The organism is Citrobacter sp. W9 (assembly GCF_026719375.1).
In the GTDB taxonomy this organism is placed as follows: Bacteria; Pseudomonadota; Gammaproteobacteria; order Enterobacterales; family Enterobacteriaceae; genus Citrobacter; species Citrobacter werkmanii.
On record NZ_JAPPTE010000004.1, the window covers coordinates 230,687 to 287,826 of the forward strand.

The 57,140-nt window shown below is 53.1% G+C and carries 57 protein-coding genes and 3 tRNA genes (2 of these 60 running past the window's edge); 28 read left to right on the forward strand and 32 right to left on the reverse strand.

Annotation, left to right across the window (positions count from 1 at the left end; all coding sequences use genetic code 11):
• Positions 1-141 carry the start of a tRNA/rRNA methyltransferase gene (locus OOJ59_RS09110; RefSeq protein WP_087857630.1) on the reverse strand. Its footprint begins 546 nt before the window's first position, so the window shows 141 of its 687 coding nt (coding positions 1-141); it begins with the start codon at positions 139-141; its stop codon lies beyond the left edge, outside the window.
• Between the two features lie 398 nt (positions 142-539).
• On the reverse strand, positions 540-680 hold the full coding sequence (yjjY, locus tag OOJ59_RS09115) for a protein YjjY (RefSeq protein ID WP_042998021.1): 141 nt from the start codon (positions 678-680) through the stop codon (positions 540-542).
• A gap of 95 nt (positions 681-775) precedes the next feature.
• On the opposite strand from yjjY, the gene arcA reads away from it, so the two are divergent.
• Positions 776-1,492 (forward strand): two-component system response regulator ArcA, encoded by a 717-nt coding sequence (gene arcA / locus OOJ59_RS09120; protein WP_001194359.1) that lies wholly within the window; start codon positions 776-778, stop codon positions 1,490-1,492.
• A gap of 60 nt (positions 1,493-1,552) precedes the next feature.
• Here arcA and creD read toward each other — a convergent pair whose 3' ends face one another.
• Genes creD through creA form a run of 4 tightly spaced genes read right to left on the reverse strand, consistent with a single transcriptional unit; the run spans position 1,553 to position 5,571 of the window.
• On the reverse strand, positions 1,553-2,914 hold the full coding sequence (gene creD / locus OOJ59_RS09125; RefSeq protein WP_160955421.1) for a cell envelope integrity protein CreD: 1,362 nt from the start codon (positions 2,912-2,914) through the stop codon (positions 1,553-1,555).
• Positions 2,915-2,971: 57 nt separating this feature from the next.
• Complete coding sequence (gene creC / locus OOJ59_RS09130) at positions 2,972-4,396, reverse strand: two-component system sensor histidine kinase CreC (RefSeq protein WP_160955420.1); 1,425 nt, start codon at positions 4,394-4,396, stop codon at positions 2,972-2,974.
• On the reverse strand, positions 4,396-5,085 hold the full coding sequence (gene creB / locus OOJ59_RS09135) for a two-component system response regulator CreB (RefSeq protein WP_159121719.1): 690 nt from the start codon (positions 5,083-5,085) through the stop codon (positions 4,396-4,398). Before creB ends, creC begins: the two co-directional genes overlap by 1 nt.
• 12 nt (positions 5,086-5,097) lie before the next feature.
• A complete protein-coding gene (gene creA / locus OOJ59_RS09140) occupies positions 5,098-5,571 on the reverse strand; it encodes a protein CreA (protein ID WP_038637033.1) in 474 nt (157 codons plus the stop codon).
• Positions 5,572-5,782: 211 nt separating this feature from the next.
• Here creA and robA point away from each other — a divergent pair, with 211 nt between their 5' ends.
• Positions 5,783-6,652 (forward strand): MDR efflux pump AcrAB transcriptional activator RobA, encoded by an 870-nt coding sequence (robA, locus tag OOJ59_RS09145; protein ID WP_061382877.1) that lies wholly within the window; start codon positions 5,783-5,785, stop codon positions 6,650-6,652.
• On the opposite strand, the gene gpmB is transcribed toward robA, so the two are convergent.
• On the reverse strand, positions 6,649-7,296 hold the full coding sequence (gene gpmB, locus OOJ59_RS09150; protein WP_069324097.1) for a 2,3-diphosphoglycerate-dependent phosphoglycerate mutase GpmB: 648 nt from the start codon (positions 7,294-7,296) through the stop codon (positions 6,649-6,651). The two genes, robA and gpmB, sit on opposite strands and share 4 nt — an antisense overlap.
• Before the next feature lie 52 nt (positions 7,297-7,348).
• On the opposite strand from gpmB, the gene yjjX reads away from it, so the two are divergent.
• Entirely contained in the window at positions 7,349-7,864 is a 516-nt protein-coding gene (yjjX, locus tag OOJ59_RS09155) for an inosine/xanthosine triphosphatase (protein WP_038637026.1), read from the forward strand.
• 55 nt (positions 7,865-7,919) lie between these two features.
• Here yjjX and trpR read toward each other — a convergent pair whose 3' ends face one another.
• Both trpR and sltY read right to left on the reverse strand, forming a co-directional pair.
• Positions 7,920-8,246: a trp operon repressor gene (gene trpR, locus OOJ59_RS09160; protein ID WP_003837292.1), complete on the reverse strand. Its 327-nt coding sequence runs from the start codon at positions 8,244-8,246 to the stop codon at positions 7,920-7,922.
• 89 nt (positions 8,247-8,335) lie between these two features.
• Entirely contained in the window at positions 8,336-10,273 is a 1,938-nt protein-coding gene (gene sltY / locus OOJ59_RS09165) for a murein transglycosylase (RefSeq protein ID WP_160955419.1), read from the reverse strand.
• Positions 10,274-10,480: 207 nt separating this feature from the next.
• Here sltY and ettA point away from each other — a divergent pair, with 207 nt between their 5' ends.
• Positions 10,481-12,148, forward strand: coding sequence for an energy-dependent translational throttle protein EttA (ettA, locus tag OOJ59_RS09170; protein WP_160955418.1), 1,668 nt, complete (start codon positions 10,481-10,483; stop codon positions 12,146-12,148).
• An 81-nt stretch (positions 12,149-12,229) separates the two neighbouring features.
• Here the strand turns inward: ettA and nadR are convergent, their stop codons facing one another.
• The 3 genes from nadR to serB form a co-directional block, all read right to left on the reverse strand.
• Complete coding sequence (gene nadR / locus OOJ59_RS09175; RefSeq protein WP_160955417.1) at positions 12,230-13,462, reverse strand: multifunctional transcriptional regulator/nicotinamide-nucleotide adenylyltransferase/ribosylnicotinamide kinase NadR; 1,233 nt, start codon at positions 13,460-13,462, stop codon at positions 12,230-12,232.
• Between the two features lie 140 nt (positions 13,463-13,602).
• Positions 13,603-14,985, reverse strand: coding sequence for a DNA repair protein RadA (gene radA / locus OOJ59_RS09180; protein ID WP_003829944.1), 1,383 nt, complete (start codon positions 14,983-14,985; stop codon positions 13,603-13,605).
• Positions 14,986-15,045: 60 nt separating this feature from the next.
• A complete protein-coding gene (serB, locus tag OOJ59_RS09185) occupies positions 15,046-16,014 on the reverse strand; it encodes a phosphoserine phosphatase (protein WP_121529979.1) in 969 nt (322 codons plus the stop codon).
• 116 nt (positions 16,015-16,130) lie between these two features.
• On the opposite strand from serB, the gene OOJ59_RS09190 reads away from it, so the two are divergent.
• The gene (locus OOJ59_RS09190; RefSeq protein ID WP_038637011.1) at positions 16,131-16,766 is read left to right on the forward strand and encodes a YtjB family periplasmic protein; all 636 of its coding nucleotides are present in this window, start codon (positions 16,131-16,133) and stop codon (positions 16,764-16,766) included.
• Between the two features lie 15 nt (positions 16,767-16,781).
• On the forward strand, positions 16,782-17,798 hold the full coding sequence (lplA, locus tag OOJ59_RS09195) for a lipoate--protein ligase LplA (protein WP_160955416.1): 1,017 nt from the start codon (positions 16,782-16,784) through the stop codon (positions 17,796-17,798).
• A gap of 87 nt (positions 17,799-17,885) precedes the next feature.
• On the opposite strand, the gene deoD is transcribed toward lplA, so the two are convergent.
• The 4 genes from deoD to deoC all read right to left on the reverse strand — a co-directional run bounded on the left by deoD (position 17,886) and on the right by deoC (position 22,202).
• Entirely contained in the window at positions 17,886-18,605 is a 720-nt protein-coding gene (gene deoD, locus OOJ59_RS09200; RefSeq protein WP_000224864.1) for a purine-nucleoside phosphorylase, read from the reverse strand.
• 112 nt (positions 18,606-18,717) lie between these two features.
• Positions 18,718-19,941 (reverse strand): phosphopentomutase, encoded by a 1,224-nt coding sequence (gene deoB, locus OOJ59_RS09205; RefSeq protein ID WP_160955829.1) that lies wholly within the window; start codon positions 19,939-19,941, stop codon positions 18,718-18,720.
• 51 nt (positions 19,942-19,992) lie between these two features.
• Positions 19,993-21,315 (reverse strand): thymidine phosphorylase, encoded by a 1,323-nt coding sequence (deoA, locus tag OOJ59_RS09210; protein ID WP_069324099.1) that lies wholly within the window; start codon positions 21,313-21,315, stop codon positions 19,993-19,995.
• Positions 21,316-21,422: 107 nt separating this feature from the next.
• A complete protein-coding gene (deoC, locus tag OOJ59_RS09215; protein WP_003019042.1) occupies positions 21,423-22,202 on the reverse strand; it encodes a deoxyribose-phosphate aldolase in 780 nt (259 codons plus the stop codon).
• A gap of 261 nt (positions 22,203-22,463) precedes the next feature.
• On the opposite strand from deoC, the gene OOJ59_RS09220 reads away from it, so the two are divergent.
• Complete coding sequence (locus OOJ59_RS09220; protein ID WP_160955830.1) at positions 22,464-24,014, forward strand: YjjI family glycine radical enzyme; 1,551 nt, start codon at positions 22,464-22,466, stop codon at positions 24,012-24,014.
• Positions 23,986-24,849 (forward strand): YjjW family glycine radical enzyme activase, encoded by an 864-nt coding sequence (locus tag OOJ59_RS09225; protein ID WP_085048355.1) that lies wholly within the window; start codon positions 23,986-23,988, stop codon positions 24,847-24,849. The genes OOJ59_RS09220 and OOJ59_RS09225 overlap by 29 nt, the downstream gene beginning before the upstream one ends.
• Before the next feature lie 64 nt (positions 24,850-24,913).
• Here OOJ59_RS09225 and OOJ59_RS09230 read toward each other — a convergent pair whose 3' ends face one another.
• From OOJ59_RS09230 to holD, 8 genes are all read right to left on the reverse strand, one after another.
• The gene (locus OOJ59_RS09230; protein ID WP_137351356.1) at positions 24,914-25,690 is read right to left on the reverse strand and encodes a metal-dependent hydrolase; all 777 of its coding nucleotides are present in this window, start codon (positions 25,688-25,690) and stop codon (positions 24,914-24,916) included.
• The gene (locus OOJ59_RS09235) at positions 25,687-26,760 is read right to left on the reverse strand and encodes a patatin-like phospholipase family protein (protein ID WP_038636998.1); all 1,074 of its coding nucleotides are present in this window, start codon (positions 26,758-26,760) and stop codon (positions 25,687-25,689) included. The genes OOJ59_RS09230 and OOJ59_RS09235 overlap by 4 nt, the downstream gene beginning before the upstream one ends.
• A 121-nt stretch (positions 26,761-26,881) precedes the next feature.
• Positions 26,882-27,043 (reverse strand): DUF1328 domain-containing protein, encoded by a 162-nt coding sequence (locus tag OOJ59_RS09240; RefSeq protein WP_003019081.1) that lies wholly within the window; start codon positions 27,041-27,043, stop codon positions 26,882-26,884.
• A gap of 127 nt (positions 27,044-27,170) precedes the next feature.
• Positions 27,171-27,788, reverse strand: coding sequence for a molecular chaperone OsmY (osmY, locus tag OOJ59_RS09245; protein WP_038636996.1), 618 nt, complete (start codon positions 27,786-27,788; stop codon positions 27,171-27,173).
• 306 nt (positions 27,789-28,094) lie between these two features.
• Positions 28,095-29,684, reverse strand: a complete 1,590-nt coding sequence (prfC, locus tag OOJ59_RS09250; RefSeq protein WP_006686587.1) for a peptide chain release factor 3 — start codon at positions 29,682-29,684, stop codon at positions 28,095-28,097.
• A gap of 92 nt (positions 29,685-29,776) precedes the next feature.
• Positions 29,777-30,457 carry a pyrimidine 5'-nucleotidase gene (gene yjjG, locus OOJ59_RS09255; protein WP_008786125.1) on the reverse strand — a complete coding sequence of 227 codons (681 nt, stop codon included), beginning with the start codon at positions 30,455-30,457 and terminating at the stop codon, positions 29,777-29,779.
• A 14-nt stretch (positions 30,458-30,471) separates the two neighbouring features.
• Entirely contained in the window at positions 30,472-30,918 is a 447-nt protein-coding gene (gene rimI / locus OOJ59_RS09260) for a ribosomal protein S18-alanine N-acetyltransferase (RefSeq protein WP_038636994.1), read from the reverse strand.
• A complete protein-coding gene (gene holD, locus OOJ59_RS09265; protein ID WP_038636992.1) occupies positions 30,887-31,300 on the reverse strand; it encodes a DNA polymerase III subunit psi in 414 nt (137 codons plus the stop codon). Before holD ends, rimI begins: the two co-directional genes overlap by 32 nt.
• A gap of 103 nt (positions 31,301-31,403) precedes the next feature.
• On the opposite strand from holD, the gene rsmC reads away from it, so the two are divergent.
• The 4 genes from rsmC (at position 31,404) to OOJ59_RS09285 (ending at position 32,977) form a co-directional block, all read left to right on the forward strand.
• Positions 31,404-32,435 (forward strand): 16S rRNA (guanine(1207)-N(2))-methyltransferase RsmC, encoded by a 1,032-nt coding sequence (gene rsmC, locus OOJ59_RS09270; protein ID WP_160955831.1) that lies wholly within the window; start codon positions 31,404-31,406, stop codon positions 32,433-32,435.
• Positions 32,436-32,657: 222 nt separating this feature from the next.
• A tRNA-Leu gene (locus tag OOJ59_RS09275) sits at positions 32,658-32,744 on the forward strand.
• 28 nt (positions 32,745-32,772) lie between these two features.
• Positions 32,773-32,859: transfer RNA gene (locus OOJ59_RS09280), tRNA-Leu, on the forward strand.
• Between the two features lie 32 nt (positions 32,860-32,891).
• Positions 32,892-32,977: transfer RNA gene (locus OOJ59_RS09285), tRNA-Leu, on the forward strand.
• A gap of 36 nt (positions 32,978-33,013) precedes the next feature.
• Here the strand turns inward: OOJ59_RS09285 and OOJ59_RS09290 are convergent.
• Positions 33,014-33,250, reverse strand: a complete 237-nt coding sequence (locus OOJ59_RS09290) for a DUF1435 domain-containing protein (protein WP_074458506.1) — start codon at positions 33,248-33,250, stop codon at positions 33,014-33,016.
• A gap of 251 nt (positions 33,251-33,501) precedes the next feature.
• Here OOJ59_RS09290 and OOJ59_RS09295 point away from each other — a divergent pair, with 251 nt between their 5' ends.
• On the forward strand, positions 33,502-34,578 hold the full coding sequence (locus OOJ59_RS09295) for a GGDEF domain-containing protein (RefSeq protein WP_038636989.1): 1,077 nt from the start codon (positions 33,502-33,504) through the stop codon (positions 34,576-34,578).
• A gap of 108 nt (positions 34,579-34,686) precedes the next feature.
• Positions 34,687-35,475 carry a siderophore-iron reductase FhuF gene (fhuF, locus tag OOJ59_RS09300; protein WP_038636988.1) on the forward strand — a complete coding sequence of 263 codons (789 nt, stop codon included), beginning with the start codon at positions 34,687-34,689 and terminating at the stop codon, positions 35,473-35,475.
• A 29-nt stretch (positions 35,476-35,504) separates the two neighbouring features.
• Here the strand turns inward: fhuF and OOJ59_RS09305 are convergent, their stop codons facing one another.
• Both OOJ59_RS09305 and OOJ59_RS09310 read right to left on the reverse strand, forming a co-directional pair.
• On the reverse strand, positions 35,505-36,848 hold the full coding sequence (locus OOJ59_RS09305) for a PTS sugar transporter subunit IIC (RefSeq protein ID WP_160955832.1): 1,344 nt from the start codon (positions 36,846-36,848) through the stop codon (positions 35,505-35,507).
• Positions 36,838-36,978, reverse strand: coding sequence for a hypothetical protein (locus OOJ59_RS09310; protein WP_170973693.1), 141 nt, complete (start codon positions 36,976-36,978; stop codon positions 36,838-36,840). Before OOJ59_RS09310 ends, OOJ59_RS09305 begins: the two co-directional genes overlap by 11 nt.
• Positions 36,979-37,213: 235 nt before the next feature.
• On the opposite strand from OOJ59_RS09310, the gene OOJ59_RS09315 reads away from it, so the two are divergent.
• Positions 37,214-37,672 (forward strand): YbaK/EbsC family protein, encoded by a 459-nt coding sequence (locus tag OOJ59_RS09315; protein ID WP_038636987.1) that lies wholly within the window; start codon positions 37,214-37,216, stop codon positions 37,670-37,672.
• A gap of 57 nt (positions 37,673-37,729) precedes the next feature.
• Here OOJ59_RS09315 and bglJ read toward each other — a convergent pair whose 3' ends face one another.
• Together bglJ and OOJ59_RS09325 are read right to left on the reverse strand one after the other, a co-directional pair.
• Positions 37,730-38,407 (reverse strand): DNA-binding transcriptional activator BglJ, encoded by a 678-nt coding sequence (gene bglJ / locus OOJ59_RS09320; protein ID WP_051594501.1) that lies wholly within the window; start codon positions 38,405-38,407, stop codon positions 37,730-37,732.
• Positions 38,368-39,093 (reverse strand): helix-turn-helix transcriptional regulator, encoded by a 726-nt coding sequence (locus OOJ59_RS09325; protein ID WP_038636985.1) that lies wholly within the window; start codon positions 39,091-39,093, stop codon positions 38,368-38,370. The genes bglJ and OOJ59_RS09325 overlap by 40 nt, the downstream gene beginning before the upstream one ends.
• 452 nt (positions 39,094-39,545) lie before the next feature.
• Here OOJ59_RS09325 and OOJ59_RS09330 point away from each other — a divergent pair, with 452 nt between their 5' ends.
• The 6 genes from OOJ59_RS09330 (at position 39,546) to opgB (ending at position 45,272) form a co-directional block, all read left to right on the forward strand.
• Entirely contained in the window at positions 39,546-40,322 is a 777-nt protein-coding gene (locus OOJ59_RS09330; protein WP_160955834.1) for a threonine/serine ThrE exporter family protein, read from the forward strand.
• Positions 40,313-40,786 (forward strand): threonine/serine exporter, encoded by a 474-nt coding sequence (locus OOJ59_RS09335; protein WP_038636981.1) that lies wholly within the window; start codon positions 40,313-40,315, stop codon positions 40,784-40,786. Before OOJ59_RS09330 ends, OOJ59_RS09335 begins: the two co-directional genes overlap by 10 nt.
• A gap of 121 nt (positions 40,787-40,907) precedes the next feature.
• The gene (gene dnaT / locus OOJ59_RS09340) at positions 40,908-41,447 is read left to right on the forward strand and encodes a primosomal protein DnaT (RefSeq protein WP_006686572.1); all 540 of its coding nucleotides are present in this window, start codon (positions 40,908-40,910) and stop codon (positions 41,445-41,447) included.
• Between the two features lie 2 nt (positions 41,448-41,449).
• Entirely contained in the window at positions 41,450-42,187 is a 738-nt protein-coding gene (gene dnaC, locus OOJ59_RS09345) for a DNA replication protein DnaC (protein WP_038636979.1), read from the forward strand.
• A 70-nt stretch (positions 42,188-42,257) separates the two neighbouring features.
• Complete coding sequence (locus OOJ59_RS09350; protein WP_048215003.1) at positions 42,258-42,749, forward strand: DUF2501 domain-containing protein; 492 nt, start codon at positions 42,258-42,260, stop codon at positions 42,747-42,749.
• Between the two features lie 231 nt (positions 42,750-42,980).
• Entirely contained in the window at positions 42,981-45,272 is a 2,292-nt protein-coding gene (opgB, locus tag OOJ59_RS09355; protein ID WP_160955835.1) for a phosphatidylglycerol--membrane-oligosaccharide glycerophosphotransferase, read from the forward strand.
• A 43-nt stretch (positions 45,273-45,315) separates the two neighbouring features.
• Here opgB and OOJ59_RS09360 read toward each other — a convergent pair whose 3' ends face one another.
• Positions 45,316-46,761 carry a tagaturonate reductase gene (locus tag OOJ59_RS09360; RefSeq protein WP_160955836.1) on the reverse strand — a complete coding sequence of 482 codons (1,446 nt, stop codon included), beginning with the start codon at positions 46,759-46,761 and terminating at the stop codon, positions 45,316-45,318.
• Between the two features lie 13 nt (positions 46,762-46,774).
• Complete coding sequence (locus OOJ59_RS09365; protein WP_121529971.1) at positions 46,775-47,797, reverse strand: zinc-binding alcohol dehydrogenase family protein; 1,023 nt, start codon at positions 47,795-47,797, stop codon at positions 46,775-46,777.
• Positions 47,798-47,934: 137 nt separating this feature from the next.
• Between OOJ59_RS09365 and OOJ59_RS09370 the strand changes: the two genes are divergently transcribed.
• From OOJ59_RS09370 to OOJ59_RS09380, 3 genes are all read left to right on the forward strand, one after another.
• Positions 47,935-48,849 carry a GntR family transcriptional regulator gene (locus tag OOJ59_RS09370; RefSeq protein WP_038636960.1) on the forward strand — a complete coding sequence of 305 codons (915 nt, stop codon included), beginning with the start codon at positions 47,935-47,937 and terminating at the stop codon, positions 48,847-48,849.
• Positions 48,850-49,063: 214 nt separating this feature from the next.
• A complete protein-coding gene (locus OOJ59_RS09375) occupies positions 49,064-50,425 on the forward strand; it encodes an MFS transporter (protein WP_160955837.1) in 1,362 nt (453 codons plus the stop codon).
• Positions 50,426-50,477: 52 nt separating this feature from the next.
• Positions 50,478-50,993 (forward strand): GNAT family N-acetyltransferase, encoded by a 516-nt coding sequence (locus tag OOJ59_RS09380; RefSeq protein WP_042312563.1) that lies wholly within the window; start codon positions 50,478-50,480, stop codon positions 50,991-50,993.
• Between the two features lie 101 nt (positions 50,994-51,094).
• On the opposite strand, the gene tsr is transcribed toward OOJ59_RS09380, so the two are convergent.
• On the reverse strand, positions 51,095-52,756 hold the full coding sequence (tsr, locus tag OOJ59_RS09385; protein ID WP_038636951.1) for a methyl-accepting chemotaxis protein: 1,662 nt from the start codon (positions 52,754-52,756) through the stop codon (positions 51,095-51,097).
• 190 nt (positions 52,757-52,946) lie between these two features.
• Between tsr and OOJ59_RS09390 the strand changes: the two genes are divergently transcribed.
• The 4 genes from OOJ59_RS09390 to yjiA all read left to right on the forward strand — a co-directional run.
• The gene (locus OOJ59_RS09390; RefSeq protein ID WP_069324113.1) at positions 52,947-53,489 is read left to right on the forward strand and encodes a hypothetical protein; all 543 of its coding nucleotides are present in this window, start codon (positions 52,947-52,949) and stop codon (positions 53,487-53,489) included.
• A 289-nt stretch (positions 53,490-53,778) separates the two neighbouring features.
• On the forward strand, positions 53,779-55,929 hold the full coding sequence (btsT, locus tag OOJ59_RS09395) for a pyruvate/proton symporter BtsT (protein WP_160955838.1): 2,151 nt from the start codon (positions 53,779-53,781) through the stop codon (positions 55,927-55,929).
• Between the two features lie 50 nt (positions 55,930-55,979).
• Entirely contained in the window at positions 55,980-56,174 is a 195-nt protein-coding gene (locus OOJ59_RS09400) for a YbdD/YjiX family protein (protein WP_003830038.1), read from the forward strand.
• Positions 56,175-56,186: 12 nt separating this feature from the next.
• Positions 56,187-57,140, forward strand: the 5' portion of a protein-coding gene (yjiA, locus tag OOJ59_RS09405) for a GTPase (RefSeq protein ID WP_160955839.1). 3 nt of this gene lie beyond the right edge of the window; only the first 954 of its 957 coding nucleotides appear in the window; its start codon is at positions 56,187-56,189; its stop codon lies beyond the right edge, outside the window.

The window sequence follows — 57,140 nt, forward strand, 5'->3', positions numbered from 1 at the left end:
GACCCATCGCGTTGCTGGCTCCAGGTGGGCCTCGCTGTCCACGATCCGCAATTGAGTGAATCCCATGGTCTTCATCGCGCGGGCAGCCGCACCAATATTTTCCGCTCTGGCAGGGGCAACCAGAATAATTGTTAAACGCATTTCGATACTCTTTTGGCCAGTCGGCAGGTAATAATGTGACGCACATCAACATATTACGCAGCGCGAATTTACATATTTTTAACAGAAATCACTGAAAAAGGATTTCGCATCTAATAAAAAATGCTAAACTATTTCCAACCTGTACTATTGCTTTTTATGTTAACAGAAGTTGCATATCCTGCTGTTTATCCATGATAATTTAATTTAAAATGGATAGCATTGGTTGGATTCATTACATTTATTAATTAGCTCGTGCAACTAGTTGTAATATTGCAATTTTGTGATGAAAGCAAACATTTGGATGCGTTGATTTCATCAAACTGTTAACGTGCTACAATTGAACTTGATATATGTCAACGAAGCGTAGTTTTATTGGGTGTCCGGTACGTCTTAGCCTGTTATGTTGCTGTTAAAATGGTTAGGATGACAGCCGTTTTTGACACTGTCGGGTCCAGAGGGAAACTACCCACGACCAAGCTAATGATGTTGTTGACGTTGATGGAAAGTGCATCAAGAACGCAATTACGTACTTTAGTCATGTTACGCCGATCATGTTAATTTACGGCATGCATCAGGCAGGTCAGGGACTTTTGTACTTCCTGTTTCGATTTAGTTGGCAATTTAGGTAGCAAACATGCAGACCCCGCACATTCTTATCGTTGAAGACGAGTTAGTAACACGCAACACGTTGAAAAGCATTTTCGAAGCAGAAGGCTATGATGTATTCGAAGCGACAGATGGCGCGGAAATGCATCAGATTCTCTCTGAATATGACATCAACCTTGTGATTATGGATATCAATCTGCCTGGGAAAAATGGTCTCCTGTTAGCGCGCGAACTCCGCGAACAAGCTAACGTTGCGCTGATGTTCCTGACGGGCCGTGATAACGAAGTCGATAAAATTCTCGGCCTCGAAATCGGCGCCGACGATTACATCACCAAACCGTTTAACCCGCGCGAACTGACTATCCGTGCTCGTAACCTGCTGTCGCGTACCATGAATCTGGGTACCGTCAGCGAAGAACGCCGTAGCGTCGAGAGCTACAAGTTCAATGGCTGGGAGCTGGACATCAACAGCCGCTCTCTGATTGGTCCTGATGGCGAGCAGTATAAACTGCCACGCAGCGAATTCCGCGCCATGCTTCACTTCTGTGAGAATCCTGGCAAAATCCAGTCTCGCGCAGAACTGCTGAAAAAAATGACCGGTCGCGAACTGAAGCCACATGACCGTACCGTTGACGTGACTATCCGCCGCATTCGTAAACATTTCGAATCAACGCCGGATACGCCAGAAATCATCGCTACCATCCACGGTGAAGGCTACCGTTTCTGCGGCGACCTGCAGGATTAATTCGATCCTCACACGTACAAAAACGGCGCTTTATGCGCCGTTTTTCATTTCACCGCTCCGCTATTTCCATATACGTAATTCATCACTCTCATCGGGTTGCGGCTCAGGAAGCGCTTTCGACGTTGGTTTTGGCTGCGCCAGCGAGTGCCAGTCAAGATGACGCGTCAGGAACATCACGCCACACAGCGCGAATAACAGCACGCTGGTGCCAAGCAGTAAAGAACTGTCCTGCGAACGGAGCAACACCCACATCACGCCATCCAGCCCCAGCAGCGCTACGGTGAACAAAATACTCTTGCGCCAACCCTGTAATATCGCCTGCAGATATACGCCGTTCATCAATGCGCCCACAAGGCTTGCCGTAATCCACGCGGCGGTAAAACCAATGTGTTCTGACAACGCCAGCAGCAACAGATAAAACATCACCAGCGATAACCCCACCAGCAGGTACTGCATCGGGTGCAGTCGAAGGCTGGTCATGCTTTCAAGCACAAAGAAAGACATAAAGGTCAGCACAATCAGCAAAATGGCATATTTTGTCGCCCTGTCCGTCAATTGATATTGATCCGCAGGGGTGGCGACAGCGACGCTAAATGCAGGCATTCCCTCCCAGCCAATCTTTTCACCATCAAAGCGTTCGCCGAGGTTATTAGCAAACCAACTGCTTTGCCACTGGGCATTGAATCCAGAGTCACTGATTTCGCGCTTAGCCGGAAGAAAATCCCCAAGAAAATTGGGATGCAGCCAATTGCTGGTTAAGGTCATTTCACTGTTACGGCCAACCGGAACGACGGAGAAGTCGCCGGTTCCGCTCAAATTAAGCGACAGCGCCACGCTGAGATTTTGCGCTGCCCAGCTCGCGTTGGGTAGCGGAATATGGATCCCCTGAGCACGACCCGCCAGACCCGTTCCTGGCTCCACGGCCAGCGACGTGCCGTTAACCATGGGGGATTTCACCACGCCGATCCCACGCGCATCCCCCACGCCCACCACTATGAACGGTTTGCCGATACTGACATTAGGATGGTTTAAATCACTCAAACGTTCAGCGTTAAACTCGGCTTTCACCGCCAAATCGTTATGCCAGACCTGGCCTTCATAAATACCAATTTTACGCGCTTCAACGTTTTGGCTTCCCTCGACGACCAACGATTCCGGTAACCAGAAATGGATATAGCTGCGCTTACGCTGGACCTCTTTACCCTCTTCCAGCTCGGTATAAAGTTCCGTCACCGGAACGGCAATCAACGGGCCGACCATCTTTTGCGGTCCGCTGGTGCTCTGGCGGATTGCATCTTCAACATCATTGCGATAGTCCGATCGCTCAACGATTATCTGCCTGACCATTGTCAGGGGAATTAACAACAGCAGCATAGCGCCACCCAAAGTGACGATTTTCCAGAACAGGGGTGATTTCAACATAGCGTTCTCCTTTGCAATACCAGCAAGGTAGAACAGCTATGTGCGGGGAATTTGAAGTTATGTGAAGTGACGGTGAAGCGTAAACGAAGCCTGTGCCCCACCTTCCGGTCGATTGCGTAAGGTCACCGAGCCTGCATGCAGTCGCGCAACCTCACTGACAAACGCCAGTCCCAATCCGCTGCTCTTAAGCCCATTTTCACGGGGCAGCGAGTAGAAGCGTTCGAAAATACGCGGCAACGCAAAGTCAGGGATCCCACTGCCGCTGTCGGTAACCTGCAACGTGACCTGATCCTCGTGCTGATGCGCACTGAGCACAATCGTTCCGTCCTGCGGCGTAAAGTCGATAGCGTTGTCGAGCAAATTCCCCAATGCCTGCTCCAGCAGCGCGGGATCGGCATCAATGCTAAACGATGAAGGCATAATGGTCAGCGTGATGTTTTTTGCCGCCAGCTGCACGCTTCGGGCCTCTTTGAGCTGGGCAAACAGCGCATCTACCGCCACCGGCGTCAACGTAATGTCCTGGCGATTCTCCAGGCGCGCCTGGCGTAACAAAGTTTCAACCAGCGCCTGCATGCGCGCATTTTGTACCAGAATATTATCGGTAAAACGCGCCACCACGTTCGGCGGCGGGCCTTCGCGCAAAATTTCCGCCGCGCCGCGAATGGCCGCCAGAGGACTTTTGAGTTCATGCGTTAACGCATAAACGTACTGCTCAATATAATTCTTGCCCTCCAGCTTCAGACGCATACTTTCCAGCGCCTGCGCCAGTTTACGTAGCTCGCTGCTGCCTAAATCAGGTAGTGGGACGGGGCGATTCTCAGTAACGGAATCGGCATAGCGCGCCAGTCTGGCAATAGAACGGTTGATCCACCATACCATCCCCGCGCCAATCACTAAGGCGATACCCAGCAATACCGCGCTGGCCCACAGCATCCGCCGTTCACTGCGTTTAATCACCGGCGCCATCGCCGCATTGGGTTTGCCAACGCTAAGCACCCCGATAATACGCCCGCCGTCAACGATCGGCGCGGCAACGTACATTACCGAACTTTCCGGATCGTTCGGATTCTGCAACGTACTGCGGGCGCCATACTGCCCACGCAACGTTAACCACACGTCATTCCAACGGGAGTAGTCCTGGCCGACCGCTTTGTTAGCGGAATCAAACAGCACCTTACCCTGCGCGTCCGTCATATAGACATGGTATTCATTACGCACTTTGTTAATGCCGCTGATATTGGCGCGGAATGGGCGGTTATGCAGTTGGGAAAATGCCTGCGCCAGCTTACCGTTGGCGGGAGCGTCAGAGAGTAAATCATCACGCGCCAGCGCAGCCAGCAACGTGGCGGTATCAATCAATGTGCCTTCAGTCGCCCGGCGGACGCCAGGCTTAATTTCCTGCACAAAGATCGACAACACGAACCAGGCGGCAACGGCGACAATCAGGAAATAGCCGAGCAGCAAACGCATACCAATGCGCATCACACGCTCCTCAGGCTGTATCCCATACCGCGATGCGTATTAATGGGCGAGATATCAGGGTTGATCGCCCGTAGTTTGGCTCGCAGCGTTTTGATGTGGGTATCGACCGTTCTGTCGAAGGTGTCCTGCGCATCGGCCCAGACTAAATCCATCAATTGCTGGCGAGAGTAAATGCGCCCCGGCGACATCAGCAGTGTTTTCAGCAACAGGAATTCATAGCGCGTCAGAGTTAACGGTATACCGAACCAGGTAATCTGCGCGGCCAGCTCATTAAGCTCAAAATCCCCGCAGCGCGTCGTGGAGGAAGGAGAGGCGAATTTTTGCACCCGCCGCAGCAGTGTACGTACGCGGGCGCACACCTCACGCGGCGAGAAGGGTTTGGCAACATAATCATCCGCGCCGATCTCCAGCCCCAGCAGGCGGTCCACTTCATCGCTGCGCGCGGTGAGAAAGAGGATCGGCAGCGCCGGATGGCGTTCCAGCAGGCGTCGACACAGCTCAAAACCACTGATATCCGGCAGGCCGACGTCCAGAATTATCGCATCGGGGCATCTCTGGCGCGCATTTTCCAGCACCGGCAGCCCGCGCTCAAACGCTTCTACGCGAAAGCCTTCCTGCTGCAGCATGTAAATAAGCGTATCCGCGATGCCCTGCTCATCCTCAACCAACCAGATCAACGGCTGTTGCATTTTGCTTCCTTGTTATTGCCGCCACGGCATAATGGGCACAGCGCTGATGGCATTTTTGGGCGATCCATCAACCACTTTATCTGAATAGGCCAGATAGGCCAGCGCATTACGTTTTGCGTCATAAAAACGTACGACCTGTAAGGACTTAAACACCAGCGAGGTCCGTTTTTTAAACACCACTTCGCCTTGCGCTTTACCGTTCTTGATTCTGTCGCTCAGTTCCACCGGTCCTACCTGCTGGCAGGAGATGGCGGCATCAGAGGTATCTTCAGCCAGCCCCAACCCACCTTTGATGCCGCCGGTCTTGGCACGACTCACGTAGCAGGTCACATTGGTCACATCCGGATCGTCAAACGCCTCGACCACAATTTTATGGTCCGGCCCAAACATTTTGAACACCGTATCGACAGATCCAATCTGCTCCGCATGGGCGACTTGCGCCAACATCAGCAAAATTGAGGAAATGGCTAAGCTCTTATATTTCATATTGTTACCATTCTTAAAAGTTACTCTGGGTAATTATTCGACATTCTAAGATAAAACGTATACAGATCACAGGATTACAATAATCACGCTTTCGAATGTCCAAAAAAAGCATTTATGAGCAAAAAAAACACTGAATGCTAAAACAACAAAAAATGCTATTATCCTCATACCTGACGTCAGGTACTCGTTGTTGAAAGGATGAGGATATTTTATGGATCAGGCTGGCATTATTCGCGACCTATTAATCTGGCTGGAAGGTCATCTGGATCAGCCTTTGTCGCTTGACAATGTGGCGGCAAAAGCAGGCTATTCCAAGTGGCACCTGCAGAGAATGTTTAAGGACGTGACGGGCCATGCTATTGGCGCCTATATCCGCGCCCGTCGTTTATCGAAATCCGCAGTGGCGCTTCGCCTGACTGCGCGCCCTATTTTGGATATTGCCCTGCAATACCGCTTCGACTCTCAACAAACCTTTACCCGCGCGTTCAAGAAACAGTTTTCTCAGACGCCAGCGCTGTATCGCCGCTCGCCGGAATGGAGCGCTTTTGGTATTCGCCCGCCAATGCGACTCGGTGAATTTGCCATGCCTGCGCACGAGTTTGTGACGCTGGAAGATACGCAACTGCTGGGCACCACGCAAAGCTATTCCTGCTCGCTGGAACAGATTTCAGATTTCCGTCATGAAATGCGTATTCAGTTCTGGCGCGACTTCCTTGGCCATGCGCCTTCAATCCCGCCGGTGCTGTACGGGCTGAACGAAACGCGTCCGAGCATTGAAAAGGACGACGAACAGGAAGTGTTTTACACCACGGCACTGACGCCGGAACAAGCCAATGGCTATGTACCGGCGGCGCAGCCTATCCTGCTGCAGGGCGGCGAGTACGTGATGTTTACCTATGAAGGGCTGGGGACCGGCGTACAGGAGTTTATCCTGACGGTGTACGGCACCTGCATGCCGATGCTAAACCTGACCCGCCGTAAAGGGCAGGATATCGAGCGATACTACCCGGCTGAAGATGCCAAAGCGGGAGATCGCCCGATCAACCTGCGCTGCGAATTCCTGATACCGATTCGCCGCTAACGCTGCAGCTCATCCAACGCAGGGGCGTCCAGATGTGAGATGTCCCCTGCCGTTTCAACCACCCATCCCGGCGCAAGCCATAAACTTTCCTGGTAATCAACGCGGGAAATAGAGCAATTGCGCAGACGCAGGCGACGTTCGGCCCATGCCGGCAATCCCAGAATCGTACTCACCAGGCAGCCCAGCGCAATACCGTGGCTCACCAACAGTGGGCGGCTCCCCTGCGGAAGGTCCAGGCAGGCTGCCAGCGCCGCGTTGACGCGATCGCTCAGCTCCTGCATCGATTCCCCTTCCGGAATACGCCCATCAACCGTACCGTTCACCAACTGACGACGCCAGCCCTCTTCTTCAGCCGTCAGCGTGTCGATATGACGTTTTTCCAGCACGCCCATATTCAGTTCACGCAGCCGGGAGTCATAAGTGATATCACAACCACAAGCCTGAGCGATGATTTCTGCTGTGCGTCGTGTACGACCTAAATCACTACTGATGACATGCGTAATACCCAACGAGCGGGCGCGTTCACCAACCTGCATGGCCTGCTGCTCACCTTTAGCGGTCAGTGGGCTGTCTGACTGGCCTTGAATACGTCGCTCGGCGTTCCACTGCGTTTCACCATGGCGAACAAGGTATACCTGTAACATGCTTTTTTTCCGTTATACTGCGATGCGATGAATTTTCAAACTGAGCTTTATTATGCACAAGGTTATCTCTGCTACCACCAATCCTGCCAAAATTCAGGCAATTCTCCGGGCATTTGAAGAGATTTTCGGGGAAGGATCCTGCCATATCGAACCCGTCGCCGTCGAGAGCGGCGTACCGGAACAGCCTTTTGGAAGCCAGGAAACGCGCACTGGCGCACGAAATCGCGTGGATAATGCGCGACGCCTGCATCCACAAGCTGATTTCTGGGTAGCCATCGAAGCTGGAATTGACGATGACGCCACCTTCAGTTGGGTGGTGATTGATAACGGCGTTCAGCGCGGTGAAGCGCGATCGGCCACGCTGCCGCTGCCCGCCGTTATTCTCGACAGAGTCCGCCAGGGAGAAGCGCTTGGCCCGGTGATGTCGCAGTACACAGGCATTGATGAGATTGGTCGTAAAGAGGGCGCGATTGGCGTATTTACCGCGGGTAAGCTGACGCGCTCAAGCGTTTACCATCAGGCGGTCATTCTGGCGCTTAGTCCGTTTCATAACGCGGTGTATTTATAGCATTGTGCCGGATGTTCAATCATAGGCCGGATAAGGCAAAGCCGCATCCGGCGGATCAATTTTTCCCGAGCAGTACCTGCTCCAGCCACTGGCGCAGATCCACCGGCGCGGATTTCAAGCTGTTCGAACCGCGCGTAATGGTGGCGATGCCCGCCCCAAGCTCATTTTTCAGCTCGCGCTGGCTCATCTCGCCGCGCAACAGCTCTTCAATGATACGCACGCGCGTGCCCAACGCTTCGCGCTCATCCGGCGTCAACATCAAATTGAGTAGCGGCAGATGTAAATCTTGCTCATAGGCGTGTTTAAGTAAGTCGACAAAACGTAACCACTCCTGGTGACGCTGTTCTGCCATCTCTGCTGAATAGGGTGATTGCTGAGTCATAAGATATCGCCATCGTTGTGGGGGAAGCGTGCTTGCCTCCCCCTTTTGTACTCTTTAACGAGTACGATAGCATAACACAACCGATACGATCAGTAACGACGTTGCCATTCTGCGTCGCTTATCAGCTCCGGTTTATCGCCAAGGAAATAACGATAGTACGCATCGTAAGCCAGCACGTTCTTCACATAACCACGCGTCTCTGAGAACGGAATGCTTTCGACAAACGCCACGGCATCGATCCGACCTGCGCTATTGCCCAACCAGGTGCGCACACGCCCCGGTCCGGCATTATAGGCCGCCGATGCAAAGATGCGGTTATTGCCAAATTGCTGATAAACATACTGCAAATAGCTGGTGCCAATGTTGATGTTGGTATCAGGATCCAGCAGTTGACTCGGACTACTGTAACCCGGAATCGAGAACATTTTCACCGTGTGCGTTGCGGTGCCCGGCATAATCTGCATCAGCCCACTGGCGCCAACCGGCGATTTCACTTTCGGGTTCCAGGCGCTTTCCTGACGCGCGATCGCCATCGCATAACTTGGCGGAATATCTTTCCCGCTGGTGTAGCGGGTAAACAGATCTTTATAGGCCAGCGGGAAGCGCTCTTCCAGATGATCCCACAGTTTACCGGCGATCGTCGCCTGTACGCTCAGATCCCACCAATGATTGTTAAACGCGTAGCGCGCCAGCTGCGCCTGCTCGGACTTGGTGCGGCTGGTGACCAGATTTGCCCATTCACTGCGCGCGGTATTATCCAGATTCCAGTACATCAGCTCGCGTACGCGCGCCATTTCCGGTCCCTGAGTCAGCGCAGAGTCAACGTTCGCTGGCGCTTTATCCACCTTCAGCTCGTACTCTTCACCGAGGCGTTGCGCCGCCACCATCGGGTAGAAACCGCGCTGCTGCATGAGTTGATGCAGGATCTCTTTCGCTTCCGCCTCGCGCCCGCGCTCCAGCAGCAGATCCGCTTGCCAGTAGCGCCACTCGTCTTTTTCTTTTGCATCCATCGGCAGACGCGCCAGCCAGGTATTCAGGCCGCGACGATCGCCAGTTCCCAGCGCCATCCGCACGCGACGCTCCACAAGCGAGGTGGAATTTGAGCGCATAATCGCATCATCACGCCATTTCGCCTGCTCGTCGGTGACGTCATTGCCCATCAGACGCCAGGCGACGATGTCGCGCAGTTCCTGAGTCTGCTCGTCATTTAACTGCTGCGCCTGTACCAAAGAGGGGATCATCAGGCGGGCGTTTTCGACATCCTGACGCGCCACGCTGGCAAAAGCCACCGCCGCCATCTGCCGGGTGAAATCCGTTGCGCCAGTGGTGCGCGCAAAGGTCATTACGGTGTTTGGATCGTTAGCCAGCGCAATGATTGCCGACGCAATCGTCTGATATTCCCCAGGCATTTGCCCGGCCAGCGCGGTGACCAGCCCCGTATTGCCCGCTTTCATCGCCAGACGAATACGCTCCAGATAAGCCAGCGGATCCTGAGTGCCTGAGGCGCGCCACACGCCGAATAATTTGTCACAGGCGTTCGGCTGACTTTTCCCGGTCAGCCACAGCTCTTTCGCGCCCCGCCATGCCTCTTCGGTTTGTCCGGTACTCCATTTCGCGAAGTAATAGTTACATTGCGCTTCCGTGGTACCCGGTTTTTCCGGGCTAAACGCCAGCAGTCCACGCCAGTCTTCCCGTCGCGCCAGTTCATTCACAAAACGCGATTGCAGAGTACGCGCCGGGGGCAGCGTCGGGTTGGCGCGCACAAAATTGGTGACGGTAATGGTCGGCTGATTCATCAGATCGTCAGTAATCTGACGATATTCCAGATAGGGATACAGAGGATAGTTCTTCAGGCCGGGCATCATCTGCTCTACGACATCCATCTGTCGGTTGTCCCAGGCCTGCTTAATTTGCGCATAGCGATTGCGCTGCTCATCCAGGGAATCGGCTCGCGCCACTTGACTGACCGTCAGCAGACATACGCTGGCCGCCAGCAGGCGCCAGGTAAATTGTTTGGCTTTGTCCACAAGCTCTTCCTCTTGTCATGTTACGTCTGTGCAGCATCATGCCGCTTAATTCATTCATGCTAACCAGACATTGCAGAATGCGCCACGTCACGGACACTTTTTTACTTTTGTTGCGAGTGAGATCTGCTGGCTGGGATTGGGCAATGAAAAAGGCTACACTTCGCTTTTGATAACTCTATTCATCACTATAAAAGAGGCGAAGTCCACGTGGCTCAATTCGTTTATACCATGCATCGTGTCGGCAAAGTCGTTCCGCCGAAACGTCATATTCTTAAAAACATCTCACTGAGCTTCTTCCCTGGCGCCAAAATCGGTGTACTCGGTCTGAACGGCGCGGGTAAATCTACCCTGCTGCGCATCATGGCCGGCATTGATACCGAAATCGAAGGCGAAGCTCGCCCACAGCCGGGCATTAAAATCGGTTACCTGCCGCAGGAACCAAAACTGAACCCGGAACACACCGTCCGTGAGTCTGTTGAAGAAGCGGTGGCCGAAGTCGTTAACGCCCTGAAAGGCCTGGATGAAGTATATGCCAAGTACGCAGAACCGGACGCCGACTTCGATAAACTGGCCGCGCAGCAGGGCAAGTTTGAAGAGATTATTCAGGCGCACGACGGCCATAACCTGAACGTGCAGCTCGAGCGTGCCGCTGACGCCCTGCGTCTGCCGGACTGGGATGCCAAAATCGAGAACCTTTCCGGTGGTGAACGCCGCCGCGTCGCGCTGTGCCGCCTGCTGCTGGAAAAACCAGACATGCTGCTGCTCGACGAACCAACCAACCACCTGGATGCCGAATCCGTTGCCTGGCTGGAACGCTTCCTGCACGACTTCGAGGGTACCGTCGTGGCGATTACCCACGACCGTTACTTCCTCGACAATGTTGCGGGTTGGATTCTGGAGCTGGACCGCGGCGAAGGTATTCCATGGGAAGGCAACTACTCCTCCTGGCTGGAGCAGAAAGATCAGCGTCTGGCGCAGGAAGCTTCTCAGGAAGCCGCTCGTCGTAAATCTATCGAGAAAGAGCTGGAGTGGGTGCGTCAGGGTGCGAAAGGCCGCCAGTCTAAGGGCAAAGCCCGTCTGGCGCGCTTTGAAGAGCTGAATAACACCGAATACCAGAAGCGTAACGAAACCAACGAACTGTTTATTCCACCTGGACCTCGTCTGGGCGATAAAGTCGTTGAGGTCAGCAATCTGCGTAAATCCTACGGCGATCGCGTGCTGATCGACAACCTGAGCTTCTCGGTACCGAAAGGCGCTATCGTCGGCATCATCGGTCCGAACGGCGCGGGTAAATCGACGCTGTTCCGCATGATGTCCGGCCAGGAACAGCCTGACAGCGGCACCATCACGCTGGGCGAAACCGTGAAGCTGGCCTCCGTTGACCAGTTCCGTGACGCAATGGATAACAGCAAAACCGTGTGGGAAGAAGTTTCCGGCGGGCTGGATATCATGAAGATCGGCAACACCGAAATGCCAAGCCGCGCCTACGTAGGCCGCTTTAACTTCAAAGGCGTGGATCAGGGTAAACGCGTGGGCGAACTGTCCGGCGGTGAGCGCGGTCGTCTGCACCTGGCGAAGCTACTGCAGGTTGGCGGCAACATGCTGCTGCTCGATGAACCGACCAACGACCTGGATATCGAAACCCTGCGCGCGCTGGAAAACGCCCTGCTGGAGTTCCCGGGCTGCGCGATGGTTATCTCGCACGACCGTTGGTTCCTCGACCGTATCGCCACCCACATTCTGGACTACCAGGATGAAGGTAAGGTTGAGTTCTTCGAAGGTAACTTTACCGAATACGAAGAGTATAAGAAACGCACGCTGGGCGCCGATGCTCTGGAGCCGAAGCGTATCAAGTACAAGCGTATTTCTAAGTAATTACCGTTAAGCGCCGTATCCGGTCTACGAGGTTAATGCAACTTCCAGGCCGGATAAGCGCGGCGCTATCCGGCATTTAACCTATCTCTGCTCGCCCATCAACTCTTTCACCAGCTCCACGCAGCGCAGGAATCGACCATCGTAGTCAGGTTCCTGAACGTGCACGAAATCGATATTGTTTTCCTGCAGCATCCCGACCAGCAGCGACTGAAACGCTTTTCGGTCAACCGAGCTGCCAAGGCTACGCAAACCATCCGCCACCCATGGGGTGTTGTTTTCCAGCAGGATCACCAGGTCAAAACGGTACTCATCAATCAGCGCCTGCACAAACGGGTGTTCACGCCCTTCGTACTTTTTACAGAATGCCTGAGTGGTCACGAAATCGGTATCGATAAACGCCACTTTATTGGCATACTTGACAGCAAAATCAATGTATTGTGCTTGTCCGAGGGCAATCTTATCGTAGTCGGAATATTGCAACGCCATCTCGTCGCCGCCCAAATGGGAGAAGACGTAATCACGCCCGTATTCCCACGCACTGGTGGTGTTAAAGATATTGGCGAGCTTGTTCACCAGCGTGGATTTTCCGCTCGACTCCCCGCCAAGGATCGCCACGGTGCGCACGAAAAACGGCTTCACTTCGGTGGGAATATACTCCCAATAGCGAAACGGGTTTTCGCGGATTTGCCCGCCACTGATGCTCATAAACGTCCGTTTCGGATCCACCAGCACCGTTTCGATCCCCAGATGTTTCAGATACTGCGGGGCATCTGACTCTTCAGAGGTGTAGATCCAGTTTGGCTGGATCCCCTTCTCCTGCATAAACGTTTTGATGCCGTTGCTCCACACGTCCCAACCGTGCGGATACGGCTCCATGCCCTCTTCGTTGAAGGCATGAATTCGGATATTTTTCTGATATTTAAATGTTTGCAGCAGCCAACGTAAACGATCGGGCACCGTCGGCTGTTGCGACATGGCGCTGTCTTCAAACAGGCTGCGATCGCGCGTATCGTCATAACCCATGATGATATGCAGCTCATCGACCTGACTACAGGCACGCTGGATCAGATAGATGTGGCCGGTGTGCAGCGGATAAAACTTACCGAATACCACACCGATATTTTTCTGCTGGCGCGGAAACTCCAGCCCGAGAAAACGGTGCAGCGCCTCCAGCTTTTGCGCGCTGGGGCTTTTGATTTTGGCATTCAGCAGTTGGCTTAAATATCCCTTGGTCATGCCACTGGCATCCGCCACCTGTTGCAGGGTACAGCCCTTTTGCTTTATGGCGGTTTTGAGATATTCGAACGATGACACAAGAGCCTCCTGCTGGAAAAATCGCGTAACACTGCCTGATGGCGCTTCGCTTATCAGGCCTACAACATCAATCCGTAGGCCGGATAAGACGCATTGCGTCGCCATCCGGCAAATTATACAACATCACTGCATACAGAGGATTATAAGTCGTCAAACACGCTTAACGCATCTGCAAGCTTTTTAACGCCAAAAACCTGCATCCCTTCCGGCACTTTTTTCGGGACGTTGGCGGCAGGCACAATCGCCCGACGGAAGCCATGCTTCGCCGCTTCAGAAATACGTTCCTGGCCGCTCGGCACCGGGCGAATCTCGCCCGCCAGTCCCACTTCGCCAAAGACCACTAAATCCTGCGGTAGCGGTCTGTCACGCAGGCTGGAGACCATTGCCAGCAGCAGCGCCAGATCGGCGCTGGTTTCGGTGACTTTGACACCACCGACCACGTTGACGAACACATCCTGATCCGCCATCTGCAAGCCGCCGTGACGATGCAGCACCGCCAGAAGAATCGCCAGACGGTTCTGTTCCAGACCGACCGCCACGCGACGCGGGTTCGCCATCATTGAGTGATCGACCAGCGCCTGAATCTCTACCAGCAGCGGACGCGTACCTTCCCAGACCACCATCACCGAACTACCGGAAGTAACTTCATCGCCACGGCTTAAGAAGATAGCGGAAGGGTTACTGACTTCACGCAGGCCCTGCTCGGTCATGGCAAAGACGCCCAGCTCATTCACCGCGCCAAAGCGGTTTTTATGGCTACGCAGGGTACGGAAACGGGAGTCGGCATCGCCGTCGAGCAGTACCGAGCAGTCGATACAGTGCTCTAGCACTTTTGGCCCGGCCAGCGATCCGTCTTTCGTCACATGACCTACCATCACAATCGCCACGCCGCGCGTTTTGGCAAAGCGCGTCAGGTAAGCGGCCGTTTCGCGCACCTGCGCCACGCTGCCCGGCGAAGACTGAATATCCGCCATGTGCATCACCTGAATGGAGTCGATCACCATCAGCTTCGGCTGTTCTTCTTCGGCAATCAGGCAAATTTGTTCGATGCTGGTTTCCGACAGCATGTTCAGATTCGCCGTCGGCAGGCCAAGCCGATGCGCGCGCATCGCCACCTGCTGTAGCGACTCTTCGCCGGTGACGTACAGCGTTTTCATCTGCTCGGCGAGCTTGCACAGCGTTTGCAGCAGCAACGTCGATTTGCCCGCGCCAGGGTTACCGCCAATCAGAATAGCGCTGCCAGGTACCACCCCACCGCCCAGCACGCGGTCAAACTCTTTAAATCCGGTGGAAAAACGCGGCAATTCCTCAAGGCTGATGTCAGACAGCTTCTGCACTTTTGCGACACCCGCATTCCCGGCATAGCCGCTGAGCCGCTCGTTACGCGCCACCGTCGGCGACGCGGCAAGGCGCACCTCGGTAATGGTGTTCCAGGCCTGGCAGGCGCTGCATTGCCCCTGCCAGCGCGGGTAATCGGCCCCGCATTCATTACAAACAAAGGCGCGTTTTGGAGCTTTTGCCACGTTTTACCTCTTTCGTTAACGCTTTTGCCGGATAGCGCTGACGCTTATCCGGCATCAACACTATTTCTGGTTCATACTGCCGGAGAGAATGCAGAACACCCCCATCAGATCGGCGTGACGGATAGTAATCTCTGTCTTTTCATTCACTTTGGGTTTGGCATGATACGCAATGCCCAACCCTGCGGTTTTAATCATCGGCAGATCGTTCGCGCCGTCGCCGATCGCCACCGTCTGCACCATCGGGATCTCATACTCTTGCGCCAGACGGGTCAGCGTATTGGCTTTGTATTGCGCATCGACGATATCGCCAATCACATTGCCGGTAAATTTCCCGTCCATGATCTCCAGCTCGTTTGCTACAGCCGCCGTCAGACGTAACTTATTACGCAGATAATCCGCAAAGAAGGTAAACCCGCCGGAGGCGATAGCCACTTTCCAACCCAGCGTTTCCAGCTTCAACACCAGTTGAGTCAGACCAGGCATCAGCGGTAAATTTTCGCGTACCTGATGCAAAATATTGGCATCCGCGCCTTTCAGCGTTGCCACACGGCTGCGCAGGCTGGCGGTAAAGTCCAGTTCACCGCGCATCGCACGTTCAGTGACTTCGGCAACCATCTCGCCGGTGCCGGCCAGCTTCGCGATTTCATCAATGCACTCGATCTGGATCGCCGTTGAATCCATATCCATCACCAGCAAACCCGGCGTACGCAGATGTGGAATCTTGCCGAGTGGCGCAACATCCAGTCTGGCATCATGCGCCAGTTTTGCCGCACGCGGCGTTAACGAACCCGCCAGGCGAATCACCTGATAATCCTCAACGCACCAGGCGGCCACGATCACCATCGCCGCGCCCAGTTTGCTCTGGTATTGCGTGAGACGTTGTTTATCCAGCCCGCGACCATACAGCAGCCAGCCACTACGGCCCGCGTGGTAATCCAGCGGCATGACTTCATCGCCACTTAAAGAGAGGGGCAGACCTGGCCACAGAGAGACATCTTCAGGTAGATCGCACCAGGTAATGTTAGGCATTAAAGCTCCTGTAAAATCGTTCGGGTCGGAATCATCCAGGGGAAAATAACGCATGAGGCTACCCTGTAACCAGCGCTTCTGGCAACATTAAGTCTCAAATTTTCAGCAGGTGGAATATGGCTCGCACAAAACTGAAATTCCGACTACATCGTGCAGTGATTGTATTGTCCTGCCTGGCGCTGCTCGTCGCCCTGATGCAGGGCGCATCCTGGTTTAGTCAAAGCCACCAGCAACAACGTAATCCGCAACTGGAAGAGCTGGCCCGTACGTTGGCACGTCAGGTCGCATTAAACGTCGCGCCGCTGATGCATACCGAAACGCCGGATGAAAAGCGCATTAAAGCAGTGCTCACGCAACTGACGGAAAGCAGCCGTATTCTGGATGCGGGCGTGTACGATGAACAGGGAGACCTGATTACTCGTACCGGTGAGAGCGTCAACGTTCGTGACCGACTGGCGCTGGACGGTAAAAAAGCCGGGGGCTATTTTAACCAGCAGATTGTCGAACCCATTCAAGGCAAAAATGGTCCACTGGGCTATCTGCGCCTGACGCTGGATACCCACACGCTCGCCACCGAGGCCAAACAGGTGGATAACACCACCAACATTCTACGCCTTATGCTGCTCCTGTCACTGGCGATTGGCGTGGTGCTGACCCGCACCTTACTGCAAGGTAAGCGCACCCGCTGGCAACAATCGCCGTTCCTGCTTACCGCCAACAAACCGGTGCAGGAAGAAGATAAAGATGATTAAGAAAAGGAAATCGCTATGACTACCCTGCGCCTGCTTATCTCAGACTCTTACGATCCGTGGTTTAACCTGGCGGTTGAAGAGTGCATATTTCGCCAGATGCCCGCTACGCAACGCGTTCTGTTCTTATGGCGTAACGCCGATACGGTGGTGATTGGCCGGGCGCAAAACCCATGGAAAGAGTGTAATACCCGCCGTATGGAAGAGGATAACGTGCGGCTCGCCCGTCGCAGCAGCGGCGGCGGCGCGGTGTTCCATGATTTAGGCAATACCTGCTTTACCTTTATGGCCGGCAAACCGGAATACGACAAAACTATCTCTACCGCTATCGTACTCAATGCATTGAATTCATTGGGCGTTATGGCCGATGCTTCGGGACGCAACGATCTGGTGGTGAAAACGCCGGACGGCGATCGCAAAGTCTCTGGTTCAGCCTATCGCGAAACCAAAGATCGCGGCTTCCATCACGGTACGCTGCTGCTGAATGCAGACCTCAGCCGCCTGGCGAACTATCTGAATCCGGATAAAAAGAAACTCGCGGCGAAAGGGATTACCTCCGTTCGCTCCCGCGTGGCCAATCTTACCGAGCTATTACCGGGCATCACCCATGAACAGGTCTGTCAGGCGGTCACGGACGCCTTTTTCGCCCATTACGGCGAGCGCGTCGAAGCAGAAGTAATATCCCCGGATAAAACGCCGGATCTGCCGAATTTTGCCGAAACCTTTGCGCGCCAGAGCAGTTGGGAGTGGAATTTCGGCCAGGCGCCAGCGTTCAGCCATCTGCTGGACGAGCGTTTCACCTGGGGCGGCGTCGAGCTACACTTCAACGTCGAAAAAGGTCATATCACCCGTGCACAGGTCTTTACCGACAGCCTCAATCCCGCGCCACTGGAAGCGCTGGCGGGGCGGTTGCAAGGGTGTTTGTATCGCGCGGATATGCTGCAACAGGAGTGCGAGGCGCTGCTGGTTGATTTCCCGGAGCAAGAAAAAGAACTGCGGGAACTGTCGGCATGGATTGCCGGAGCGGTGCGTTAATAAAAAAAAGCCGGATGGCGGCTACGCCTTATCCGGCCTACGATCGCGAGGCCCGGTAAGCGCAGCGTCACCGGGCATCACACAGTCTTACTCTTTATCGCCCAGCAGAACAGATTCCAGCGCGATTTTGATCATGTCGTTGAAGGTCGTCTGACGCTCAGCGGCCGTGGTCTGCTCGTGGGTACGAATATGGTCGGACACGGTGCAGATGGTCAGCGCTTTCGCACCAAACTCAGCAGCAACGCCGTAGATGCCCGCAGCTTCCATTTCCACGCCCAGTACGCCGTATTTTTCCATCACGTCGAACATTTCGCCGTCCGGAGAGTAGAACAGGTCAGCGGAGAACAGGTTGCCTACGCGCGCGTCAACGCCCAGCGCTTTTGCCGCATCAACCGCGTTACGTACCATGTCAAAGTCAGCGATAGCCGCAAAGTCATGATCTTTAAAACGGATACGGTTCACTTTGGAGTCGGTGCAGGCGCCCATACCGATCACCACGTCGCGCAGTTTGACGTCCATACGCACAGCGCCGCAGGAGCCGACGCGAATGATTTTCTTCACGCCGAAATCGGTGATCAGCTCTTTGGTGTAGATAGAGCAGGATGGGATACCCATACCGTGGCCCATAACAGAAATCTTACGGCCTTTGTAAGTCCCGGTGAAACCTAACATGCCGCGAACGTTGTTCACTTCACGAACATCTTCGAGGAAAGTTTCAGCAATATGTTTTGCACGCAGCGGGTCGCCCGGCATCAATACGACGTCAGCGAAATCACCCATTTCTGCATTAATATGTGGAGTTGCCATCTTCAGTTCCTTTTACATTGTTGTTTTTGCCGGATGGCGGCTGCGCCTTATCCGGCCTACAAACGATTCCTGGTAGGCCGGATAAGGCGCAGCCGCCATCCGGCAACGGGCATTACAGCATGTTTTTACCGTAGTCCATTGGCGACGTACCGAAGTAGCTCGCTAGCGTCTGGCCGATATCCGCGAAGGTTTCACGGTGACCTAAAGAGCCCGGTTTCACTTTCGGACCGTAGATCAGCACCGGAATGTGCTCACGGGTATGGTCGGTACCGGTCCAGCTCGGGTCGCAGCCGTGGTCGGCGGTGAGGATCAGAATGTCATCTTCACCCATCAGTTCCATCAGCTCCGGCAGACGACGGTCAAACAGTTCCAGACCAGCAGCATAGCCCGCGATGTCGCGGCGGTGACCCCAGGAAGAGTCGAAGTCCACGAAGTTAGTGAAGACAATGGTCTCGTCACCCGCTTCTTTCATCTCTTTAATCGTGGCGTCGAACAGCGCATCCAGGCCGGTCGCTTTCACTTTTTTGGTGATACCGCAGTTGGCGTAAATATCCGCGATCTTACCGACAGAGACAACATGACCTTTTTTCTCGTCAACCAGTTTCTGCAGCACGGTCGGCGCTGGCGGCTCAACGGCCAGGTCGTGACGGTTACCGGTACGCTGGAAGTTACCGGCTTTATCACCGATAAACGGACGCGCGATAACACGACCGATGTTGTAACCGCCCTCGGTCAGCTCTTCACGCGCGATTTCGCACAGCTCGTAGAGTTTATCCAGGCCAAAGGTCTCTTCATGACAGGCAATCTGGAACACGGAGTCAGCGGAGGTATAGAAAATCGGCTTCCCGGTTTTCATATGTTCTTCGCCCAGTTGATCCAGAATCACGGTACCGGAAGAGTGGCAGTTACCGAGGTAACCCGGCAGGTTGGCACGTTTTACCAGCTTATCCAGCAGTTCCTGCGGGAAGCTATTTTCGTGGTCGCTAAAGTAACCCCAGTCAAACAGAACCGGCACTCCGGCGATTTCCCAGTGGCCAGACGGCGTATCTTTCCCGGAAGAGAGTTCATGCGCCCATGCGTAGGCGCCAATGACTTCCGCATTACCGTCCATACCAGCAGCAATTTTACCGGTAGAACCTTCGTGAGCTTTCACCAGGCCCAGACGGGTCAGGTTAGGCAGATTCAGTGGGCCTTTGCGACCATTGTCAGCCTCACCTTTCGCACAGGCTTCTGCAATGTGTCCCATAGTGTCTGAGCCTACGTCGCCAAAGCGATCCGCATCTTCAGTCGCACCAATACCAAAGGAGTCCAGCACCATAATAAATGCACGTTTCATCTTGTTCTCCATACATCTGCGCCGCAAAAAAGCGATCAGATCAGTATACAGTTATTCGGTTATACGACGATAGACTGTCGGTGTAATTTCTGGCGCTTTATTGTCAAGGCTGATTGCCGCTTTGACCGCTTTCGCCGCTTCCTGCCAGCTGGCTTCATCTTTCGCGTGGATCACCGCCAGCGGACGCTGTCCGTCTACGCTGTCGCCCAAACGGGCCATGTCGCTAAAGCCGACGCTGTAATCAATGGTGTCCGATGCCTGACGGCGTCCGCCGCCCATAGAAACGACTGCCATACCCAGCGCACGGGTATCCATCGCGCTGACGAAACCTTCGGTATCAGCATAGACGGCTTTACTGAGCATCGCCGTCGGCAGATACTTCGCATAGTTTTCGACGAAGTCGGTCGGGCCTTTCTGCGCCGCAACCATACGGCCAAAAATTTCCGCCGCTTTACCGTTGTCCAGCACCGCCTGCAATTTCGCGCGGGCTTCGGCGTCATCTTTCGCCAGATTGCCGGAGATCAGCATTTCCACGCACAGCGCCATGGTGACATCTAACAGACGTGGATTACGGTATTCACCTGTCAGGAACTGAACAGCCTCGCGGACTTCTACCGCGTTACCTGCGCTGGAAGCCAGCACCTGGTTCATATCAGTTAACAGCGCGGTGGTACGCACACCCGCCCCGTTCGCCACGCCGACAATTGCTTCGGCAAGGGCTTCAGAAAGTTCATAGGTCGGCATAAACGCGCCGCTGCCTACTTTTACATCCATCACCAACGCATCCAGCCCTTCCGCCAGCTTTTTCGCCAGGATAGAGCCGGTAATCAGCGGGATGGAATCCACCGTCGCGGTAATATCGCGGGTGGCATAAAAACGTTTATCCGCCGGTGCGAGCGAGCTGGTTTGCCCAATAATCGCCACACCCACGTCTTTAATAATTTCACGGAAACGCGCGTCGTCCGGGAAGATATCAAACCCAGGAATCGCTTCCAGTTTATCGAGCGTACCGCCGGTATGACCCAGGCCGCGCCCGGAAATCATCGGAATATAGCCGCCACAGGCAGCCACCATCGGGCCTAACATCAGCGACGTTACGTCGCCCACGCCGCCGGTAGAGTGTTTATCCACAATCGGGCCGTTCAGTTGCAGGCTTTTCCAGTCCAGCACGGTTCCTGAATCACGCATTGCCATGGTCAGCGAAACTCGCTCAGGCATTGTCATATCGTGGAAGAAAATGGTCATCGCCAGGGCGGCGATTTGCCCCTCAGAGATGGTGTTGTCGCGAATCCCATTGATAAAGAAACGAATTTCTTCATCGCTCAGCGCATGACCATCACGTTTTTTACGAATAATTTCTTGTGCGAGAAACACGGTAACCTCCCGATTATGGGCCGGGTAAGCAGTGCGCTCCCCGGCTAGTCGTATTGATGCCGGATGGCGGCTTACGCCTTATCCGGCCTACGATGGGCAATTCAAACTTAGTAGCTGCTTGCGCTCTTACCGTCGCCGTGACCCAGCGCTTTGAGCAGGCTCGCCAGCAGGCTGGATGCGCCAAAACGGTAATGGCGGGAATCTGCCCAGTCAGCGCCAAACAGTTCGTCGGCAATCGCCAGGAACTGCTGTGCATCTTCTGCAGTACGTACGCCGCCAGCGGGTTTGAATCCAACGGTTTTAGAAACGCCCATATCACGGATCACTTCCATCATGATGCGTGCGCTTTCCGGCGTCGCATTGACCGGTACTTTACCGGTAGACGTTTTGATGAAATCAGCACCCGCTTTGATAGAAATTTCAGACGCTTTGCGAATCAGGGCTTCTTCTTTCAGCTCACCAGTTTCGATGATCACTTTCAGCAGCACATTTGCTGCCGCACATGCATCTTTACAGGCTTTAACCAGATCAAAACCAATCTGCTCATTACCCGCGATCAGCGCACGATACGGGAACACCACGTCAACTTCGTCAGCACCGTAGGCAATCGCCGCGCGGGTTTCAGCCAGCGCGATCTCAATGTCGTCATTGCCGTGCGGGAAGTTGGTGACGGTGGCAATACGGATATCCGGTGTGCCCTGCTCTTTCAGGGTCTTACGCGCAATAGGAATGAAACGTGGATAGATGCAAATTGCTGCCGTGTTGCCAACCGGGGTCTTCGCCTGATGACACAGCGCGATCACTTTTTCATTGGTGTCGTCGTCATTCAGGGTGGTCAGATCCATCAGTTTCAGTGCACGCAGGCTGCTTGCTGTTAAATCGGTCATAACATTCTCCAACGGCATCGCCGTATAAAATTTCACCTTGCGAGTTTGTTAGTATTCTAACATCCGCTCGCGATTACACTTCGATATACATCACAGTTAATGAAAACCACATACAGATTTGCATTACTCTAATGAGATCCACTTCAAATAATTTACCTTTACCCCACAGGTGCGGTGGCATCAGACGCATCCGGATCAAAGGTTGCAGCGGCATAGCTTTCTACAATGGCGCTATACCTTCGGCACATAAAGGAACCAACGATGCCCACTTCAAGCGAATTCGCGCTGCAACAGCGGTGCCAACAAATCGTGACCAGCCCGACGCTCAGTCCTGAGCAGAAACGCCACTTTTTGGCGCTGGAGGCTGAAAACGCGCTGCCTTATCCGCCACTGCCCGCTGAGGCCCGTCAGGCGCTGGATGACGGGGTGATCTGCGATATGTACGAAGGTCATGCCCCGTTCAAACCGCGCTATGTGCTGCCTGATTACGCGCATTTTTTGGCCAACGGTTCCTCATGGCTGGAGCTTGAAGGCGCCAGCGACCTTGATGATGCGCTGTCCTTGCTCACCATCCTGTACCACCACGTTCCGTCAGTGACCTCGATGCCGGTCTACCTCGGTCAGCTCGACGCTCTGTTGCAACCGTATGTTAGAATTCTAACACAGGAAGAGATCGATATTCGAATAAAACGTTTCTGGCGTTATCTCGACAGAACCCTGCCAGACGCGTTTATGCATGCCAATATCGGCCCTGCCGATACGCCAGTCACCCGCGCAATTTTACGTGCAGATGCAGAGTTAAAGCAGGTTTCACCGAATCTGACATTCATTTATGATCCGCAAATTACCCCTGATGATCTGCTGCTCAACGTGGCGCAAAATATCTGCGAGTGCAGTAAGCCGCACATATCCAACGGCCCCGCAAATGATAAAATATTCACAAAAGGTCAGTATGGCGTCGTGAGTTGTTACAACTCTTTACCGCTCGCCGGGGGCGGCAGCACGCTGGTCAGGCTCAATCTGAAAGCCATCGCAGAGCGCAGCACCTCTGTCGATGACTTCTTTACACGCACCCTACCGCACTACTGCCAGCAGCAAATCGCCATCATTGATTCACGATGTGAATTCCTCTACACGAAATCACATTTCTTTGAGAATAGCTTCCTCGTGCAGGAAGGGTTGATTGATCCCGAACGTTTTGTGCCGATGTTCGGGATGTATGGTCTGGCGGAAGCGGTAAACCTGCTGTGCGAAAAGGCAGGACAAAGCGCCCGCTACGGGAAAGATGCGTTCGCCAATCAGCTCGGGTATCGCATTAGCGCCCAACTGGCGGAGTTTGTCGAACGCACGCCGGTGAAGTATGGCTGGCAGCAGCGCGCGATGCTGCATGCACAGTCGGGGATCAGTTCTGACATCGGCACCACGCCCGGCGCGCGTCTGCCTTATGGTGATGAACCTGACCCGATCACCCACCTGCAAACCGTCGCGCCGCATCACGCATATTATCACGCCGGGATCAGCGATATCCTGACGCTGGATGAAACCATCAAGCGTAATCCACAGGCGCTGGTGCAACTGTGCCTCGGCGCGTTTAAAGCCGGAATGCGTGAATTCACCGCCAACGTGAGCGGCAACGATCTGGTCCGCGTCACGGGCTATATGGTGCGCCTGTCGGATCTGGAAAAATATCGTGCCGAAGGATCTCGCACTAACACCACCTGGCTTGGTGAAGAGGCCGCACGCAATACGCGCATTCTGGAACGACAACCTCGTGTGATAAGCCATGAACAGCAGATGCGCTTCAGTAAGTAAACTGATCCCTTTCTCCTGCGTCGACGGGCCGGGCAGCCGCCTGGCTCTGTTCCTGCAAGGGTGTAATCTGCGCTGTAAGAACTGCCACAATCCATGGACGATGGGGCGCTGCAACGACTGCGGAGAATGTGTGCTGCATTGCCCGCATGAAGCGCTAAGCCTGAGTGCAGGAAAAGTATGGTGGCAGTCCGATGTGTGTCAGCAGTGCGACACCTGCCTGCGCCTGTGCCCGCAGCAGGCGACGCCGATGGCGCAAACCATGAGCGTTGATCAGGTGCTGCAGCATATTCGCAAGGCAGCCCTGTTTATTGAGGGAATTACGGTCAGCGGTGGTGAAGCGACTACCCAGTTGCCGTTTATTGTGGCGCTGTTTACCGCGCTCAAAAGCGATCCTCTGCTGCAACATCTGACCTGCATGGTCGACAGCAACGGCATGCTGAGCGAAACCGGCTGGCAAAAACTATTGCCGGTGTGCGACGGGGTAATGCTCGATTTAAAAGCCTGGGATAGCACGTGCCATCGCCAGCTTACCGGTCGAGATAATACGCTGATTAAACAAAGCATTACCTTTCTGTCAAGGCAGGGCAAGCTTGCTGAGCTACGCCTGTTGGTGATCCCCGATCGGGTGGATTATTTGCAGCATATTGATGCGCTGGCGGCGTTCATTAAGCAGTCAGGCGAGGTACCGGTGCGACTGAATGCCTTTCATGCGCATGGGGTGTATGGCGAAGCAAAAGACTGGCCGAGCGCAACGCCAGAGGATGTGGAGCAACTGGCGGCAGGATTGCGCGAGCGTGGGGTGGATAACCTGATTTTCCCGGCGCTGTATCTGTGATTACCGGATGCGACGACATCATAGGTAGGCCGGATAAGGCACAGCCGCCATCCAGGCCCAACAATCACACATTAAACAACGCGGTCGTATTGCGATACAGCGCATCTGCTATCACGTCCGCAGGCTCTTGACGCAGTTCGCATAATGTCTCAAAGACTCTGAGGGCCTGCTCGGGGCGATTGGGCTGCCCCTGAAAACCATTGAGCGGCATGTCCGGCGCATCGGTTTCCAGCAGGAGTGATTCCAGCGGCAATTGCGCCATCACCTCACGGGTTTTACTGGCGCGTGGATAGGTAATGGTGCCGCCAACGCCAATTTTGTACCCCAGTTGCACAAAGCGTTGCGCCTGCTGCAGACTCCCGGAAAAACCATGCACCACGCCGGTTCGTGGCAGAGCATGGCGTTTCAGATGCATCGCCAGCTTGTCATGAGTCCGTCGCGAATGCAGGATCACCGGCAGTTCGTAACGCTTCGCCAGTTTAAGCTGCGCGTCCAGCACCCGTTCTTGTTTATCAAATTGCGGAGCGTCCCGATAAAGGTCCAGTCCAATCTCGCCTACGGCTACCAGCTTTTGCGGGCGCGTATCCAGCGCCTGCTGCAGTTGGTCCAGACTGTCATCGCCGTGTTGTTCAATAACAATGGGATGCAGACCCAAAGCAGCAAACAATGGCGGATACTTTTCCGCTAACGCCAGTACGCGGGAAAAGTTTGCCGCCTGTGTCGCCGGAACAATGATGCAATTCACACCGACCGCCGCGGCACGTTGAATGCTGGCGGGCTCATCATCGGTAAACGGCGGGAAATCAAAGTGACAATGTGTATCAATGAAACGAAAACTCACGCCAGATCCTCGCTATCAAACGTTGTATCGTTAGCCTGAGGCGCATTGGTCACCACGGGCGCGTGGGCATCGTTGGCCACCGGTGCGGGAGGAACCACCACCGGTCCCGGCACGACAATCTTCGGCGTCTGACGAGGCAATGGCGCGTTTTTCGCCAACAACTTGCCGACGGTGGCCAGGAAGTAACGACCACACAAACGCCCGGTCTTATAGTCTTCTCGCAGCGCCGGAATACGGCTGCCCAGCGCCATGCTGTGGAGCGGTTTAGGCGGATAGATCTCAAAGATTCGCAGCTTACCCGGCGGCTTTTCAATAAAATTCTGGATCGCGCGATAGCTGGCTTCATGGTGTTGGACCAAATTCAGCAACGGTTGCAGACTGCTTTCGCCCAGCCAGCGCTCCATACGTTTGAACCACTGCGGGGTGTAGTACATTTGCGAAGGCACAGTGCGGATCACCACCAGCGTTTTTGCGCCATGCTTCGCCGCTTCCTGTACGGGTATGGCATCGCTGACTCCCCCGTCCAGATAGTTCACACCGTCCAGCGCAACGCCAGTGCGGTAGAATCCCGGAATAGCGCTGGAGGCGCGAATGAGATCGAGCCAGTTTTGCCGGTTTGGCGAAAAATAACCAGGCGTATAATCATCACCCCGGCAGGCGCACATATAAAACGCTTTCCCAGAGGCAAACAGACGCTCGGCGTTATCCATCGCCAGCGGCATCTGGGATGCGGTCGAATCCACCAGCCAGTCGAGATCGATTAAGTTTCCCCCGCGCACAAAGCGCACCGGGTCAAAAAACTCACGGCGGGTGGTGTAACGCATAATGACTTTACGACCGTAACCGGGCTGGTTACACAGATAGGCTGAAAGGTTTTGCGCCCCGGCGGACGTCCCGTAGTAAAGGTCAAAGGGATTGAACTGCGCACGCATGAACTCATCCAGTACGCCAGCGGTAAAGATTCCTCTTTGTCCCCCACCCTCACACACCAGCGCCATACTGCCTGGTTGAAACGGACGTAACGATAACGGCGCAATATTACCGAGCGTGACGGGTATTCTCTGCCCCACCTCTGCCTTCCTGTTATTTTTGTACTGGAACAACAAAGTAACGCAAATTGCCTGACGCTAAAACCGTAAAAGCCAGTCCACTGGACTGGCTTGGTAGCAAGTTATCTTTACGGTTTACTGACTAGGGTCGTTTACGCCCTGTAAACAGGCTGACCAGAAACAGAATGATCCCCACCACGAAAACAATTTTCGCTGCGCCTGCAGCGGTACCAGCCAGTCCACCAAAACCCAGTGCGGCGGCAATTAACGCGATAACCAGAAATATGATGCCCCATCGAAACATGCGCTTCTCCTTTACCATAGTTAATGTCACCGCTTGTTATGAGCGCTCAGGCTGCTCATCGGCGATATTTTTAGTGTGGTGCACAACACGCCTCCCGACAAACGTCAGGAGGACGAATTAAGTCGAATTACTGAGTTTTAAGGTCGTTTTTGACGCTTTTCACGCCATCAACGGCTTTGGCGATGCTCTCAGCACGATCGCTTTGTGCTTTTGAGTCAACGGTGCCGGAAAGTTGAACCACTCCATCAGTGGTCTCTACTTTCACTTTACGGGAAGGGACAATGTCATCAGCCAGCAGTTTTGCTTTAACTTCGCTGGTGGTTGCCGTGTCGCCCGCATAGCCTTTTACGGATGTGCTTTTGCTGTCGCGTACGTGTAGTTTGTCGCTCACTGAGGTTACGCCCTCAACGCCTTTGGCCACTTTCACGGCTTCTTCAGCCTGTGCCTGGCTTTCAACAAACCCGCTTAACGTCACCACTTTCTGGTCTGTTTTCACAGAAATATCGGTGCTCTTGATGCTTTCGTGATCCACCAGCGCAGCTTTTACTTTTGCTGTGATAGTGCTGTCATCCATGAAATTACCGACTTTGTTCATAGAGCTATCGACTTTCTGCCCCGCACTTTCGACACCAGATTGCGCTTTATCCGTCGTGGCGTTTTCTGCAAAAGCAGAACCCGTTGCAACAGCGGAGGTCAGCATCACGGCCAGCAGCGTTTTAGAAATCTTAAGTCCTGTCATTGTCATCGATGTATTCCTGTATGTTTTGCTAAAAGCGATGGTCTGCCGTAAACGGCGTTAACCAGCAACTAATCTTGTAAGTGGAATAAATATCAGCAATAGAAGCTGCAACAGGCAGCCTAAATAGCATTTAACGCCGATATTTATGTCATCACATTGTTAAATATAGTTCAGGATTTCGTGATCGCAGTCCAGATTGACTAAAAAACAGGCAAACAACAGAAAAACGAGAGGTTTTAAGAACATTCCGCAAGGGATTTAAAAGACAGGGAAAGTTGCAGGGCACGGCGAATACCGTGCCCTGGGAGGCGATTAGTGTTCGCGCGTTTTGCGGAACTGAACGTCAGGGTAACGTTCCTGGGTGAGATTCAGGTTAACCATGGTCGGTGCGATATAGGTGAGGTTATCGCCGCCGTCCAGCGCCAGCTGAACTTCGTTTTTACGCTTAAATTCTTCGAATTTTTTCACGTCAGAACATTCTACCCAGCGCGCGGTCGCCACGTTGACCGACTCATAAATCGCTTCAACGTTGTACTCGCTCTTCAGACGCGAAACCACCACGTCGAACTGCAGCACACCAACAGCGCCCACGATCAGATCGTTATTAGCAATTGGACGGAAGACCTGCACCGCCCCCTCTTCCGACAGCTGAACCAGCCCTTTCAGCAGCTGTTTCTGCTTCAAAGGATCTTTCAGGCGAATACGACGGAACAGCTCCGGCGCGAAGTTCGGAATACCAGTGAACTTCATCATTTCACCCTGGGTGAAGGTATCGCCGATCTGAATAGTGCCATGGTTGTGCAAACCGAGAATATCGCCCGGATACGCTTCTTCCACATGAGAACGGTCACCGGCCATAAAGGTCAACGCATCGGAGATCACCACGTCTTTACCAATGCGCACCTGACGCATTTTCATGCCTTTCTCGTACTTACCGGAAACCACGCGCATGAACGCCACGCGGTCACGGTGTTTCGGATCCATGTTGGCCTGGATTTTAAACACGAAGCCGGTGAACTTCTCTTCTGAGGCTTCCACGGTGCGGGTATCAGTTTTACGCGGCATCGGCGCAGGCGCCCACTCCACTAAGCCGTCCAGCATATGGTCAACGCCGAAGTTACCCAGCGCGGTACCGAAGAAGACCGGGGTGATTTCGCCCGCGAGGAACAGATCATGGTCGAACTCGTTAGACGCGCCCTGCACCAGCTCCAGCTCGTCGCGCAACTGCTGCGCCAGATCTTCGCCCACGGCGGCATCGAGTTCCGGGTTATTCAGCCCCTTAACAATGCGCACTTCCTGAATGGTGTGGCCTTTACCCGTCTGGTACAGGTAAGTTTCGTCTTTATAAAGGTGATAAACGCCCTTGAACAGCTTCCCGCAGCCAATCGGCCAGGTGATCGGCGCACAGCCGATTTTCAGCTCGTTCTCGACTTCATCCAGCAGCTCCATCGGGTCACGGATGTCACGGTCGAGTTTGTTCATAAAGGTCAGGATCGGCGTATCGCGCAGACGGGTAACTTCCATCAGCTTGCGGGTACGATCCTCAACGCCTTTCGCGGCGTCGATAACCATCAGACAGCAGTCCACCGCCGTCAGGGTACGGTAAGTATCTTCGGAGAAGTCTTCGTGCCCCGGGGTGTCCAGCAGATTCACCAGGCAGTCGTGATACGGAAACTGCATCACAGAGGTGGTAATGGAGATACCACGCTGCTTTTCCATCTCCATCCAGTCAGATTTCGCATGCTGGCTGGAGCCACGGCCTTTTACCGTACCGGCGGTCTGAATCGCCTGTCCGAATAACAGCACCTTTTCAGTAATGGTCGTTTTACCGGCATCCGGGTGAGAAATAATGGCAAAAGTGCGGCGTTTGGCCACCTCTTGCAAATAAGGAGACAACGTCATAGTCAAATCTTCTTAGGTAAGCACGGCAACGGGCCGTGCAAGTTGAATACGAAAAATTGCGGCTATTTTACCCATCAACGGGGGGGAGGCAATCAGTGTTTACACAGGAGCTGCTCCAGTTCGCTTAATGACGCGACCGTCCAGGTCGGCTGAATGCCTGCTGGCTGCTCGCGATGGTGCGTATTTAGCCAGCAGGTGGATAGCCCGGCGTTAATGCCGCCAAGAATATCGGACTCTGCGGTATCGCCCACCATCAGCACGCGGGAACGGTCAGGATTGCCCGCCTGCTCCAGCGCATGGTCAAAAATACGGGGATCGGGTTTTGCTACCCCAACCTGCTCAGAAATCACCAGCAGATCGAAATAGTCGCGCAGCCCCGTCCGCTCAAGGCGGATTTGCTGCAACGCCGTAAAGCCGTTAGTAATGATGCCAATTTTCGTTTTATCACGAATCGCATTGAGCAGAGAGACCGCCCCTGGCAACGGCGAGCAGATCTCAGCCATCGCATTGATAAATGCGTCATTAAGCTGGCCTGGTTCGACCTTCAGGCGTTCAGCCCAGCTCTGGAAACGGGCATGCTGCAATTGTAATGACGTAATCGCGCCGTTTTGATAATCCACCCATAGCGGTTTATTCACGGCCTGGTAGTCCTGAAAATCTTCAGCGGTAAAGGTAATGCTATAGTCGAGAAACATCCGCTGTAAGCCGGTAAACGAGTCAAACGTAAACAGCGTTTCGTCGGCATCAAAGAAAATCCAGTCCCACTTCTTCATCATTACACCTTGTCTTACATGCTGATTGGCAATGCCATGATAATGGCGTCTTCATGACCATCGGCCGTCGGATAATAATTGCGCCTGATCGTCGCCTCGTTAAAGCCCAGGCTTTCATACAGCGCGATAGCGGCAGCATTTGAGGCGCGCACTTCCAGCCACAGCGTCAAAATGCCGCGCTTTTCCAGCTCATCGATCAGGTGCTCCAGTAGCTCGCGCCCCAGGCCCTGGCGCTGAAAGTCAGGATCGACGGCGATATTGAACAGCGTAGCTTCATCCAGTACCACCTGCGTAATCGCAAAGGCGGCCATCACGTCGTCAACCCTCAACTGAAAATTGAGGTAGCGATCGCCCTGGTTGCTGGCAAATGTTTTTTCACTCCACGGAAAAGCGTGGGCGCGTTTTTCAATCTGAAATGCTGCAGGTAAATCAGTCGGTTCGAGGGAAGAAATCGTGTTCATATGCGCAGATTTGTTGCCATAACGCGGCGCGGGCCGCTGGGTTTTCCCGTAATTCATTAAACGCAGGACTCTCGACCTGAGCGCCTTCCAGCAGTAGTGGCTCTTCGGTTCCCAGCCGCCAACTATTACAGCGACTGCCCTGCGGCAGCATGGCGACACGGTCAGGCGTCAATTGTAAAACCTGATCCGGGCTGACGGTTATTGCGCGTAAAATATCGCTCATTAACGGTTCGGTTAGCGCGGGTAGCTGTGCAGCAACCATCACTAAACGGATATGCGCAGGAATGGAGATCGCGATTTCGCCCTGCAGTGCGCCAGGACGACGCAGCGACCACTGCGTAATGCCCAGTTGCTGTAACTGCCAGTCTCGTCGGGATGTCATAGCGAAACACTCCTGTCTATCAGGGGCGCAAATATAGCAAATTTGTCGAATCCGTGCCATCAAACAACTATAATCCCCGGCTGTACAATTTAAGGAGCACTCCATGTCTGCTTTTACCCCGGCAAGTGAAGTCTTGCTGCGCCACAGTGATGATTTCGAACAAAGCCGTATTCTGTTTGCCGGTGATTTGCAGGATGATCTGCCTGCCCACTTCGAAAGAGCCGCCAGCCGTGCGCACACTCAACAACTTCACCACTGGCAGGTGCTGAACCGCCAGATGGGTGACAACGTCCGTTTCAGCCTCATCGCTAAGGCCGATGACGTTGCCGATAGCGATACGCTAATCTACTACTGGCCGAAGAATAAGCCGGAAGCGCAGTTCCAGCTGATGAACATTTTGTCGCTGTTACCGGTGGGCAGCGATGTTTTTGTTGTGGGTGAGAACCGCAGCGGCGTACGTAGCGCAGAGCAGATGCTGGCCGAATACGCACCGCTGAATAAAGTCGACAGCGCGCGTCGCTGTGGCCTGTACCACGGTCGTCTGGAAAAACAGCCGGTCTTTGATGCAGAAAAATACTGGGATGAATATCAGGTTGATAATCTGACCATCAAAACGCTGCCGGGCGTATTCAGCCGTGACGGCCTGGATGTTGGCAGCCAATTGCTACTCTCCACTCTGACGCCGCATACCAAAGGTAAAGTTCTGGATGTCGGTTGTGGCGCAGGCGTACTCTCCGTCGCTTTAGCCAGCCATTCGCCCAAAGTCCGCTTAACCCTGTGTGATGTAAGTGCAGCCGCTGTTGAAGCCAGCCGCGCCACGCTTGCCGCCAACGGTATTGAAGGTGATGTGATCGCCAGCAACGTTTTTTCTGACGTGACGGGCCGCTTTGATATGATCATCTCCAACCCACCGTTCCATGATGGGATGCAGACCAGCCTCGATGCCGCGCAAACGCTGATTCGCGGCGCGGTGCGTCATCTCAACAGCGGCGGTGAACTGCGTATCGTGGCGAACGCCTTCCTGCCCTATCCGAAGGTGCTGGATGAGGTATTCGGATTCCATGAAGTTATCGCACAGACCGGACGCTTCAAGGTCTATCGCACCATCATGACGCGTCAGGCGAAAAAAGCCTAACTGATCAAGGCTGGATCAGGCATTTACGCTGCCACCAGACGTGACACTGAGCAACGCCGGATAGCGCTATCGCTTATCCGGCCTGGATAAAACGCCAAAAACCGTAGAAACGCCTTTTTTTTCGGCAATCACGTTAAGTTCGATAATTAACTGTTGACGCCCTGCATAAAATCTCTAGAATTCGCCTCCGTGGTAACGATACTTTTTGAGTGTCGATGGTATGCGAAGGTGGCGGAATTGGTAGACGCGCTAGCTTCAGGTGTTAGTGTCCTTTCGGACGTGGGGGTTCAAGTCCCCCCCCTCGCACCATAATCCACGTTGATATTGCTCGCACTGGGCGAAGGTGGCGGAATTGGTAGACGCGCTAGCTTCAGGTGTTAGTGTCCTTTCGGACGTGGGGGTTCAAGTCCCCCCCCTCGCACCAACGAGGCGATATCAAAAAAATAAGATGACTGTGCGAAGGTGGCGGAATTGGTAGACGCGCTAGCTTCAGGTGTTAGTGTCCTTAGGATGTGGGGGTTCGAGTCCCCCCCCTCGCACCAATTATCTTATTTCCTTCTCTTTTTCCCCTGTTTTGCTTATCCCTGATTCCAGTTCATCATTACCAACACAATGCCGCCAATCAGCGCTGCACATGAAGGTAACAGAATAAAATGCCGTAAGCGCTTGTGGTATAGCATGAGCGAAGTCAATAGTAATCCTAATACAATCATTACCTTCCATACATTGACCGACAGGTCGGTAAATGCCATCCCGGCAATGAGTATCCCCGGCAGCAGAACTCCCCATCCACTGCCCAGCGTACGTTGCAACATGGTTCCACCTATGACATTGATAATGATAACCAATATCATATGATATGTTTTCTCATTTGTCAGCTGGGAGGCACTATCAATTATATGAGTTTTACTTAACGATTGATGACATGAATAATCTAAGGTGATAAATTGCTCGCCGGTTAACGCTTCAACTAAAAATAAAGACCTCAGCGAATGATACCCCGTTCGTTATTTGTTTTATTTACCAACACATCTTCGTATATTACAGATAACTAACAATATTTACTATGACAGTACAATCCTGGCGAACTCTGCGCACTAAAAAATATCAACTCTCTTTGCGTTTGTTTCTGCTTCTCAACGCAGTCTCCGCGCTGTTTACGCTTTTTTTCCCACTTTTTGCCGTCAAAGCCTTATCTGTACCGGCTCTGCTGATACTGATCACCAGTACGCTGCTGCTTATATGGCATGGGAAATACACGGATAAAAAAATTAATCTCCCTTTTATTTCAATAATCTTTGGCTTGTTATGGGCATTCCATATTTTTCAGAAATATTCCACACTCGGTCATAATGACTATTATTTTCTGTTAATCGCACTGCTCAGCGTGCTGTTTATTGGATCTATTGCTTTCGCCAATAATATCATCGCGTTTACGCTTCATTCTCTCCCCTCCGTCGCCGTCTGTTTATGGCTTAGCGGCAACGAGCATAGTTTACGAATTTTCTATTTTATGGCGTTACCGATGGCCGGGATCGCCATCCAACATGTGATACAAAAGCGCTACGATGGTTTCGCCCAGCAGTTGATGTACAAACTGCTTGAGGAACGGGAAACGCTCAACGGACTCAGCATGCTTGACCCGCTTACCGGTTTGTATAACCGCCGGGGACTGCAACACAGACTCGATACGCTGTTGGCGCTGAGCAACTCGAAACACTACGTGCTGTTATTGGATATCGACCACTTCAAAGCCTATAACGATCATTACGGGCATATGATGGGCGACCAGGCGCTGATCCGCGTCTCAGCCGCCATTCGTGATTCCGTACGATCCCGGGATGTGGTGGCGCGATTCGGCGGCGAAGAATTCATGGTTTTGCTGACCGCGATCGATCCGCAGCAGGCACAGGCCGCCGCCGAGCGTATTCGTCAGAAAGTGTACGACCTTAAAATCCCCCACATGTTTAACGAAAACGTGGCAACCAACGTGACCGTCAGTATCGGCATTGCGCCGCTGGTAGAGCAGGATATTGAGGCCGCTATCGCCAGAGCGGATAAAGCCCTGTACGAGGCGAAAAATCTTGGGCGTAACAACACGCTGGTCAGCGATGAGCTGAGGGTAAACCGCCCTTCACTCTGAGCTATCTGTGCGGTGGCATCCGTCATCGCGACAAAGATCTTGCCATCGTTCATCGTCAACTATAGGATTAGCAATCATTATCATTTCGATTAACATCCTTATATTGCCATGGCTTATCGTTCCGCACCGATCGTTGAAGATGTCATCTGGCGTAGCCACCTTCCAGCAAAGATGCCCTCGCTGGCTGCTGCTGTACGCGAAACGATAGCCCAAACTCGTGAGCACCTGCTGGACTTTATTCGTCTTGACGAAATCCCCGTACCGGGCGCGATGACGCTACATGAATGGACGCAACCAGCGACGCTCAGTTCGCTGTTGGCCGTTTATTCAGACCATATCTATCGCAACCAGCCCACGCTGACACGCGAAAATAAGCCGCTGATTTCTCTCTGGGCGCAATGGTATATCGGGCTGATGATGCCCCCACTCATGGTAGCCCTGCTAACGCAAAAAGAGGCCATTGACGTCTCACCTGAACACATGCGCGTTGAGTTTCACGAAACGGGCCGTGCAGCCTGCTTCTGGATTGACGTCCACCAGGATCACCAGACTACAGCCCTGTCGCCTCAACAACGCATGGAAACGCTGATTCTCTCGGCACTAACGCCGGTTGTGCAGGCGCTGGAAGCAACAGGCGAGATCAACGCCAGGCTTATCTGGAGCAATACCGGATATTTAATTCACTGGTATTTAACGGAAATGAAGCCATTGTTAGGTGAAGAGCTGCTGAACTCACTGCGGCAAACCTGCTTTTTTGAGAAACAACTCTCCTGCGGTCAGGATAATCCGTTGTGGCGTACCGTTGTTCCACGCGAAGGATTACTGGTGCGCAGAACCTGCTGCCAGCGTTACCGCCTGCCCGACGTTCAGCAATGCGGTGACTGTACGCTGAAGTAAGCGAGGAGCCGTAGCCCCTCGTCAACAATTTATGCAACCTGCTGGTTTTCCTCTTCTATACGCTGTGCTTCTTCTTTTTCCTGCGCCAATAGCTGCTTTTCATAGACCTTAAAGAATGGGAAATAGATGATCGCCGACACCAACGCCAGCAGGACGACCAGGATGGCCGCGCGATAATCCCAGCCTAACGCCCATGCCGCGCCAACCGGTGCCGGGGCCGTCCAGGGAACGACGGAAATCACCCGTCCAATTAAATCCAGCTTCATCGCCGCCCAGGCCAGCACCGCATTCACCATCGGGGCCAACAGAAACGGGATAAAGAACACCGGATTCATGACAATCGGCGTACCGAAAATCACCGGTTCGTTAATATTAAAAATGCTGGGGACCACACTCAAACGCCCAATCGAACGTAAATGCGCCGAACGGCTGCGCAGATAGCAAATCACTAACCCCATCGTCGCGCCGGACCCACCAACCACGATGAAAAACGTCCAGAATGCTTCCATAAAGATATGTGGCAAAGGTGCGCCCTGTGCCAGCGCCGACTGATTCATTCCGAGATTGGTTAGCCAGAACATTTGCAGCATCCCCGACACAATCGCCGCACCATGGATCCCAGCAAACCACAGTAGATGACCAATCAGCACGGCCAGTAGTATCGCCGGGAGAGAATCAGCAGCGGATACCAGTGGTTTAAAGATGGCCATAATGGCCTGCGGAATTAGCATGTCAAACTGCGACTGTATCACCAGGCTCAGAGGGTACAGCGTTAGCACCACCACCAGCACCGGGATCAGCAGATCGAAGGAGTTTTTGATCATTGGCGGCACCTGATCGGGTAAACGGATGCCGATGTTGTACGCCTTCAGGAAACGCATCATTTCCACACAGTAAATCGCCACGAGGATAGCAGTGAAAATCCCCGTCCCACCCAGGCTATCGACGGGCATCGCGCCTTTGGTTTTCGGCGCGGCAATCAGCAAAAAAGCCATGATGGACAGCATTGCGCACATAAACGGATCTAACTGATGCGACTTCACATAGTGCTTACCCAGGTTATAAGCGATAGCCGCACAGATGTAGACCGACATGATCCCCATCGTCATATCAAACGGTGTGAGGATCTGGCCTTCAAACTGTTTTGCCATATCCAGCCATGCACGGGCAAATCCCCATGTGGTATCAGGAGAAAATGGCGGGTAGGCGAAAACCAGCAGAAATGAACCGACGATCATAAAGGGCATAGCCGAAATAAACCCATCACGGATTGCCATCACATGACGTTGTGAAGAGATTCGTCCGGCGACAGGGCTGACGTAGTTTTCAACAAAGCGGAAAATCACATTAAACACAGCATGATTAGTAGACATAGCCGCTCTCCCGTTGCGCAAAACCCTGCGGCCATGCAGGCATCAACACCACCACGCAAAGCTCATTACACTTTTTCGCAACCGTGCCGGGAAGAACACCAGCGCTACTGCATTTTGAGTTAAGTTTCATAGATGGCTCTTATTATGTGATACAGAGGAAGTGACAACTTCAGTATTAATCGTCATTTCAACATTCTGCAACCGGTTACTGTAACCGGTTTCTTTGATTGTGAAGATGATCGAAAAACTGCCAATGTTGCCATGTTGTTACAATAAAATATTTACAGCGAGCTTGCCCCTATGACAAATTACGCCATGCGGTTTTCTGCTGTATGGAGCTGCCCGTAGGCGATTTGGAGAGAAGAATGAGTTTGCAATCAGTACGCCAATTTTTGGCGCAACATGCCCCAGATATTGAGATCATCGAATTAGATCAGAGCACGGCAACCGTCGAGCTGGCAGCAAAAGCCCATAATGTCGAACCCGGTCAGATCGCGAAAACACTTTCGCTAAAAGTGAAGAACGACATCATTCTGGTCGTCGCCAAAGGCGATGCCCGGCTGGATAATAAAAAGCTAAAGAGCACATTCGGCGCCAAAGCCCGTATGCTGAGTAGTGATGAGGTCGTGAATGCGACGGGTCACCCCGTTGGCGGCGTTTGTCCTTTCGGGCTGGAAACACCGATATCGGTTTATTGCGATGTCTCTCTGAAGCACTATGCTGAAGTGCTGCCTGCGGCAGGAGCCATTCACAGCGCGGTTCGCATCACGCCGGAAAGGATGGCTGAGCTAACGTCAGCCACCTGGGTTGATGTGTGCCAATGATGTTTCACGCCCCGGGCCGGTGACTGAACCCGACACAAAATACGTCTACGTTGGCCGTCACGACGCCGCTTGTAGAATGGGTGTCGGTTCGCCTGCACGCAGATACAGCAGGATATCGGCAGCATCCAGTAAACCCGCATCTGAGCTCACGCCCAGCTTGGACATTACGTTAAATTTATGCGCCCGAATGGTTTTAATATTCCGTTCAAGCTGAACGGCAATCTGCGGCATCGAATAGCCATTTGACATAAAACGCAGTATTTCTCGTTCTGTGGGGCTAAGCACACGGCTTTGATTGATAAACCAATGGTTTTTCGCGCTTTCGGTTGTCCGGGTAGGGCAATTCAACGACGTAAACAAAGCTTCCTGCAGCACAGTTAACGAAGAGGCTTTGCTAACGACCCCATCCAGCGGCAATGGTGACAGAGAGCCAATTAAACGTGCCTCAGCATCGTCATCGGCAATCACCACACGCCTGATGCGAGGAAAATTTATCGCCATCTCCGTCAGATAGGCGAGTCCTGCTCTGCGATCGGTTCTGATAGCAGAAAGAGAAAAAATTACTGCCGAAAATGACATTTTTAACATCGCCTGACTAAAGGCAGGCTGGTTCGAAAAGAGATGAAGTGCGTATTGGTCATCTGGCATGGTATTAAATAAACTCTCAATACCCACGCGACTCATCGCACATTTTTCTACAAGTGCGACGTTTCTTTTAATGCTTCTGCTTTCCATTCCGTGGTCTCCCCATATACTGAAGGTAAATTCAGTTCTCGCGATCCTTGAGAACTATTTATCCATGCGTACATTTCTGCATTGCTATGTATTGATAAGCGACGCATGGCGCTGTTCTTTTGGGCGCTGATTGTTTTATTACTTTTCTTAAGTAACGATGCAATCTGGTTAATTCCCCAACCTTTTCCCAGGAGTCTCAGCACTTTCCTCTCCGAGAGAGTAAGTGCAATTGAGCGGGCGCTATTGTCAGCCAACTCTGGCATTACGGGAGGGGAAATCAGAGATTTACTTATCCTCTCAGCTCGGGTATTTCCCGCGTGAATTACATTCACTAAACTTTCAATCGGCTCAGCATCAGATAACAGCGAACTGATCGGGCACATCAGCAGTTCGATGGCGAGAGGGTAAAAAACACGAGATACAAGAAACACCCAATGAATATCACGGTATTGAGATAATAAAGAATAAAATTGTTCGCAAACTGAGCGAGGATGATTGCAGTCTGCTGATAAATCAGCAATCACCAAATCAGCGCACCGCAACTGCAACAATGTCAGTTCTTCAACAGAACGACAGTAAGTCAATTCGTAATCAGCAAACTGTTCTTGCATTACACCTTTAAGCCCAGTTTGTACGATCGGTAATTTGCTAATAATAATTGCGTTTTTGCAGCGTCCTGGCAACATATCCCCTCCACATTCACCAGTCCGTATTCGCATTTATTAGAAGATCCCTGATAAATTAAACGTATTAATTAACAGGAAAACCCTAAACAATAGACGAGGTGAATTGTTTATCCTTGGATTTCATTCAAACATTAAAATAATGGCGCTATAATCCCAATAGCGTCAAACTATTGAACCGTTATTACAAAATTACGCATAAATACATTCTATGTACAATTAAAAGAACTAAAATAGAACGTTAGAATTGCTTACGTATTTGCCATCCTGATAAATAAAACTATCTTATCATGTGATACTGTTTTTATTGATTAGCAGGTAAGGCATGTAAGCGAGTACGACCTGCGTCTTTTTTCAACACAAAGATTGATCTTGCCAGAGCCAACTGGCTCATGCTTCATGATAAAAAGAAGACATTCACTATTCAATGAGATCCTTTTCAGTCAGAGCGAACCATGCAAACAGAGCAGTCGTCACAGCGAACGGTTACACGGTTATGTATACAATGTGGGCTTTTTTTACTCCAGCATGGTGCAGAAAGCGCGCTGGTTGACGAGCTATCCACTCGCCTCGGCCTGGCGCTTGGCATGGATAGCGTAGAAAGCGCCATCTCCTCCAACGCGATTGTCCTGACCACCATTAAAGATGGACAATGCCTGACGTCGACCCGAAAAAATCATGATCGCGGCATTAACATGCACGTCGTGACGGAAGTGCAGCACATCGTTATTTTAGCGGAACACAAACTACTGGATATACAAGGCGTTGAGAGGCGCTTCAGCCAGATTAAGCCGCTACGCTATCCAAGATGGCTGGTCGCATTGATGGTCGGTTTGTCCTGCGCCTGCTTTTGCAAACTCAATAACGGCGGATGGGACGGCGCGGTGATCACCTTTTTCGCCAGCATGGTGGCGATGTATATCCGCCAGATTCTGGCGTCACGGCATTTGCACCCGCAAATCAACTTTTGTATCACCGCCTTTGTGGCGACCACAATATCCGGCCTGTTGCTGACGCTGCCGACCTTTAATCACACCCCAACCATCGCCATGGCTGCCAGCGTGCTGCTGCTGGTTCCGGGTTTTCCGTTGATCAACTCTGTCGCGGATATGTTTAAGGGGCACATTAATACCGGGCTGGCTCGCTGGGCCATTGCCAGTCTCCTTACGTTGGCAACCTGCATTGGGGTGGTTATGTCGATGACCTTATGGGGGCTGCGCGGATGGGCGTGATCGATTTCATTCTGGCGCTGATACAGGACATGATCCTGTCGGCGATCCCGGCTCTGGGCTTTGCCATGGTGTTTAACGTCCCGCACCGCGCGCTTCCCTGGTGTGCGTTACTCGGCGCGCTGGGCCACGGTTCACGAATGGTGATGATGAGCGCAGGGTTTAATATTGAATGGTCAACCTTTATGGCGTCGCTGCTGATTGGCTGCATTGGGATCCAGTGGTCGCGCTGGTATCTGGCGCATCCGAAAGTTTTCACCGTTGCGGCTGTGATACCGATGTTTCCCGGGATCTCCGCCTACACCGCCATGATTTCGGCGGTAAAAATTGGCCATTTCGGCTATAGCGAAGCGCTGATGATTACCCTGTTAACCAATTTCCTGAAAGCTTCATCGATTGTCGGCGCGCTCTCTATCGGCTTATCCGTACCAGGCTTATGGCTGTATCGCAAACGCCCACGCGTCTAGCGCGGTAATTTCTTAGCGCCTCGCAGAGGGGGAATCTCCCCCTCATCTGCTGCTCTCCTGGTTCTCTGTGTTACTATAAAAGCAGTCCCTTCTCGGTTGTTGTTCAGTTTTGAGAAACATTATGCCCTGCAAAATTTTGACGCCGGACGTCATCAGCATTGACGCCTTACTACACGATCACCACGCGGTACTGGCAAAGTCTGCGGGTGGCGCCGTAGCGGTATTCGCCAACAATGCGCCAGCGTTTTACGCGCTGACGCCTGCGCGACTGGCTCAGTTGTTGGCGCTTGAAGAGAAGCTGTCACGTCCAGGAAGCGATGTGACGTTGGATGCGCAATTTTATGAAGAGCCGCAAGCTGCGCCCGTGGCCGTGCCAATGGGGAAATTTGCGATGTACGCTGACTGGCAGCCCGATGCCGACTTTCAGCGCCAGGCCGCTCTGTGGGGCGTGGCGTTAAGAGAACCGGTCACCGCCGAGGAACTGGCCTCATTCGTCGCCTACTGGCAGGCCGAAGGCAAAGTCTTTCACCATATTCAGTGGCAGCAAAAACTGGCGCGTAGCATCCAGATTGGCCGGGCCAGCAATGGCGGAATGCCAAAGCGCGATGTGAACAGTGTCAGCGAACCTGACAGCCATATTCCACCAGGTTTTAGAGGATAACGATGAAAAACGTTGGCGATCTGATGAAACGTCTGCAAAAAATGATGCCGCCCAATGTCGAGCCTGCCTTTAAAACGGGCGAAGAGCTACTGGCATGGCAAAAAGAGCAAGGTGAAATTCGTGCCGCAGCGCTGGCCCGCGAAAACCGGGCCATGAAAATGCAGCGCACATTCAACCGCTCTGGTATCCGTCCGCTGCACCAAAACTGTTCATTCGATAACTATCGGGTGGAATGCGAAGGTCAGATGAACGCCCTGAGCAAAGCCCGCCAGTACGTTGATGAGTTTGACGGCAACATCGCCAGCTTTATTTTCTCGGGCAAACCCGGCACCGGCAAAAACCATCTGGCGGCAGCTATCTGCAACGAACTGCTGCTCCGCGGTAAGTCGGTACTGATCATTACCGTGGCTGATATCATGTCGGCGATGAAAGAAACCTTCAGTAACCGTGAAACCAGCGAAGAACAGTTGCTCAACGATCTTAGCAATGTAGATCTGCTGGTGATCGATGAGATCGGCATGCAGACCGAATCCCGCTATGAAAAAGTGATCATCAATCAGATCGTCGATCGCCGATCGTCCTCAAAACGCCCGACCGGTATGTTAACCAACAGCAATATGGATGAAATGAACAAACTGCTGGGTGAGCGCGTGATGGATCGCATGCGTCTCGGTAACAGCCTGTGGGTGATTTTTAACTGGGACAGCTACCGTAGCCGGGTAACAGGAAAAGAGTATTAACGTATTAGGACCACTCCTAAAGCTGCCAGCGCTATACTGCGCTGAAAAGGCATAACACGAGTTGCATATAATGATGAAAACAACCAAACGTCTGCTGTGCTGTGCGCTTGCCGCCAGTACGCTCATCTCCACCAGCGTTTTTGCCGCCTCCTGGCAGGACTCGCTCTCCAGCGCGGCCAGCGAACTGAGCAAACAAAGCTCCGGCTCGCAGGGCAGCTCGTCGCTCTCCTCCCTGACCAGTCTGCTGAATGGCAGCAATCAGTCACTGACCTCAAGCAGCATGAATAACGCCGCCGGGATCCTGGAATATTGCGCCAAACAGAAACTGGCCTCGGTCACCGACGCGCAAAACGTCAAAAACCAGGTGCTGGATAAACTCGGCCTCAGTGCCCCAGAGCAGAAACAAGACACCAACTACATGGACGGCATTCAGGGCCTGCTCAACGCCAAAGATGGCCAACAGCTGGACCTGAACACGATTGGTAATAGCTCGCTGGCGAAGCAGGTAAAAACCAAGGCCTGCGATCTGGTGTTAAAACAGGGTATGAACTTCATTTCCTGAGGCATTAAATGCCGCGTATCCCCTGCGCGGCATCCCCCTATTCCTGCCGATACAGACCGCCATCACGAGAGCCGTAATTACCCGCAGAAAAACGCGCATATCTAAACCAATTCTGAATAACAACGTAATTTAATGTCACTACAATTGCAGCAATATAACAACGCTATTACATTGTTCTCTCACCAAATGATTAGCCTGCCAGGCATGTGCCCGGTTTACTGAGGATCGACCGTGTCAGAATTAATCTCCATCACTCTGTTTCTCGCTTCAGTGCTGATTTACGCCTGGAAAGCGGGTCGCAATACCTGGTGGTTTGCCGCCACGTTAACGGTGCTGGGGATTTTTATTGTCTTGAATATCACACTGTATGCCAGTGACTATTTCACCGGCGACGGAATCAACGACGCGGTGCTTTACACTCTGACCAACAGCCTGACCGGCGCAGGTATCGGGAAATATATTCTGCCTGGCGTCGGCATTGCGCTGGCGCTGACAACCGTCTTCGTCGCCCTCGGCTGGATCCTTCGCCGCCGTCGCCATCACCCGCATCACGTGGGTTACAGCCTACTGGCCCTGCTGCTGGCGCTGGCCTCCGTTGACGCCAGCCCGGCGTTTCACCAGATAACTGAACTAGTGAAATCTCAGTCGCGCGATGGCGATCCGGATTTCCTGACCTATTATAAAGAGCCGTCGAAAACCATCCCTCATCCGAAGCTGAACCTGGTTTATATCTACGGCGAAAGTCTCGAACGCACCTACTTTAATAACGAGGCGTTCCCGGATCTGACCCCGGAGCTCGGCGCGTTGAAAAACGAAGGCATGGATTTCAGCAACACCATGCAGCTACCAGGGACGGATTACACCATCGCTGGCATGGTCGCTTCGCAATGTGGCATCCCGTTATTTGCGCCATTTGAAGGCAACGCCTCGGCATCGGTTTCCAGCTTTTTCCCCAACAATATCTGTCTCGGCGATATCCTGAAAAACTCCGGCTACCAAAACTACTTTGTGCAGGGGGCCAACCTGCGCTTTGCCGGGAAGGATGTGTTCCTGAAATCTCACGGGTTTGATCATCTGTACGGCGCAGAAGAGTTAAAAAGCGTGGTGGCGGATCCCGCATATCGTAACGACTGGGGCTTTTACGATGACACCGTGCTGGACGAAGCATGGAAAAAATTTGAAGAACTTTCGCGTTCAGGACAACGTTTTTCACTGTTTACCCTGACCGTGGATACCCATCATCCGGATGGATTTATCTCTCGTAGCTGTAACCGTAAACGTTATGACATCGACGGTAAGGCCAATCAATCTTTCAGCGCGGTGAGCTGCAGTCAGGAAAACATCGCTGAATTTATTAATAAAATCAAAGCATCCCCGTGGTTTAAAGATACCGTGATCGTGGTTTCGTCCGATCATCTGGCAATGAACAACACCGCCTGGAAGTATCTGAACAAGCAGGACCGCAACAACCTGTTCTTCGTGCTACGCGGCGACCAGCCGCAACAGGATACGCTGGCGGTGAAACGTAACACGATGGATAACGGCGCAACGGTGCTGGATATTCTGGGCGGCGATAACTTTATCGGCCTTGGCCGCAGCAGTTTGTCGGGCGAATCCGTGTCGGAAGTATTCCTCAACATCAAAGAAAAAATGCTGGCGTGGAAGCCCGATATCATCCGCCTGTGGAATTTCCCGAAAGAGATGAAAGAGTTCACCATTGACCAGGACAAGAACATGATCGCGTTCTCCGGTAGCCATTTCCGCCTGCCACTGCTGCTGCGCGTATCGGATAAACGCGTCGAACCACTACCAGAAAGCGAATACTCGGCGCCGTTGCGCTTCCAGTTGGCGGATTTCGCGCCGCGTGATAACTTTGTCTGGGTCGATCGCTGCTACAAAATGGCGCAGCTGTGGGCGCCGGAGTTGGCGCTTTCCACCGACTGGTGCGTCTCTCAGGGGCAACTGGGCGGGCAACAAATTGTGCAGCACGTTGACAAAGCCAAATGGAAAAGCAAAACCGCCTTTAAAGACACGGTGATCGACATGGAGCGCTACAAAGGAAACGTCGATACACTGAAAATTGTCGATAACGATATTCGCTACAAAGCCGACAGCTTCGTCTTTAACGTGGCGGGCGCGCCGGAAGAGGTGAAACAATTTAGTGGTATTTCACGCCCCGAATCCTGGGGACGCTGGTCCAATGCGCAGCTCAGTGAAGAGGTAAAAATCGAATACAAAGCGCCATTGCCGAAAAAATTCGATCTGGTCATCACCGCCAAAGCCTATGGCGATAACGCCAATCGCCCGATACCCGTGCGCGTTGGCAATGAAGAACAGACGCTGGTGTTAAGCCATGATATCAGCACCACTACCTTACATTTTGAAAACCCGGCAGATGCCAATACGCTGGTGATTATCCCACCCGATCCGGTTGCCACCAACGAGGGCAATATTCTCGGCCACTCGCCGCGGAAGCTGGGGATCGGAATGGTTGAAATCAAAGTGGTGGCAGCTCAGGGTTAAAAAAAACAGCGCCCAACACCACTCCGGGCGCTGCATGGCAACCTTATTCCAGACTGTTCACCGCCTGACGCATACCTTGTACCAGAATCATTTCCAGATTGGCTGTCACCTGCTCAGCAAGACCTGGCAATAACGTTAAATCTTCACCCCAGTGCGCGGCCTCGCCGAGCACTGCATTCACCAGTTCCAGCAGCGTTAAATCATTGCCAACTTGCGGCCACAGGCTGGCATACAGATTTATCCACTGCTCGTCATCCTGCAATGGATAGCCTTCCCCGGCCCGTTCACCGCGATAAAACGCCAACAGCGCGGCCAGAGCGAAGGTTAAGCGCACAGGCCAACATCCATTTTGCTGGCCCGCCAGCAGTTGCGGCAATATACGGGTGCGGAATTTGGTCATGCCGTTAAGCGCGATGGAAAGTAACTGATGGCGAATGTAGGGGTTCTGAAAACGCCTGCTCACCGCACCGGCAAATTCTCGCAGTTCATCGGCGTCGAGATCCAATACCGGTATAATTTCCTCGCTAACCGCCCGCTCGACAAAACGGCGGACATCGGCATCCTGCATCGCTTCGCCAACGGTATCCAGCCCGCACAGCCAGGCAACCGGCACCAGCGCCGTATGCGCGCCGTTCAGAATCGCGACCTTACGTTCCTTGTACGGCTTAATATCGTTTACTACTCGGATATTCAGAGGGCATTGCGCCAGCTTTAACTCTTCAGCCAGCCATGCAGGTCCCTGAATCACGAACAGATAAAAGTGTTCCGCGGTATCGAGAAATGCATCGTGATAGCCAAGCGTAGCTTCCAGCGCGGCGGCTTCTTCGCGCGGGTAGCCGGTAACAATGCGGTCAACCAGCGTGGAACAGAAGGTATTCGCCGTTTCCACCCAATCGGCAAACGCCGCAGGAAGCTGCCAGTCCTGCGCATACTGCAGCACCAGCGTTTTAAGCGCATCGCCGTTATAGTCGATCAGTTCGCAAGGAATAATCACCCAGCCCTTATCCATCGCCCCCGCAAAATGGTTAAAGCGCTCCAGCAGCAGTCGCGTCAGTTTGGCCGGAAAACTCACCGGCGGGGTATCATCCACACGGTCCGCCGCATGATAGCTAATCCCGGCTTCAGTGGTGTTCGAAAACACAAAGCGGATGCCCGCATTGTGCGCCAGCGTCAGATACGCCGCGAAATCCTTGTACGGGTTGATTTCGTTATTCACCGAACGAATCAGCCGCGCCTCGCTTACCGCCTCGCCCTGCTCGTTCAACCCACGAATAAGCGTGGTATATAACCCATCCTGAGCATTCAGCGACGGCGGAAAATCGGTATTAATCGGGCGAACGATGGTCACGCCAGCATTGAGATCCGTTTTCTCATTAAGGATATCCAGTTGCCAGTCGACAAACGCCCGCAGAAAATTACCTTCACCAAACTGGATCACGCGCGTAGGGTAGCTGACACCCGGAAAATCACGTCGATTCAATGTTTTCATCACACTTATCCTCTCAGAACGTGATCACGCCTTTAATCAGTTCCCGGTTGTTAATCACGTCCCGCTCGTAGATCTCTGCAAGTTGGGCAAACGCGTAACGGTGCGTGAGCATCATGTCGGCGGTCAGTTTGCCTGCCGACATCAGGCGGCCAACCTTGGCAAAATCTTCCGGGGTCGCGTTGCGACTGCCCATCATGGTGGTCTCTTTCTTGTGGAACTCAGGATCGGAGAACTGTAAATCGCCTTTAAACAGCCCAACGAAAACGATGCTGCCCCCATGGCGAATCAAATTCACCGTGTTGTTCATCGCATGCTGATTCCCCGTGGCATCAATGACCTTTTGCGCCAGCGAGCCGCCAAACTGAGCGCGCAATTGCGCATCAAAATCTTCAGCAGACGGATCGATAACCGGAAGATCCAGTCGGGAAACCACATGCTCCCGGCGCGCGGGGCTGGTATCCGCCACCACCACTTGCGCGCCATCGGCTTTGGCAATCGCCGCCGCGCCCAGACCAATCGGACCGGCACCGACCACCAGCACCTGCTCACCCGGCGCTACCGCCGCCCGACGTACCGCATGTGCGCTGATGGCATAAGGCTCAATCAACGCCGCCGCCTGCGGGTCAATGCCCTGCGCATCCAGCAGGTTGGTCACCGGCACGGACAAGTATTCGCTGAAGCCGCCATCCTGGTGCACGCCAATCACTGAAATATTCTCGCAGCAGTTGGTGCGCCCGCTCAGGCACGCCGGACACTGCTGACAGGCCACGTAAGGAATAACCGCCACCTGCTGGCCATTTTTCAGATTTTGTATATTTTTACCCAGCCCGACAATTTCCCCACATATTTCATGGCCTAATACACGTGGATAGCTGAAAAAAGGTTGATTGCCGCCCCAGGCATGAATATCGGTGCCACAAATTCCCACCGACTTAATTTTAATTAATGCCTCACCCTCACCCGGAACAGGTATTTCACGCTCTTTCCAGACTAATTTTTTAGGTTCCTGGCAAATCAACGTATTCATCGTAGACATGATTCTGCTCTCCTGTTTTTTTGTTGCCTCAGATATCGACGAAAATAAAAAAACCGGAGAAAGCGGAAACGTAATCTGTGAATCTCAGCGCATAAAAATGTTTTAAATCGGGTTTTAATAGCGAAAAAGGAGACACCATGAGCCGTTCACAGAACTTACGCCACAATGTGATTAACCAAATAATCGATGATATGGCGCGTGGTCATATCCCTTCCCCACTTCCGTCGCAAAGCGCGCTGGCCGAGATGTACAACATCAGTCGCACCACCGTGCGCCATATGCTGAGCCATTTAAGCGAATGCGGCGTACTGACACAGGTCGGCAGCCACTATGTCATCGTGCGTAAACCTGACCATGACGACGGTTTTGCCTGCACCACCGCCTCCATGACCGAGCAAAACCGGATCTTCGAGCAGGCTTTTTTCACCATGATCAACCAGCGCCAGTTGCGCGCAGGCGAGAGTTTCTCCGAACTGCAGCTTGCCAGAGCCGCAGGCGTCAGTCCGGTAGTTGTGCGGGAATATCTTTTAAAATTCGAACGTTACAACCTGATTAAAAACGAAAAACGCGGTCAGTGGAGCATGAAGCAGTTCGATCAGGCCTATGCGGAACAGCTGTTTGAACTCAGAGAAATGCTTGAGACCCATTCTTTACAGCATTTCCTCAATCTGCCCGATGATGACCCGCGCTGGCTGCAGGCCAAAACGCTGTTGGAGCGCCATCGCATCCTGCGCGACAGCATCGGCAGCAGCTTTCGTATGTTCTCGCAGTTAGACCGTGAGTTTCATGCTTTACTGCTCTCTGCTGCCGACAATATATTTTTTAATCAATCACTTGAAATCATCTCCGTGATTTTCCACTTCCACTATCAGTGGGATGAAAGCGATCTTAAACAGCGCAATATCATTGCCATCGATGAGCATATGACTATCCTCAGCGCGCTGATCTGCCGCAGCGACCTGGATGCCACCCTGGCGCTATGTAACCATTTGAATACAGCCAAACAATCGATGATCCGCTCCATTAATCAAAGTAGCGCTGCTGCGCATTAAGTACCGATAAAAAACAGCAAACCATTACCGGGAGCACGATTTTATAAAAATATAAACCCCTGAAAAATACCTCTTGCCTATGCTCACGCTAAGTCGACTGCATTAAAAACTTTTGTGAGCGGTGATGAGTAAATTGATTCATCACTGGTATTTTTTCAATACTGCACAGCCCACTGCTGTGTGAAAATAAATTATTGAGGTTCAGGAGTCCGGCGTGGAAAAAAATAATATTACCCTCGACCCGAGTTCTTCGTTTGACACGTCGTCATCAGCGGATATTAATGTTCCGCCTGAGGGCATGGTACAACGCAGTAGCCGAATTAAACGTATTCAGACCACAGCAATGATTTTATTATTTTTTGCTGCGGTGATTAATTACCTCGACCGTAGTTCATTATCAGTCGCCAACTTAACAATTCGGGAAGAACTGGGGCTGAGCGCCACGCAAATCGGCGTCCTGCTGTCGGTCTTCTCTCTCGCTTACGGTATTGCACAACTGCCCTGCGGCCCGCTGCTGGATCGCAAGGGCCCGCGCATTATGTTAGGACTCGGGATGTTCTTCTGGTCGCTGTTTCAGGCGCTGTCCGGGATGGTACACAGCTTCACTCAGTTTGTGCTGGTGCGTATTGGCATGGGGATCGGCGAAGCGCCCATGAACCCGTGCGGCGTAAAAGTCATCAACGACTGGTTTAACATCAAAGAGCGCGGCCGCCCCATGGGTTTATTTAACGCCGCCTCCACCATCGGCGTCGCCATTAGTCCACCGATTCTGGCTGCAATGATGCTGGTTATGGGCTGGCGCTGGATGTTTATTACCATCGGCGTGCTGGGCATTTTCCTCGCCATCGGCTGGTACATGTTGTATCGCAACCGCGAGCAGATTGATCTGAGCGCCACAGAACAGGCTTACCTGAACGCCGGCAGCGTCAATGCCCGCCGCGATCCGCTGAGCTTTGCCGAATGGCGCAGCCTGTTCCGCAACCGTACCATGTGGGGCATGATGCTGGGCTTTAGCGGCATCAACTACACCGCATGGTTATACCTGGCCTGGCTGCCGGGCTACCTGCAGACCTCCTACAACCTGGATTTAAAAAGCACCGGCTTAATGGCGGCCATTCCGTTCCTGTTTGGCGCAACTGGCATGCTGATTAACGGTTTTGTCACCGACTGGCTGGTGAAAGGCGGTATGGCACCGATTAAGAGCCGGAAGATTTGTATTATCGCCGGGATGTTCTGCTCTGCAGCCTTCACCTTCGTGGTACCGCAGGCGACAACGTCAATGGCCGCGGTGTTACTGATCGGTATGGCGCTGTTCTGTATCCACTTCGCCGGAACCTCCTGCTGGGGCTTGATCCACGTTGCCGTCGCCTCACGTATGACCGCCTCCGTAGGCAGTATCCAGAACTTTGCCAGTTTTATCTGCGCGTCCTTCGCGCCGATCGTTACCGGCTTTATTGTGGATACCACTAACTCTTTCCGCCTGGCGCTGATTATCTGCGGTTGCGTCACCATGGTGGGCGCCCTCGCCTACATCATCCTGGTACGCCAGCCCATTAGCGATCCGCGTAAAGATTAATCCTCCAGATGCCCGATAACACCGCGCTTATCGGGCATGTTATGCTCCACGTATGAACATTATCTTGCGCGCCACGACTCTGGCAGAAACTGCCGCTCTTCCCGCCATCGAACGATCTGCGGGGCAACGTTTTTTACTCATCCCCGACCTGGCGTGGATTGCTGACGACCAGATTATATCGGCTGCTCAGCATCGGGCATTTGCCGCCGCCGGCATGAGCTGGCTGGCGCAGGTCGATGAGCGTCCGGTCGGTTTTTTGGTAGCCGAAACGCTGGGGTCATCGCTGTTTATTGCTGAACTGTCGCTGCATCTGGAGTGGCAGGGAAAAGGAATTGGCCGCAGGTTGATTGGCTATGTTGCCGAACAGGCTCGCGAGAAAGGTTATACGTCACTGACGCTGACCACTTTCCGCGATGTGCCGTGGAATGCGCCATTGTATGCGCGACTGGGTTTTGAAATGCTGGCTGACGAGACGCTTTCGCCGGAATTGCGCGAAAAAAGAGCTGAAGAGGTGGCGCACGGGCAGACGTACGAACGACGCTGCGCCATGCGCCTGATGCTGCGTTGATTGCCCGATGGCGGCTACGCCTTATCGGGCCTACGTTTCCCTATAGGTCGTAACACTCCTCGTAGGCCGGATAAGCGACAGCGCCATCCGGCATCACAGGCTTAGAACGTTTCCCAGTTATCACCGGCATCAGTTACCGCTGCTTTACGCGGCTGGACCGTTGAAACCGGTTTAGCGGCGGCAACGTCGCGCGCGCGCTGCTGGTCATGCTGAATACGGAACACGGCTACGGCCTGGGTCAGACGGCTGGCCTGCTCTTCCAGCGCCGCAGCGGCAGCGGCGGATTCTTCCACCAGCGAGGCGTTCTGCTGCGTCACGCGATCCATCTCTGCAACGGCCAGACCCACCTGGTCGATACCGCGGCTCTGCTCATCAGAGGCGGAGGCAATTTCACCCATGATATCGGTCACGCGGGTTACCGCATTGACGATCTCATCCATGGTTTCACCGGCGCTTTCCACCAGCGTTGACCCCACATCCACACGGCTGACCGAGTCTTCAATCAGGCTCTTGATCTCGCGCGCGGCCTGCGCACTACGCTGGGCCAGGTTACGCACTTCACCCGCAACCACTGCAAAACCACGCCCCTGCTCGCCCGCACGTGCGGCTTCTACCGCGGCGTTGAGCGCCAGAATATTGGTCTGGAAGGCAATACCGTCGATAACGCTAATAATATCGGCGATTTTCTGCGAACTGGAAGCGATATCGCGCATGGTTTGCACCACGTTATCGACCACTTTACCGCCTTTCTGCGCGGTTTCCGAAGCGCTCAGCGCCAGATGGCTGGCCTGACGCGCGTTTTCGGCGTTCTGCTTCACGGTCGCCGTCAGCTGTTCCATGCTGGCCGCCGTTTCTTCCAGAGAAGCCGCCTGCTGCTCGGTACGTGAGGAGAGATCGTTGTTGCCCATCGCAATCTCGCTGGCACCGCTGTAAATCGCGTTAGCGCCGTTACGCACGTCACCCACGGTGTTCATCAGTTCACCCTGCATGTGGCGCAGGCTTTCCGCCAGTTGTCCAATCTCGTTGGAACCTTCCACCTCAATACGCTTCACCAAATCGCCGCTGGCGATATGACGAATGCTTTCAATCAGGCGGTTCATCGGAGAGATCAGCGTCAGTTTGATACCAAACCACACCGCAACGATAGCGGCCAGCACGGTAATCAGTACACACACCAGCACCCACATCGCCTGGCTATAGGAAGCGTTATTGTCCTCAACCGCGATGTCATACAGGCGATCGTTCTGCTGCATGTAACTCATGTACTGCTTCTCAAAACCGTCCTGATAGCTCTGAGTCGGTTGATCAAAAAACGCGTTGATCTTGCCTTCACCCAGTAACTGGATCAGCTCCGCCAGCGCGCCGTGATAGATGTCATAGGTGCGGTTGATCTCCTGGAACGCGGCTTCGCTTTGACGCGGATCGCGCGGAAGCGACTCGTAAATCGCCCAGTTTTTTTCGGTCAGCTTCAGGGCATTGCTCGCCACCTGCATCAGTTCTGCAACGGTCGCGCCGCTGCCGATGTTGCTCTGATCCATCATGTAGCGAATCCCCGCCCGGTTCAGGGTATTACGCGTTTGCAGTAGCTCAACCCAGGTAGCGTTCAGCGCAGACTGCTGCTGGCGAATGGTTTGCAGAACGGTAAAGTTCTCTTTGTCATTCTTCAGTGAGTTAAAAAACAAGCCGCCTGAGGCGAGCTGTAAAAGGCCAAATAGCGCCAATACCAGCAGTAAGCTGGTAACAATCTTCATTCGTTTTAACATGTTTTCTCTTTCCGCTAGACAGATACTCTGGTTTTCGGCCTGGAAAGAGAAAACTTTATGGTGCCAGCAATTGCTACATAATTATCGTTTCCGCATTAAATTTCGTTCCCTATGACAAATTACGCAAAAAATTACTCGTTCCATTGCGTCTTAGGTGTAGGATTCCCGTTTTTAAGGAAAGGATGCTTGTATGTTGAATCGCGATTTTGATCACCTATCCACCCTCGCGCACCACTTTTTTGAACGTGAAGATATTCGCCAAAAACTTAATATCATCGATCAGTACAACATCTCCGGTTGGGAAGTCTGGATGCAGATAGAATTTGCCAATCTTTTGGCTTCGACGGGTCATGAATGGTGGCGTGAACAAACTCTCGCCTGCGATCTGCGGAAAAATCCACAGCGTTTGTCTGTACGTGCAGATTTCTTGTTGCGGAAAAAAGGCTGGACTCAGGACAGCTACATTGCACTTGAACTCAAGCAGAACCAGGATCCGACAAGTTGCGTCAGAAATATGATTGCTGATTTGGTTAAAAGCGCCAAAATCAAACGTTCAGAATTAGAGCTGCGTAGCTTCTGGACGCTCGGGGTAACACCCCGCATAGACAAAGAGCGCCTCGATGAACTTATTGACCACTATCTGGATGAAAAATATTACCTGACTAAATCACGTAAGAAACATGTGTTGTTAAGAGACATCGAACAAACGCCTTACTGTTATATCGTCATCTAAGTATCTCAGTCAGATACTGTGTCAGTGGGGAAACACGGCATTTAGGCAAGCGAACACTATAATGCCGTGATCTCAATCACATAAACTTCCCCATTCACCCTCATTGCTAACCGCTCACTGACATTTGAGACCGCTTAAGCTGACATACAACCGCTCACTTATTTACCTTACTTTACGCGCGTAATTCTCTGGCAAGATCCCTCCAACATAGCAGTCAATTTACCTCCTCAAACACAAGATCAAACCCACGCGGCTTCGGCCAATTATTAATTAGATACCAGGTTTTACTATGGATACGAAAAAGATATTCAAGCACATACCCTGGGTGATTCTCGGAATCATCGGTGCATTCTGCCTCTCGGTAGTGGCATTACGTCGGGGTGAGCACATTAGTGCCCTGTGGATCGTGGTGGCCTCAGTTTCTGTTTATCTGGTGGCCTATCGTTACTACAGTCTGTACATCGCCCAGAAAGTGATGAAACTTGACCCGACGCGCGCTACGCCGGCGGTCATCAACAATGATGGTCTGAACTACGTTCCTACTAACCGTAACGTATTGTTTGGGCACCACTTTGCCGCTATCGCCGGTGCAGGTCCGCTGGTCGGACCGGTACTGGCCGCGCAGATGGGCTACCTGCCCGGTACGCTATGGCTGCTGGCAGGCGTGGTGCTGGCCGGTGCGGTACAGGACTTCATGGTGCTGTTTATCTCTTCTCGCCGTAACGGCGCATCTCTGGGCGAGATGATCAAAGAAGAGATGGGCCCGATCCCGGGAACCATTGCTCTGTTCGGCTGCTTCTTAATCATGATCATCATCCTGGCGGTACTGGCGCTGATCGTGGTGAAAGCGCTGGCGGAAAGCCCGTGGGGTGTCTTCACCGTCTGCTCAACCGTACCGATTGCGCTGTTTATGGGGATCTACATGCGATTCCTGCGCCCAGGCCGTGTGGGCGAAGTGTCGGTAATTGGTATTGTGCTGCTGGTAGCTTCAATCTACTTCGGCGGCGTGATTGCGCACGACCCGTACTGGGGCCCGGCGCTGACCTTTAAAGACACCACCATCACCTTTACCCTGATCGGTTACGCGTTTATCTCTGCGCTGCTGCCGGTATGGCTGATCCTCGCCCCGCGCGACTATCTGGCGACCTTCCTGAAAATCGGCGTTATCGTCGGTCTGGCGGTGGGGATTGTTATCCTCAACCCGGAACTGAAAATGCCGGCGATGACGCAGTACGTTGATGGTACTGGCCCACTGTGGAAAGGCGCACTGTTCCCGTTCCTGTTCATCACCATCGCCTGTGGTGCGGTATCTGGCTTCCACGCGCTGATTGCTTCCGGTACCACGCCGAAGCTGCTGGCTTGTGAAACCGACGCGCGTTTCATTGGCTATGGCGCAATGCTGATGGAATCCTTCGTGGCGATTATGGCGCTGGTTGCAGCCTCCATCATCGAACCGGGTCTGTACTTCGCGATGAACACCCCGCCTGCAGGCCTTGGCATCACCATGCCGAACCTGCATGAAATGAGCGGTGAGAACGCGCCGCTGATTATGGCGCAGTTGAAAGATGTCACCGCACATGCGGCGGCGACCGTCAGTTCCTGGGGCTTCGTGATTTCGCCTGAACAGATCCTGCAGACCGCGAAAGACATCGGTGAACCGTCCGTTCTGAACCGCGCAGGTGGCGCGCCGACGCTGGCTGTGGGTATCGCTCACGTGTTCCACAAAGTACTGCCGATGGCTGATATGGGTTTCTGGTACCACTTCGGTATTCTGTTTGAAGCACTGTTCATCCTGACCGCACTGGATGCCGGTACCCGTTCTGGCCGCTTTATGCTGCAGGATTTACTGGGTAACTTCGTCCCGTTCCTGAAGAAAACCGACTCTCTGGTGGCGGGTGTCATCGGTACTGCAGGCTGCGTAGGCCTGTGGGGTTACCTGCTGTATCAAGGCGTTGTTGACCCGCTGGGCGGCGTTAAGAGCCTGTGGCCGCTGTTCGGTATCTCTAACCAGATGCTGGCTGCCGTGGCGCTGGTTCTCGGCACCGTGGTGCTGGTTAAAATGCAACGCACCAAATACATCTGGGTTACCGTGGTTCCGGCAGTATGGCTGCTGATCTGCACCACCTGGGCGCTGGGTCTGAAACTGTTCAGCACCAACCCGCAGATGGAAGGCTTCTTCTTTATGGCGAATCAGTACAAAGAGAAGATTGCTAACGGCGGCGAACTGACCGCTCAGCAGATTGCCAATATGAACCATATCGTCGTCAACAACTACACCAACGCAGGTCTGAGTATTCTGTTCCTGGTGGTGGTGTACAGCATCATTTTCTACGGGTTCCGTACCTGGCAGAAAGCCCGCGCCATCAACGGCCGCTCCGATAAAGAGACGCCGTATGTACCGGTGCCGGAAGGCGGCGTGAAGACCTCGTCACACCACTAAGACGTATTCAGCCCCGCTTCGGCGGGGCTTTTCGCTTATCAGGATTGTTTATGTTTGGTACTTTAGGGCAAGCTAAAAAATATCTCGGTCAGGCGGCGAAGATGCTGATTGGCATTCCGGACTACGACAACTACGTCGAGCACATGAAGACCAACCATCCCGATAAGCCGTACATGACCTACGAAGAATTCTTCCGCGAGCGCCAGGAAGCCCGCTACGGTAGCGGCGGAAGCAGTTGCTGTTAGAAGGAGAAGTGAATGACCCCGATTGCAGTTACCCTACTCACCGGTTTTCTTGGCGCGGGTAAAACCACCCTGCTACGCCATATTCTCAACGAGCAGCACGGTTACAAGATTGCCGTTATCGAAAATGAATTCGGCGAAGTCTCAGTGGACGATCAGCTGATCGGCGACCGCGCCACGCAGATTAAGACCCTGACCAACGGCTGCATTTGCTGTACCCGCTCCAGTGAGCTGGAAGATGCCTTGTTAGACCTGCTCGACAACCTCGACAAAAGCACTATCAATTTTGACCGTCTGGTGATCGAGTGCACCGGCATGGCCGACCCCGGCCCGATTATCCAGACCTTTTTCTCCCATGAAGTGATTTGCGAACGCTACCTGCTGGACGGCGTGATTGCGCTGGTTGACGCGGTGCATGCTGACGAACAGATGAACCAGTTCACCATCGCCCAGTCGCAGGTCGGCTATGCTGACCGCATCCTGCTGACCAAAACCGACGTCGCAGGTGAAAGCGAGAAACTGCGTGAGCGCCTGACGCGCATCAACGCCCGTGCGCCGATTTACACCGTGACGCATGGCGATATCGACCTTTCGCTGCTGTTCGATACCAACGGTTTTATGCTGGAAGAGAACGTGGTCAGCGCCAAACCGCGCTTCCACTTTATCGCTGACAAGCAAAACGATATTTCCTCGATCGTCGTCGAACTGGATTACCCGGTGAACATCAGCGACGTGTCGCGCGTAATGGAAAATCTGCTGCTGGAATCCGCCGAGAAGCTGCTGCGCTATAAAGGCATGCTGTGGATTGAAGGCGAGCCAAACCGCCTGCTGTTCCAGGGCGTCCAGCGCCTGTACAGCGCCGACTGGGACCGCCCGTGGGGCGACGAACAACCGCACAGCCTGCTGGTGTTTATTGGCATTCAGTTGCCGGAAGATGAGATCAGAGCCGCGTTTGCGGGATTGAAGAAG

Bases quoted from the DNA above. Each gene is read 5' to 3' on its own strand.
- OOJ59_RS09225 (WP_085048355.1), top strand. From the start codon at position 23,986: ATGAACAGCAGATGCGCTTCAGTAAGTAAACTGATCCCTTTCTCCTGC.
- creC (WP_160955420.1), bottom strand. From the start codon at position 4,396: ATGCGCATTGGTATGCGTTTGCTGCTCGGCTATTTCCTGATTGTCGCC.
- holD (WP_038636992.1), bottom strand. From the start codon at position 31,300: ATGACATCCCGACGAGACTGGCAGTTACAGCAACTGGGCATTACGCAG.
- creB (WP_159121719.1), bottom strand. From the start codon at position 5,085: ATGCAACAGCCGTTGATCTGGTTGGTTGAGGATGAGCAGGGCATCGCG.
- deoB (WP_160955829.1), bottom strand. From the start codon at position 19,941: ATGAAACGTGCATTTATTATGGTGCTGGACTCCTTTGGTATTGGTGCG.
- OOJ59_RS09190 (WP_038637011.1), top strand. From the start codon at position 16,131: ATGGCTCGCACAAAACTGAAATTCCGACTACATCGTGCAGTGATTGTA.
- OOJ59_RS09295 (WP_038636989.1), top strand. From the start codon at position 33,502: ATGACAGTACAATCCTGGCGAACTCTGCGCACTAAAAAATATCAACTC.
- rimI (WP_038636994.1), bottom strand. From the start codon at position 30,918: ATGAACACGATTTCTTCCCTCGAACCGACTGATTTACCTGCAGCATTT.
- prfC (WP_006686587.1), bottom strand. From the start codon at position 29,684: ATGACGTTGTCTCCTTATTTGCAAGAGGTGGCCAAACGCCGCACTTTT.
- bglJ (WP_051594501.1), bottom strand. From the start codon at position 38,407: ATGGAAAGCAGAAGCATTAAAAGAAACGTCGCACTTGTAGAAAAATGT.
- OOJ59_RS09335 (WP_038636981.1), top strand. From the start codon at position 40,313: ATGGGCGTGATCGATTTCATTCTGGCGCTGATACAGGACATGATCCTG.
- lplA (WP_160955416.1), top strand. From the start codon at position 16,782: ATGACTACCCTGCGCCTGCTTATCTCAGACTCTTACGATCCGTGGTTT.
- tsr (WP_038636951.1), bottom strand. From the start codon at position 52,756: ATGTTAAAACGAATGAAGATTGTTACCAGCTTACTGCTGGTATTGGCG.
- OOJ59_RS09350 (WP_048215003.1), top strand. From the start codon at position 42,258: ATGATGAAAACAACCAAACGTCTGCTGTGCTGTGCGCTTGCCGCCAGT.
- serB (WP_121529979.1), bottom strand. From the start codon at position 16,014: ATGCCTAACATTACCTGGTGCGATCTACCTGAAGATGTCTCTCTGTGG.
- deoD (WP_000224864.1), bottom strand. From the start codon at position 18,605: ATGGCAACTCCACATATTAATGCAGAAATGGGTGATTTCGCTGACGTC.
- OOJ59_RS09330 (WP_160955834.1), top strand. From the start codon at position 39,546: ATGCAAACAGAGCAGTCGTCACAGCGAACGGTTACACGGTTATGTATA.
- OOJ59_RS09360 (WP_160955836.1), bottom strand. From the start codon at position 46,761: ATGAAAACATTGAATCGACGTGATTTTCCGGGTGTCAGCTACCCTACG.
- OOJ59_RS09380 (WP_042312563.1), top strand. From the start codon at position 50,478: ATGAACATTATCTTGCGCGCCACGACTCTGGCAGAAACTGCCGCTCTT.
- OOJ59_RS09310 (WP_170973693.1), bottom strand. From the start codon at position 36,978: ATGAAACTTAACTCAAAATGCAGTAGCGCTGGTGTTCTTCCCGGCACG.
- gpmB (WP_069324097.1), bottom strand. From the start codon at position 7,296: ATGTTACAGGTATACCTTGTTCGCCATGGTGAAACGCAGTGGAACGCC.
- OOJ59_RS09370 (WP_038636960.1), top strand. From the start codon at position 47,935: ATGAGCCGTTCACAGAACTTACGCCACAATGTGATTAACCAAATAATC.
- OOJ59_RS09365 (WP_121529971.1), bottom strand. From the start codon at position 47,797: ATGTCTACGATGAATACGTTGATTTGCCAGGAACCTAAAAAATTAGTC.
- arcA (WP_001194359.1), top strand. From the start codon at position 776: ATGCAGACCCCGCACATTCTTATCGTTGAAGACGAGTTAGTAACACGC.
- dnaC (WP_038636979.1), top strand. From the start codon at position 41,450: ATGAAAAACGTTGGCGATCTGATGAAACGTCTGCAAAAAATGATGCCG.
- osmY (WP_038636996.1), bottom strand. From the start codon at position 27,788: ATGACAATGACAGGACTTAAGATTTCTAAAACGCTGCTGGCCGTGATG.
- OOJ59_RS09400 (WP_003830038.1), top strand. From the start codon at position 55,980: ATGTTTGGTACTTTAGGGCAAGCTAAAAAATATCTCGGTCAGGCGGCG.
- OOJ59_RS09220 (WP_160955830.1), top strand. From the start codon at position 22,464: ATGCCCACTTCAAGCGAATTCGCGCTGCAACAGCGGTGCCAACAAATC.
- yjjG (WP_008786125.1), bottom strand. From the start codon at position 30,457: ATGAAGAAGTGGGACTGGATTTTCTTTGATGCCGACGAAACGCTGTTT.
- OOJ59_RS09390 (WP_069324113.1), top strand. From the start codon at position 52,947: ATGTTGAATCGCGATTTTGATCACCTATCCACCCTCGCGCACCACTTT.
- OOJ59_RS09325 (WP_038636985.1), bottom strand. From the start codon at position 39,093: ATGTTGCCAGGACGCTGCAAAAACGCAATTATTATTAGCAAATTACCG.
- trpR (WP_003837292.1), bottom strand. From the start codon at position 8,246: ATGACTCAGCAATCACCCTATTCAGCAGAGATGGCAGAACAGCGTCAC.
- OOJ59_RS09240 (WP_003019081.1), bottom strand. From the start codon at position 27,043: ATGTTTCGATGGGGCATCATATTTCTGGTTATCGCGTTAATTGCCGCC.
- OOJ59_RS09315 (WP_038636987.1), top strand. From the start codon at position 37,214: ATGAGTTTGCAATCAGTACGCCAATTTTTGGCGCAACATGCCCCAGAT.
- robA (WP_061382877.1), top strand. From the start codon at position 5,783: ATGGATCAGGCTGGCATTATTCGCGACCTATTAATCTGGCTGGAAGGT.
- fhuF (WP_038636988.1), top strand. From the start codon at position 34,687: ATGGCTTATCGTTCCGCACCGATCGTTGAAGATGTCATCTGGCGTAGC.
- deoC (WP_003019042.1), bottom strand. From the start codon at position 22,202: ATGACCGATTTAACAGCAAGCAGCCTGCGTGCACTGAAACTGATGGAT.
- creA (WP_038637033.1), bottom strand. From the start codon at position 5,571: ATGAAATATAAGAGCTTAGCCATTTCCTCAATTTTGCTGATGTTGGCG.
- dnaT (WP_006686572.1), top strand. From the start codon at position 40,908: ATGCCCTGCAAAATTTTGACGCCGGACGTCATCAGCATTGACGCCTTA.
- yjjX (WP_038637026.1), top strand. From the start codon at position 7,349: ATGCACAAGGTTATCTCTGCTACCACCAATCCTGCCAAAATTCAGGCA.
- OOJ59_RS09305 (WP_160955832.1), bottom strand. From the start codon at position 36,848: ATGTCTACTAATCATGCTGTGTTTAATGTGATTTTCCGCTTTGTTGAA.
- creD (WP_160955421.1), bottom strand. From the start codon at position 2,914: ATGTTGAAATCACCCCTGTTCTGGAAAATCGTCACTTTGGGTGGCGCT.
- OOJ59_RS09290 (WP_074458506.1), bottom strand. From the start codon at position 33,250: ATGTTGCAACGTACGCTGGGCAGTGGATGGGGAGTTCTGCTGCCGGGG.
- rsmC (WP_160955831.1), top strand. From the start codon at position 31,404: ATGTCTGCTTTTACCCCGGCAAGTGAAGTCTTGCTGCGCCACAGTGAT.
- btsT (WP_160955838.1), top strand. From the start codon at position 53,779: ATGGATACGAAAAAGATATTCAAGCACATACCCTGGGTGATTCTCGGA.
- yjjY (WP_042998021.1), bottom strand. From the start codon at position 680: ATGACTAAAGTACGTAATTGCGTTCTTGATGCACTTTCCATCAACGTC.